The organism is Marinilabilia salmonicolor JCM 21150, assembly GCF_000259075.1.
GTDB classification, from domain to species: Bacteria; Bacteroidota; Bacteroidia; order Bacteroidales; family Marinilabiliaceae; genus Marinilabilia; species Marinilabilia salmonicolor.
This window is the reverse complement of sequence record NZ_AJKI01000030.1, coordinates 1-57,671: the sequence shown is the minus strand read 5'-3', so window position 1 is coordinate 57,671 and position 57,671 is coordinate 1. Positions and strand designations below refer to the sequence as shown.

General features: G+C 42.7%; 49 protein-coding genes (1 of these 49 running past the window's edge). 25 read left to right on the top strand and 24 right to left on the bottom strand.

Features of this window, described 5'->3' with window-relative positions:
* The 9 genes from mnmH to W7W_RS0113875 form a co-directional block, all read left to right on the top strand.
* Positions 1–696: the 3' portion of a tRNA 2-selenouridine(34) synthase MnmH gene (gene mnmH, locus W7W_RS0113915; protein ID WP_010664328.1), read on the top strand. Its footprint begins 399 nt before the window's first position; the window shows 696 of its 1,095 coding nt (coding positions 400–1,095); its start codon lies off the left edge, out of view; the stop codon is at positions 694–696.
* On the top strand, positions 677–1,297 hold the full coding sequence (yedF, locus tag W7W_RS0113910) for a sulfurtransferase-like selenium metabolism protein YedF (protein ID WP_010664327.1): 621 nt from the start codon (positions 677–679) through the stop codon (positions 1,295–1,297). Before mnmH ends, yedF begins: the two co-directional genes overlap by 20 nt.
* Before the next feature lie 86 nt (positions 1,298–1,383).
* On the top strand, positions 1,384–2,529 hold the full coding sequence (locus W7W_RS0113905; protein WP_010664326.1) for an aminotransferase class V-fold PLP-dependent enzyme: 1,146 nt from the start codon (positions 1,384–1,386) through the stop codon (positions 2,527–2,529).
* Positions 2,522–2,749 carry a DUF3343 domain-containing protein gene (locus W7W_RS0113900; protein WP_010664325.1) on the top strand — a complete coding sequence of 76 codons (228 nt, stop codon included), beginning with the start codon at positions 2,522–2,524 and terminating at the stop codon, positions 2,747–2,749. Before W7W_RS0113905 ends, W7W_RS0113900 begins: the two co-directional genes overlap by 8 nt.
* Entirely contained in the window at positions 2,746–3,795 is a 1,050-nt protein-coding gene (gene selD / locus W7W_RS0113895; RefSeq protein ID WP_010664324.1) for a selenide, water dikinase SelD, read from the top strand. Before W7W_RS0113900 ends, selD begins: the two co-directional genes overlap by 4 nt.
* A 557-nt stretch (positions 3,796–4,352) precedes the next feature.
* Complete coding sequence (locus W7W_RS0113890; protein WP_010664323.1) at positions 4,353–4,970, top strand: SIS domain-containing protein; 618 nt, start codon at positions 4,353–4,355, stop codon at positions 4,968–4,970.
* 16 nt (positions 4,971–4,986) lie between these two features.
* A complete protein-coding gene (locus tag W7W_RS0113885; RefSeq protein ID WP_029510617.1) occupies positions 4,987–6,516 on the top strand; it encodes a phosphohexomutase domain-containing protein in 1,530 nt (509 codons plus the stop codon).
* Positions 6,513–7,055 (top strand): hydrolase, encoded by a 543-nt coding sequence (locus tag W7W_RS0113880; RefSeq protein ID WP_010664321.1) that lies wholly within the window; start codon positions 6,513–6,515, stop codon positions 7,053–7,055. The genes W7W_RS0113885 and W7W_RS0113880 overlap by 4 nt, the downstream gene beginning before the upstream one ends.
* Positions 7,056–7,065: 10 nt before the next feature.
* The gene (locus tag W7W_RS0113875) at positions 7,066–7,980 is read left to right on the top strand and encodes a PfkB family carbohydrate kinase (RefSeq protein ID WP_010664320.1); all 915 of its coding nucleotides are present in this window, start codon (positions 7,066–7,068) and stop codon (positions 7,978–7,980) included.
* Positions 7,981–8,001: 21 nt separating this feature from the next.
* On the opposite strand, the gene W7W_RS0113870 is transcribed toward W7W_RS0113875, so the two are convergent.
* Positions 8,002–8,679 carry an HAD family hydrolase gene (locus tag W7W_RS0113870; RefSeq protein ID WP_010664319.1) on the bottom strand — a complete coding sequence of 226 codons (678 nt, stop codon included), beginning with the start codon at positions 8,677–8,679 and terminating at the stop codon, positions 8,002–8,004.
* A gap of 131 nt (positions 8,680–8,810) precedes the next feature.
* On the opposite strand from W7W_RS0113870, the gene W7W_RS0113865 reads away from it, so the two are divergent.
* Genes W7W_RS0113865 through W7W_RS0113855 form a run of 3 tightly spaced genes read left to right on the top strand, consistent with a single transcriptional unit; the run spans position 8,811 to position 10,809 of the window.
* A complete protein-coding gene (locus W7W_RS0113865; RefSeq protein ID WP_010664318.1) occupies positions 8,811–9,479 on the top strand; it encodes a B3/B4 domain-containing protein in 669 nt (222 codons plus the stop codon).
* 3 nt (positions 9,480–9,482) lie between these two features.
* Complete coding sequence (locus W7W_RS0113860) at positions 9,483–10,262, top strand: MBL fold metallo-hydrolase (RefSeq protein ID WP_010664317.1); 780 nt, start codon at positions 9,483–9,485, stop codon at positions 10,260–10,262.
* 55 nt (positions 10,263–10,317) lie between these two features.
* Positions 10,318–10,809: a MarR family winged helix-turn-helix transcriptional regulator gene (locus W7W_RS0113855; RefSeq protein WP_010664316.1), complete on the top strand. Its 492-nt coding sequence runs from the start codon at positions 10,318–10,320 to the stop codon at positions 10,807–10,809.
* 368 nt (positions 10,810–11,177) lie between these two features.
* On the opposite strand, the gene W7W_RS0113845 is transcribed toward W7W_RS0113855, so the two are convergent.
* The 3 genes from W7W_RS0113845 to kamA form a co-directional block, all read right to left on the bottom strand.
* Complete coding sequence (locus W7W_RS0113845) at positions 11,178–12,584, bottom strand: sodium:solute symporter family protein (protein WP_010664315.1); 1,407 nt, start codon at positions 12,582–12,584, stop codon at positions 11,178–11,180.
* 99 nt (positions 12,585–12,683) lie between these two features.
* Positions 12,684–13,508, bottom strand: coding sequence for a putative beta-lysine N-acetyltransferase (gene ablB, locus W7W_RS0113840; RefSeq protein ID WP_025007137.1), 825 nt, complete (start codon positions 13,506–13,508; stop codon positions 12,684–12,686).
* Complete coding sequence (gene kamA, locus W7W_RS0113835) at positions 13,495–14,817, bottom strand: lysine 2,3-aminomutase (protein WP_010664313.1); 1,323 nt, start codon at positions 14,815–14,817, stop codon at positions 13,495–13,497. The genes ablB and kamA overlap by 14 nt, the downstream gene beginning before the upstream one ends.
* 550 nt (positions 14,818–15,367) lie before the next feature.
* Here kamA and W7W_RS0113830 point away from each other — a divergent pair.
* Positions 15,368–15,823, top strand: coding sequence for a YhcH/YjgK/YiaL family protein (locus W7W_RS0113830; RefSeq protein ID WP_010664312.1), 456 nt, complete (start codon positions 15,368–15,370; stop codon positions 15,821–15,823).
* A 223-nt stretch (positions 15,824–16,046) separates the two neighbouring features.
* On the opposite strand, the gene W7W_RS0113825 is transcribed toward W7W_RS0113830, so the two are convergent.
* Positions 16,047–16,346, bottom strand: a complete 300-nt coding sequence (locus tag W7W_RS0113825; RefSeq protein ID WP_010664311.1) for an RNA recognition motif domain-containing protein — start codon at positions 16,344–16,346, stop codon at positions 16,047–16,049.
* A gap of 386 nt (positions 16,347–16,732) precedes the next feature.
* Here W7W_RS0113825 and W7W_RS0113820 point away from each other — a divergent pair, with 386 nt between their 5' ends.
* The 6 genes from W7W_RS0113820 to W7W_RS0113795 all read left to right on the top strand — a co-directional run bounded on the left by W7W_RS0113820 (position 16,733) and on the right by W7W_RS0113795 (position 28,123).
* Complete coding sequence (locus W7W_RS0113820) at positions 16,733–17,914, top strand: MFS transporter (RefSeq protein ID WP_010664310.1); 1,182 nt, start codon at positions 16,733–16,735, stop codon at positions 17,912–17,914.
* A 424-nt stretch (positions 17,915–18,338) separates the two neighbouring features.
* Positions 18,339–20,537, top strand: coding sequence for a S9 family peptidase (locus tag W7W_RS0113815; RefSeq protein ID WP_029510615.1), 2,199 nt, complete (start codon positions 18,339–18,341; stop codon positions 20,535–20,537).
* A 2-nt stretch (positions 20,538–20,539) separates the two neighbouring features.
* On the top strand, positions 20,540–24,019 hold the full coding sequence (locus W7W_RS0113810) for an AAA domain-containing protein (protein ID WP_010664308.1): 3,480 nt from the start codon (positions 20,540–20,542) through the stop codon (positions 24,017–24,019).
* A gap of 386 nt (positions 24,020–24,405) precedes the next feature.
* Complete coding sequence (locus W7W_RS0113805) at positions 24,406–25,278, top strand: electron transfer flavoprotein subunit beta/FixA family protein (RefSeq protein WP_010664307.1); 873 nt, start codon at positions 24,406–24,408, stop codon at positions 25,276–25,278.
* Positions 25,279–25,310: 32 nt separating this feature from the next.
* Positions 25,311–26,330, top strand: a complete 1,020-nt coding sequence (locus W7W_RS0113800) for an electron transfer flavoprotein subunit alpha/FixB family protein (protein WP_010664306.1) — start codon at positions 25,311–25,313, stop codon at positions 26,328–26,330.
* Positions 26,331–26,404: 74 nt separating this feature from the next.
* Positions 26,405–28,123: an acyl-CoA dehydrogenase family protein gene (locus tag W7W_RS0113795; RefSeq protein ID WP_010664305.1), complete on the top strand. Its 1,719-nt coding sequence runs from the start codon at positions 26,405–26,407 to the stop codon at positions 28,121–28,123.
* Between the two features lie 237 nt (positions 28,124–28,360).
* Here the strand turns inward: W7W_RS0113795 and W7W_RS0113790 are convergent, their stop codons facing one another.
* From W7W_RS0113790 to W7W_RS0113760, 6 genes are all read right to left on the bottom strand, one after another.
* Positions 28,361–29,131 carry a LytR/AlgR family response regulator transcription factor gene (locus W7W_RS0113790; protein WP_010664304.1) on the bottom strand — a complete coding sequence of 257 codons (771 nt, stop codon included), beginning with the start codon at positions 29,129–29,131 and terminating at the stop codon, positions 28,361–28,363.
* 12 nt (positions 29,132–29,143) lie between these two features.
* Positions 29,144–30,223 (bottom strand): sensor histidine kinase, encoded by a 1,080-nt coding sequence (locus tag W7W_RS0113785; protein ID WP_010664303.1) that lies wholly within the window; start codon positions 30,221–30,223, stop codon positions 29,144–29,146.
* A gap of 7 nt (positions 30,224–30,230) precedes the next feature.
* Positions 30,231–31,676, bottom strand: a complete 1,446-nt coding sequence (locus W7W_RS0113780; RefSeq protein ID WP_010664302.1) for a TolC family protein — start codon at positions 31,674–31,676, stop codon at positions 30,231–30,233.
* On the bottom strand, positions 31,669–34,818 hold the full coding sequence (locus W7W_RS0113775; RefSeq protein WP_010664301.1) for an efflux RND transporter permease subunit: 3,150 nt from the start codon (positions 34,816–34,818) through the stop codon (positions 31,669–31,671). Before W7W_RS0113775 ends, W7W_RS0113780 begins: the two co-directional genes overlap by 8 nt.
* A 70-nt stretch (positions 34,819–34,888) precedes the next feature.
* Positions 34,889–35,959, bottom strand: a complete 1,071-nt coding sequence (locus W7W_RS0113770; protein ID WP_010664300.1) for an efflux RND transporter periplasmic adaptor subunit — start codon at positions 35,957–35,959, stop codon at positions 34,889–34,891.
* Positions 35,960–36,306: 347 nt separating this feature from the next.
* Positions 36,307–37,329, bottom strand: coding sequence for a substrate-binding domain-containing protein (locus W7W_RS0113760; RefSeq protein WP_010664299.1), 1,023 nt, complete (start codon positions 37,327–37,329; stop codon positions 36,307–36,309).
* Positions 37,330–38,001: 672 nt separating this feature from the next.
* Between W7W_RS0113760 and W7W_RS0113755 the strand changes: the two genes are divergently transcribed.
* Positions 38,002–39,963 (top strand): methyl-accepting chemotaxis protein, encoded by a 1,962-nt coding sequence (locus W7W_RS0113755; RefSeq protein WP_010664298.1) that lies wholly within the window; start codon positions 38,002–38,004, stop codon positions 39,961–39,963.
* Positions 39,964–40,135: 172 nt separating this feature from the next.
* On the opposite strand, the gene W7W_RS0113750 is transcribed toward W7W_RS0113755, so the two are convergent.
* From W7W_RS0113750 to W7W_RS0113740, 3 genes are all read right to left on the bottom strand, one after another.
* Positions 40,136–40,639 carry a hypothetical protein gene (locus W7W_RS0113750; RefSeq protein WP_010664297.1) on the bottom strand — a complete coding sequence of 168 codons (504 nt, stop codon included), beginning with the start codon at positions 40,637–40,639 and terminating at the stop codon, positions 40,136–40,138.
* Positions 40,640–40,653: 14 nt separating this feature from the next.
* Complete coding sequence (locus W7W_RS0113745; protein WP_010664296.1) at positions 40,654–41,157, bottom strand: hypothetical protein; 504 nt, start codon at positions 41,155–41,157, stop codon at positions 40,654–40,656.
* A gap of 222 nt (positions 41,158–41,379) precedes the next feature.
* Positions 41,380–43,575 carry an HD family phosphohydrolase gene (locus tag W7W_RS0113740; protein WP_010664295.1) on the bottom strand — a complete coding sequence of 732 codons (2,196 nt, stop codon included), beginning with the start codon at positions 43,573–43,575 and terminating at the stop codon, positions 41,380–41,382.
* A gap of 281 nt (positions 43,576–43,856) precedes the next feature.
* On the opposite strand from W7W_RS0113740, the gene W7W_RS0113735 reads away from it, so the two are divergent.
* Both W7W_RS0113735 and W7W_RS0113730 read left to right on the top strand, forming a co-directional pair.
* Positions 43,857–44,651, top strand: coding sequence for a C40 family peptidase (locus tag W7W_RS0113735; protein ID WP_010664294.1), 795 nt, complete (start codon positions 43,857–43,859; stop codon positions 44,649–44,651).
* A gap of 15 nt (positions 44,652–44,666) precedes the next feature.
* Positions 44,667–45,128: an NUDIX domain-containing protein gene (locus W7W_RS0113730; RefSeq protein WP_010664293.1), complete on the top strand. Its 462-nt coding sequence runs from the start codon at positions 44,667–44,669 to the stop codon at positions 45,126–45,128.
* Between the two features lie 141 nt (positions 45,129–45,269).
* On the opposite strand, the gene W7W_RS0113725 is transcribed toward W7W_RS0113730, so the two are convergent.
* The 6 genes from W7W_RS0113725 to tnpA all read right to left on the bottom strand — a co-directional run bounded on the left by W7W_RS0113725 (position 45,270) and on the right by tnpA (position 50,507).
* Positions 45,270–45,908 carry a WbqC family protein gene (locus W7W_RS0113725; RefSeq protein ID WP_010664292.1) on the bottom strand — a complete coding sequence of 213 codons (639 nt, stop codon included), beginning with the start codon at positions 45,906–45,908 and terminating at the stop codon, positions 45,270–45,272.
* Between the two features lie 20 nt (positions 45,909–45,928).
* On the bottom strand, positions 45,929–46,219 hold the full coding sequence (locus tag W7W_RS22265; RefSeq protein WP_010664291.1) for a LapA family protein: 291 nt from the start codon (positions 46,217–46,219) through the stop codon (positions 45,929–45,931).
* Between the two features lie 60 nt (positions 46,220–46,279).
* Complete coding sequence (gene lepB / locus W7W_RS0113715) at positions 46,280–47,473, bottom strand: signal peptidase I (protein WP_010664290.1); 1,194 nt, start codon at positions 47,471–47,473, stop codon at positions 46,280–46,282.
* Position 47,474: 1 nt separating this feature from the next.
* On the bottom strand, positions 47,475–48,908 hold the full coding sequence (lepB, locus tag W7W_RS0113710; RefSeq protein ID WP_010664289.1) for a signal peptidase I: 1,434 nt from the start codon (positions 48,906–48,908) through the stop codon (positions 47,475–47,477).
* A 69-nt stretch (positions 48,909–48,977) separates the two neighbouring features.
* On the bottom strand, positions 48,978–49,697 hold the full coding sequence (gene dapB, locus W7W_RS0113705; protein WP_010664288.1) for a 4-hydroxy-tetrahydrodipicolinate reductase: 720 nt from the start codon (positions 49,695–49,697) through the stop codon (positions 48,978–48,980).
* Positions 49,698–50,045: 348 nt separating this feature from the next.
* On the bottom strand, positions 50,046–50,507 hold the full coding sequence (gene tnpA, locus W7W_RS0113700; protein ID WP_025007140.1) for an IS200/IS605 family transposase: 462 nt from the start codon (positions 50,505–50,507) through the stop codon (positions 50,046–50,048).
* A gap of 183 nt (positions 50,508–50,690) precedes the next feature.
* Between tnpA and W7W_RS0113695 the strand changes: the two genes are divergently transcribed.
* On the top strand, positions 50,691–50,945 hold the full coding sequence (locus W7W_RS0113695) for a hypothetical protein (RefSeq protein ID WP_010664286.1): 255 nt from the start codon (positions 50,691–50,693) through the stop codon (positions 50,943–50,945).
* 4 nt (positions 50,946–50,949) lie between these two features.
* Here the strand turns inward: W7W_RS0113695 and rplT are convergent, their stop codons facing one another.
* From rplT to thrS, 4 genes are all read right to left on the bottom strand, one after another.
* A complete protein-coding gene (gene rplT, locus W7W_RS0113690) occupies positions 50,950–51,303 on the bottom strand; it encodes a 50S ribosomal protein L20 (RefSeq protein WP_010664285.1) in 354 nt (117 codons plus the stop codon).
* Between the two features lie 189 nt (positions 51,304–51,492).
* Positions 51,493–51,681 carry a 50S ribosomal protein L35 gene (gene rpmI / locus W7W_RS0113685; RefSeq protein WP_444542987.1) on the bottom strand — a complete coding sequence of 63 codons (189 nt, stop codon included), beginning with the start codon at positions 51,679–51,681 and terminating at the stop codon, positions 51,493–51,495.
* Positions 51,682–51,722: 41 nt separating this feature from the next.
* Entirely contained in the window at positions 51,723–52,277 is a 555-nt protein-coding gene (gene infC / locus W7W_RS0113680; protein WP_029510613.1) for a translation initiation factor IF-3, read from the bottom strand.
* Positions 52,278–52,492: 215 nt separating this feature from the next.
* Positions 52,493–54,427, bottom strand: a complete 1,935-nt coding sequence (gene thrS, locus W7W_RS0113675) for a threonine--tRNA ligase (RefSeq protein WP_010664282.1) — start codon at positions 54,425–54,427, stop codon at positions 52,493–52,495.
* 728 nt (positions 54,428–55,155) lie between these two features.
* On the opposite strand from thrS, the gene W7W_RS0113665 reads away from it, so the two are divergent.
* Both W7W_RS0113665 and W7W_RS0113655 read left to right on the top strand, forming a co-directional pair.
* The gene (locus tag W7W_RS0113665; RefSeq protein WP_010664281.1) at positions 55,156–55,749 is read left to right on the top strand and encodes an ABC transporter ATP-binding protein; all 594 of its coding nucleotides are present in this window, start codon (positions 55,156–55,158) and stop codon (positions 55,747–55,749) included.
* Between the two features lie 543 nt (positions 55,750–56,292).
* Positions 56,293–57,078 (top strand): ABC transporter permease, encoded by a 786-nt coding sequence (locus W7W_RS0113655; RefSeq protein WP_010664279.1) that lies wholly within the window; start codon positions 56,293–56,295, stop codon positions 57,076–57,078.
* Positions 57,079–57,671 lie beyond the last annotated feature (593 nt).

Here is a 57,671-nt window from a genome sequence, read left to right as displayed (position 1 = left end):
ACCACTACTCTGGAGGGTGGCTACAAAGCCTATAGGGCATCTTTCAGAAAGATGCTGGCGGAACAGAAATGGCGTTTTATGGTGATTGGAGGTCCTACCGGAGGAGGGAAAACTGAAGTTTTAAAGGAATTGAAAAGCCATGGAGAACAGATACTGGACCTGGAGGGACTGGCAAATCATAAAGGATCGGCTTTTGGAGCTCTGGGAGAGGCTGAACAACCTACTTCAGAGCAATTTGAGAATGACATCCATGATTGTTTTCTGAAATTTAACCCCGACAGGATTATTTGGGTGGAGGGGGAAAGCCACAGTATTGGCCGCGTATATATTCCTGATCAACTTTTTGAATTGTTGATGCAGGCTCCTCTTGTGATGTACGATATTGATAGAAAACTTAGGGTGGAGCGACTGGTAAGAGATTATGGTTGTTTCGACAAGGATTTGCTGCGGCAATCTGTTTTGAAAATTCAGAAGAGACTTGGTGGTCAGCGAACAAATGAAGCATTGGAAGCATTGGATGCTGGTGATTATCATTCTGTTGCTGACCTTACCTTGAAGTATTATGATAAAGGATATGCCAAATCTTTGGCCAAAAGAAACGAGCCGGTGCTGGTTTTGAATGAAATTAAAGATGAGCCGGGAAATGTAGCCCGTAAATTGATAAAACAATTTAGTCATGAAGATAATAGATACTAAGGGGCGGCTGTGCCCCGAACCTTTGATTATGGCCCGAAACGGACTGAGAGAGGTGAGTGAGGGTGATAAAATGCAGGTGATTTCTGACAATGATACTTCTTATCAGAATTTGATGAGCTTTCTGGAAGATTTAGGTGCGAAACCTGTTGCCGATAAGAAAGACGGTATTTATACCATTGAAGTCACGAAACCTGCAGAATCTCAATCCGAGGCAGAAAGCAATCCTGAAGCATATTGTGCGGTTCCTCAGCCCGCCGGAGGGAACAATGATTATGTGGTTGTTGCCCGAAGTTGTCGTATGGGTGAAGGAGATGATGATTTGGGGAGTCTCTTGATACGAGGCTATTTTAATGCTTTGAAAGAGATGGATCAGTTACCTACCCACATCATCATGTACAACGGGGGTGTGAAACTGGCAGTGAAGGATACAGATACGGCTGCTGCTCTTGCGGAACTTGAAGATAAGGATGTAAGTGTGCTGGTGTGTGGTACCTGTGTGGATTATTTTAAGATGAAAGATCAGATAGGGGTGGGGCGTATCAGTAACATGTATCAGATTGCTACAACACTTGCCGAAACAGGCAAAGTAGTCTATTTATAGAAGGTACTGAATGTAATTTCCCGAAATCTCTTAATCTCAGTAATTTATTGATTTGGGGGCAATAAACACTTGAAGAAACTTTTTTTATGCCTCAATTCACCAACACTTATTTCGACAATGCAAGTACCGGTTGGCCAAAACCTCCGGAAGTTGCTGATGCTATGGCTGAGTTTGTCCGGAATACAGGTGGAACCTATGGCCGGGCTGCATATCAGCGGGTTTATAAGACCTCTTCAATGATTGAGGAATGCAGAGATGAACTTGCAAAGGTGATAGGTGTTGGAGAGTCCGGGAATATTGCTTTTACGCAAAATGCAACGCATGCCATTAATACGGTTCTTTTTGGACTTAATTTACATGATTGCGAAGTGTTGGTGTCACCGTTGGAACACAATGCAGTGATGCGGCCACTGGAGCGCCTTAGAGAAACAAGTAATGTGCGCTGGAAGGTGCTTCCTGCCAAAGAAGACGGAACAATTATCCCTGAACAAATTCCGGGAATAATCACCGATCTAACGCGTTTGGTAATTGTTAATCATGAAAGCAATGTGAACGGAGTCATTCAACCGGTAGAAAAAATTCGTGAGTTTATTGGCAATATTCCATTGTTGGTTGATACTACCCAGTCGCTGGGAAGTGTTTCTTTTGAAGGAGATAAATGGGGCGTGGATTTTATCGCATTTACCGGGCACAAGGGATTATTGGGTCCAACCGGAACAGGAGGGTTTTATGTACGTAACCCGGAATTGCTTTCTTCACTGATTTTTGGTGGAACGGGGAGCCGGTCGGAGAGTATGGAGATGCCTTTGTTTGCTCCTGATAAGTTTGAAGCAGGAACACACAATACTGTCGGCATCGCAGGTCTTTTGGCTGCCCTTAAAAACCGACCGGAGCAGGATTGGAATTCTTCCGATTTCAATGGTTTGATTGCGCAGTTACAGCAGGTTTCAGGAGTCAGGGTGTTGACCGCGGAGCATTCAGTGAACAGGGGGAATGTCTTTTCTCTGGTTCATGAAAGTCTTACACCATCGACTATTGCCAATGGTTTGTATGAACGATTTGATATAGAGATCCGCTCAGGACTGCATTGTGCGCCTTTGGCACACCAGTTTCTTGATACTTTTCCCAAAGGTTCTGCACGGTTTGCTCCTTCCTTTTTTCACACAAAAGAGGATTTGCAAAACCTGGGTGAAGCATTGAAAATAACACTAAATGATAAGAATTATGTCTGAAGAACCTTTGTTGCTCTTCCCGAATGTGCATAAGGTAATGCGGGCAGATCGTATTTGTAAAGCCAGGGGGATTGCTACACGGGTAATTCCCGTTCCGGAAGATATCTCTTCGGAGTGTGGAATGTGCCTGATTGTTGAAGGAAGTAATCTTTCTTCCTGTATGGAGGCTTTGAAAGAGGAGAATATAACTTTTGAATTACATAAGAGAGGCAAGCAATGAGTGAGCAAAAAATTGATTTGTTAGAGACAGTTGAATATGGTGGTTGCTCTGCAAAATTACCACCGGGAGAACTAGCAGGAATCCTATCGAAGCTTCCGAAGATGCAACATCCCAATATTATGGTGGATATTGATACGCACGATGATGCAGGTGTGTATCGGCTTAACGATGAGACGGCAATTATTTTTACTACTGATTTCTTTCCACCGGTTTGTTCCGATCCGTTTGAATTTGGAGAGATTGCTGCTGCCAATGCGCTGAGTGATGTTTATGCAATGGGAGGGACACCATTGCTGGCTCTCAATCTGTTTATGTTTTCATCAGCCAAAATGCCTTTGAGTGCTTTTGAGCAAATATTACAGGGAGGTCACAGTAAAATTCAGGAAGCCGGCGCCCTGGTAATGGGCGGGCATACCATTGAAGATCATCCACCCAAATACGGGTTGGCTGTGGTAGGTACTGTGCATCCGAATAAATTAATCACCAATGCATCTGCAAAGCCCGGAGATCTTTTGGTACTAACTAAACCCCTGGGTGTTGGAGTGCTTGTTGCTGCCCAGCGATTAAATATGGTACGTGAAGAAGCTTACCGCAAAGGTCTGGAGCAAATGAAACTGCTGAATAAGTGGGGAGCTGAAGTGATGACCAGGCACGAGCTCACGTGCGCCACAGATGTTACCGGTTTCGGGTTGCTTGGCCATGCGCTCAAAATGGCTGAGGCAAGCGATGTGAGTCTGGCCATCAGAAGTCGGGATTTACCCATTATCGACCAGGCTGACGAGTTAGCCAATGATGGCTGCTTGCCCGGAGCATCCTTTCGAAATCTGGATTTTGTGCAACCGTCTTTGCATGTAAATAAACTGGTGGAGCCCCATTTGAAAATGCTTGCTACGGATGCCCAAACATCCGGAGGACTGCTGATGTGCGTACCTCCGGAAAAACTGGATGCTGTGCTGGCTGATTTGAAAGCTACCGGAAAACATCCGCAAACCAAAGTAATAGGGGAAGTACTTCCGAGAACCAGAAAAATGATTTATCTGGAGTAATACGGTTTTTCCTGAAGAAAAAATTAACCAGCCCTCCCAAAAGCGAGGATTTTACCTATTGAGGAATACATAATATTGTTGCGTTTTTTTAAGGCCAAAGGTCTTTAAGCAATAGCCTGGGGCAACGGCCCAGGAAAATTGTAAAAACTCCCCCCCTCTCATTATTGGTCGCATTGCGACCAATAATAAGAGAGGGCGTGGGGGATGCCTCAAAACCCAGGGCGTTGCTCTGGGCTATTGCATCAGGCTTTCAGCCTGTTTACATCTTACCTGTCTTATGTAAAAGGCAGGTTGAATGGGTATAAAGTTGATTGGATATATTTTTATTAATTTGCATCTGATATTTAACCTGCTTTATTCATAAGTTTTCGTTATGAGATGTTCAAATATCAAGAAATACAAGCAACCACAGGCAAATTTGGTGCAGGAAATAGTGAACTATTTTTAAATCAAATTTGGCGAGGACGCTGGTATTTTGTCGATAGTTGGACATCGCAATAGATAATTTGTGAATAATGCAGGTTAAGGATAAAAGGAACCATTTTTAAAGAAATATAATGATAGAAAAAGAAATCCGGGCTTTATTGGAAGCTGAATCCCGCGCAGTAGCGGAAATCCCTGTGTCAAAAGATTTTGAAAAGGCTGTTGATCTGCTTTTTGAGTATGTTCACAACCGTAAAGGTAAACTCATTACCAGCGGAATGGGTAAGGCAGGTCAAATTGCCAATAATATGGCTACAACCTTCAGCAGTACCGGTACTCCTGCTGTTTTTTTGCATCCCAGTGAGGCTCAGCACGGTGATTTGGGAGTATTGCAGGAGAATGATGTTATGCTCCTGATATCCAATTCGGGAAAGACCCGTGAAATTATTGAGTTAATTGATCTTGCTAAAGGTCTCAGACCTGATATCCCTTTTATTGTTATCACAGGAAATGAAAACTCCCTGCTGGCGGAGGCGGCTTCAGCATGTCTGTTTACGGGAAATCCTCCCGAAGTTTGCGCTTTGGGTCATACACCGACTACTTCTACTACCACAATGACCGTTATCGGAGATGTTTTGGTGGTGTTGCTGATGAAAAAAATAGGGTTCAATAATTATGATTATGCATTGAGACACCATGGTGGTTATTTGGGGGATAAATCCCGTCAGGCTGCCAGCCTCGAAAATAAATAAAACTATGTATCTGACCATGCCACAAACTGATTGGAAAAAACTACACAACGGCTCTGATATTCTCGGGGTTGCTCTGGACAGAGTAAGGGGAGATGAGGTGAATTTTACACCCGAAATTGCAGAAAGGCTCGGAAGAGCTTTTGTTGTCTGGTTGCAAACATATTTCTCCGGGAAAAATAAACTACGTATTTCAGTAGGCCGAGATCCGCGCTTATCGGGTCCTGAACTTTTGGAATCACTTATTAAAGGACTCTGTGCGGAAGGTGCAGATGTGGTTAATTTCGGATTAGCCTCCACACCGGCAATGTTTATGTCCACTCAAATAGGGGAGAACCCCGTGGATGCTGCAGTGATGGTGACCGGGAGCCATTCGGCCGGACATAAAAACGGATTGAAGTTATTTACCTCTACAGGCGGTTTAGATAAGGCTGATATTTCCGAGATTCTTGATATTGCGAAGGGGAACCTTAAGACAGGAGGCAGGAGTGGAAATGTAGCGTATTATGATTTTATGGCGGTTTATGCTCAGCATCTGGCTGATGGTATCCGTAAGGGGGTCAATCATCCCGATCATTACGAGACTCCCCTGGAAGACCTGAAAATTGTGGTAGATGCCGGTAACGGATCCGGAGGGTTTTTTGCAACTGATGTGTTGGAACAATTGGGTGCAGATATTTCTGCTTCCCAGTTTCTGGAGGCCGATGGCCGTTTTCCTAACCATTTTCCCAATCCTGAAGACACCAATGCCATGAATTCGCTTATCAGCAAGGTGAAGGAGTCTGAAGCTGACCTGGGAATTATTTTTGATATGGATGTTGACCGGGCTGCTCTGGTTGATTATACCGGACGTCCCATCAACAAAAACTCCCTGATAGCTCTGGCTTCAGCCGTCGTCCTTCAGAAAAGCCCCGGAAGTACCATCGTTACAGATTCTATCACTTCCGATGGATTGTCCTGGTTTATTCAGGATAAATTGGGTGGAAAGCATCATCGCTATCAACGGGGATATAAGAATGTAATCAATGAAGCGGTGCGTCTGAACGGCATTGGTCAGGAATCTTGTCTGGCTATTGAAACCTCAGGCCATGCTGCTTTTAGGGAAAATTTCTTTCTGGACGATGGTGCTTATCTGGCCACGAGAATGATTATTACACTGGCAAAAATGAGGGCTGAAGGGAAACGACTGACAGACTTGATTGAAGGACTTCCGGAACCGGTGGACAGCTGTGAAATCCGATTGAGAATTAATTCTGCTGACTTTATTCAAACGGGATCGGATATCATTGCTGAAGTAGGCATTATGGCCGGAAATAAGGGCAACTGGGATTTGTTACCTGAGAATTATGAAGGAGTGCGTGTGAAATGTTCAGGGACAGGTCAGGATGGATGGTTCTTGTTGCGTTTATCGTTGCATGATCCCGTTCTCCCTTTGAATATTGAATCGAACGAACCCGGAGGTGTACAAAAAATAGCTCATGAATTATATGAGTTTTTTGGGCGTTTTGATAATCTTGATTTATCAGCATTTAAAAGATTTGAACTATGAGAATTATCAGAGAAAATACACTGGCCATGGTTGTGGATGTCCAGGAACGTTTGTTCCCGCACATGTATGAGCATGAGCAACTGGCGGTTAATATGAGAATTCTGGTTGAAGGACTGAAAGTTTTACAAGTCCCGGTAATCATAACCGAACAGTATAAAAAAGGGCTGGGGGAAACCATTCCCGCTCTTGCTGCACTGGTAGATGAATATCCGCATAGCGAGAAAACTGCCTTTAGTTGTTGCGATGACCCTGCGATTATGGAGAAAGTGGAGCTGTCGTCTAAGCGAACTGTGGTACTGGCGGGCATCGAAGCGCATATTTGTCTTTTGCAAACAGCGCTCGACTTGAAAGAACGTGGCTTTCACCCTGTTGTTGTAGAGGATTGTGTTGGTTCTCGGAATCCTGAAAATAAAAGGATTGCTATGGCTCGTCTGGTGCAGGAAGGAATTATTATCACCAGTTACGAATCTCTGTTGTTTGAGATGTGCCGGGTTTCCGGTACCGATGAATTTAAGGCTATCTCGAAACTGGTTAAGTAAGAGCTAAACTATGGGACGGATTTTCGGGTTGGGTGAAACAGTTCTCGATATTATCTTTAAAAATAACCAGCCGGTGGCATCGCGCCCCGGCGGTTCTGCGTTTAATGCCCTCGTGTCTCTTGCCCGGGCAGGGGAAGAGGTGGCTTTGATCAGTGAAATTGGACTTGAGGAAGTTGGCGAACAAATTGTTGATTTTCTTCAGGAGAACCGGGTCGGGACTTCCTGGCTTCATAGGTTTACCTCGGGTAAAACACCGGTTGCGCTGGCTTTTCTGGATGAAGAGAACAATGCTTCCTACCAGGTTTATAAAGATTTCCCTGAAGAGAGGTTCCAAATTTCGGGACCGGAATTCAGGCCGGGGGATATCCTGTTGTTTGGTTCTTTTTTTGCAGTGAATCCGGTACTTCGCAATCAGGTTGTTCCGTTGCTTCAAAAGGCTCGTGACCAGGGAGCTTACCTTATTTATGATCCCAACTTCAGGAAAAATCATCTTAACAACATAGCTGTTTATCGTCCACTGATTGAAGAAAATTTCTCGTTTGCTCATCTGGTAAGGGGCAGTGATGAAGATTTTGAGAATATTTATCCCGGAATGGATACAAATGAGGTGTTACAAAAAATTGGGGGATTTGATGCAATTGGACTTATTACGGCCAACAGTGATGGGGTATATGGGCTGATTGATGAACAATATTTTCACGTTGCTGCCAGGAGGATAAAGCCTGTTAGTACCATTGGAGCGGGGGATAACTTTAATGCCGGTTTGGCCTATGGGCTTAACAGGGAAAAACTCTCCGAAGGAGATCCTGAGAGATGGAAAACGATTGTGAAGAGTGCTGTCGAGTTTTCCACCAACGTATGTTTATCTTTTGATAATTATATCTCGAGGGAATTTGCTGCTACTTTAATGACAAGCAAAAAATAAGCATCCCAATTCGTAGAGACATTATAATAGTTTTTCTAAAAACTCATCAACCTCCTTAGCCTTATCGAAAACCTCACTCGCTCCGGCGTCAAACAATACTTTTTTATCCAATGGCCCGGTATTGATGGCAATGGTGTATATTTCTGCAGCGACAGATGATTCCACGCCCAGCGGTGCATTTTCGATTACGAGGGCTTCATTGGCCGCAAAACCTGCTTTTTTTAGTCCCATGAGATATGGTTCGGGATGAGGTTTTCCATGTATGACGTTGTATCCGGAGACAACCTCGTCAGGATGAACTCCAAAATCTTCGTGTAATCTTTCGAGGAGTATGGGTTGCTTGCTACCTGTGACAACGATAATTTTTTTTCCGGTGTCTCTGATTCTTTTCATCAATGCCTGCATGCCCGGGATTTTGTCCGCTTTAGGACGTAAATGCATGAGTCGGGTTTTCTCTTCGTATATTCCATTGATTTCTTCCGGGGTGGCTTCTCTGTTACATATCTGCTTTATGGCTTTTTTTATGGTAAAATCTCCTGTACTTCCTTCATTCAGGTAGGCTTCTTCTTTGGGAAAATTGATGTTGTATTTTTTGAATGCTTCAATCCATGTGGCGGCATGGTGTTTCATGCTGTCGTAAAGCACCCCGTCCATGTCAAATAGAATTGCATTTATTGTCTCAGGTATGTTGTTTGTCATCTGTTTTAGCTTTAAGAATGCAAAAATAGTAATAATACTTCCCTGTCCGAAATCCGGACCGTTTGTTTTGAGGCGGATTCATGAAAATTTGGTATTTTAGCAGAATTAGAGAAAAAATATAATTTGTACGAATGGAGTTTCCTTATATTAGTCTTCTTCCGGAGGTTGCCGAAGTTTTTCCGGATCTTAAACTGGGGTGTCTTGTATCTGAGGTGGTGATTGAAGAATCCGGTGTAGAGTTGCTTACGAGTATGCAGGAAGAAATAGAGAATCTTACTTCCCGACTGGATGCGGAGAAAATCCGGGAGATCTCACCGGTAAAATCGTTGAAACAAGCCTATAAAAAGCTGGGTAAGGATCCCAACAGATATCGTCCTGCAGCTGAATCTCTGCTTCGAAGGGTAAGTAAAGGCAAGGGGTTGTATCAGGTAAATAATGTAGTGGATTGTTTGAATCTGGTTTCTGTCAAAACAGGATTTTCCATTTGTGGCTACGATCTTAGCAAAATTAGTGGTGACGTAAATTTGGGCAAAGGAATGCCGGAAGAACCTTATGAAGGTATTGGGAGGGGTGTTTTGAATATAGAAAATCTTCCGGTTTTCAGAGATTCGAATGGAGCATTTGGAACACCTACAAGTGATTCTGCCAGGACTCTGATCGATGAGAAAACCAAACAGGTACTTATGATTGTTCCCTCTTTTGACGGGGATGGTGCCGGATTGGAGGAGACTATGTCTATGCTTTCGGAATTGTTGAGTAAGTATGTCAGTAATGCTTCTCCTGAAATAAAAGTGATATAAGAGATGATTGAAATATGTGCACTGGCATCGGGTAGTAACGGAAATTGTTATTACATAGGCAATGAAAATGAAGCGATACTTGTGGATGCGGGAATCAGCCGACGTCAGGTGTTGGAACGAATGAAAGAACGGGCCTTGAATCCTTTAAAGATCAAAGGAATATTAATTTCTCATGAACATGCCGATCATTTCCGGGGTGTGAGGGTGTTGAGTAAACAACTTGGTGTTCCGGTTTATATTACTGCGAAGTCGCTGGAGAAAAGCTGGGGGCCGAACCGTCCTGCTTTAATTGAAAAGTTTTCCCCGGGGGATCGACTTCAGATCGGAGGTTTTACAATTCATTCTTTCTTGAAACAGCATGATGCTGCTGAGCCTTGTAGTTTCAGAATAGAGCATGACGGAGTAAATGTGGGGGTGCTGACCGACATAGGGGCTCCTTGTGACAATGTTATTCAGCATTTTTCTTCCTGTCAGGCAGTGTTTCTCGAATCCAATTATGATGAGGAAATGTTGTGGAACGGGGTATATCCCTGGCATTTGAAAAACAGGGTAGCTTCAGAAGTTGGTCATTTATCCAATGCACAGGCAGTGGAACTTTTGAAAACGCATGGCGGAAATGATCTGGAGGTGGTCTTCCTGTCTCATTTGTCGGCCGAAAACAATACTCCGCAACTGGCACTGGAGGCTTTTAACAGCTTGTCCGACAGGTTTGATGTGAGACTGACCAATCGGTATGCTGCGGCGGAAGTCTTCAGATTGGAAAGGAAACCTGCTACAGTTTAAAATAAGAGTTTGGCTGACGGAATTCAGATATTTTAAAAAATAATTTTTGATTAAGATGGATTACAAAGATATTTTAATAAAAATCCGGCGTATAGTTCGTTCTATTAATTTGGAGTCCAAAAAGGTTCAGAAGGACTTCGGGGTCAGTATTCCACAGATTTTATGTCTTGAATTTTTGAAAGCTTCTCCCGGCTATCAGGCTACGCAGCGCTCTATACGTGACCACCTGAATCTGAACTCCAGTACTGTTACAGGAATAATCGGACGATTGGAGAAAAAAGGGTTTCTTGCCCGGCTGCCAAAATCCGGCGATAAGCGGGTTATGCATATTGCACTTACCTCCTCGGGCGATGCCTTGCTGGAGCGTACACCTGATTTATTGCAACAACGTTTGGATGAAAAATTGAAAGGACTCTCAGTCGATGAACTGGATCGGGTCGGCGGAGCATTGGATCTGCTTATTGAGATGTTGGAAATTGAAGCCAGTCACGTCGATGAAATGCCTTTGATTACCGGTGATTTTGAGTCGGATACAACTCCGGAGTAAGAATCGGCTGAACTGGCTTCCGGCTCTTAATTCCCGTCAAATTCTTTTTGGGTTAACGTAAAGAAATTCAAAAGTAATCCAGTATCAGGTTGACTCAACTACTAGCCTATTGGCATACTCTTTACCGGCCTAACTAGTGTTTGTCTATAAAGTCGGGAAAGTTTGTAAAAAGTCATGTGTCTGGTCAGAAAGTGCCAGTTGCAAAGTCTGCCCCGATTTTTTTTTCGGGGGCTTGCGAAGCCGCTAAAAACGGAGTCCCGAAGTAGCTTTTGTAAGGTTTTTTGAACAAAAAACCAACAAAAAGCACAATCGGGATGAGTATTTTGGCGGCAAGCATAACGACGCAAATGGTACTTTATGGACAAACACTAACTACTCTTCCCCAGCTTCTGTACAATAAATAATGTGATGATGGATGCGATCACACCCGGAACCACCGGGTCAAACCCGTAAGGAAGTTCAATTTTCAGAAAGTGGAATATGGCGAATACCGCTGCGCCTGAGGCCATTGACAATAATCCTGCCATGGGTTTGGGGTTTTTAAAGAAAATAAATCCGATTACCGGAGCCAGCAAACCACTTACCATGAAAGAGTAGGAGAGTAGCATCAAATCCAATACACTGGGCATAAATAAAGCCAGAACGAGTGCCAGGGCTCCGAGCACAAATGTCATAATTTGTGATACTTTCAGGGTATTCTCAGACTTCTTTATTTTGAAAATGTCTCTTACAAAATTTCCGGATGATGCCATCAGACAACTGTCTGCCGTGGACAGTATGGCGGAAAAATAGGCTGCCAAAATAATACCGAGAGCTCCGGTTGGCAGGATGTACTTGAGCATCATTGGCATGGCAGTTTCGCTGTCAATACCCACAGCTGCCTCAGCCGGAACCACTCCGTGGTCGATGGATACCTTGGCCATCAGGCCCAGAAAAACGCCGAGAAAGGCCATGACGGGATATTCAAACAACCCTGCAACAAACCAGGCCTTTTGTGCCTCCTTGCGTGAGGAGGCAGCATAAATCCGCTGATAGAGGGTCATGCCGATAAACCAGATGGGGATGATGGAAAATGCCCAGTTGACAATCACCGAACCTTTGATATTGGTCAGCGAGAGCATCTCCTTATCTACCGATTCCCGCAATACGTCTAATCCTCCCACATTGTAAATGGCAAAAGGAACCCCTACGAAAATGAGTCCGGAAAGCAGAATTGTCCATTGAATGGTGTCGGTATAAATGACGGCTTTGATTCCTCCCAGGGCTGTGTAAACCACAGCAATAATGCCCATTATCAGAGCAGCATTGTTTACACTAAGTCCGTCAATGGTTCCTGAGGTAAGCTTGGCTCCAGCAAGAATCTGACTGCTGGTAAATCCAAGATAACCCACTGCACTGATGATGCCTGCCCAGAAAGCAACTCTTTTGCCGTAATGGTGGCTTAACATTTCGGGAAATGTCTGGAATTTGCTGGTAAAGGCTATCTTGTAAACACGCGGAATTAGCACTGCTGCTGTAAGCCAGGCTCCTATAAGTCCGGTAAACAGGATCCATGAACCGGATAACCCCATAGCAAAACCCAAGCCGCCCAGTCCGATGGAGAAACCACCACCCACATCTGTTGCCACTACCGATAAACCCAGGTGCCAGCGGGTCATCTTCCGGCCACCTACGTAATAATCTTCAGAACTCTGGTTCTTTCTGTGAAACCAGAGACCTACCATAAGCATTGCGGCGATGTATATAAAGATGATGGTGAAATCTATCGGATGCATAGTGTCAATTGTTTTGCAGTGTGCAATGGAATCCTGATTTTAATCTCTCTGGAATTGTTGAAGTTCTTAGGTTGTTGCTCAACTCTCAACCCTCGCTTCTCAACCCTGCTTGTACCACACATTCATGCTTTCTATCTGCCCTGCAATGTGCGTATTGTTTACCAGAGTCCCTGTATAGCGGTATCCATTGTTTAGGAAGGTTTTATTCATGGAGGGAGATTTAAGTCGTGCAATGGTGTAGAATGATTTAAATCTGTTTTCTTTCAAGTGATTTTCCATGGTTCTTAAAAGATGGATGGCCATTTTTTTTCCTCGTTGCGAGGGAAGCACGGCAAAGTCGGTCATCTCTGCATTTTTAAGTGAGTCGTTGCACTCAGCAGAACTGATGCCAACCAGTTTTCCGTCCTGGAATACACCAAAATAACGAGTTTCTTCGCTCATCTCTTTTTTTAGGAATTCGGTGTCGAAGATGGGGAACGGATAACTTTCAAATACTTCGGCAAATACTTTAACCATTTCAGGTGTGTCTTCAGGAGTCAGCAATCTCAGAATATGAGAATTGTCCAACTCCGGAATTTCACTGTTTGCATCTGATAGTAACAATTGCTGAAAGATCTCCATCTCTTCACGGTTGGGATTTCTTCTTTCCGAATCGCGGTATTTAACCATGAAAAGTGCATCTTCCGCACCATTAAAAAAGCCGGGAACCAGCGCTTCAGTTTCATAACCGGCCATCCGGAAAGCGGCTCCGTATTTGGAGGGAACTTTGACAAAGAGCTTGGTATAACCGTTGCTCTTTGCCAAAGTGTCTATTTTGTCAATAATTCCGGGAAAGTCGGATGGCCACAGGTTCATGAGATAAATTCTGTTGCTCTCAGGTCCATGTTGTATGATCGATTGTCCGAGCTTCTCAGTCTTGTCCATTTTCATCCCTTCTTTGAAATCGTTCATTGTCTGACGGCACAAGTGATATGGCATCATCGTAATCAGACAGTAATTTTTCTATTCCGATGGCATTCTCTTCGTAGCCTTCCTGCAGATCCAGTTCCAGGTTACATTCCTCACAGTTCCGGTCGCAGGTAGTCTGCTGATAATTGTCGGGTTCTTTGTACGAGGTAATCACACCTTCGTAATTCCTGAGAATCACTCTGTTGGTTGACCAGGATATGATGTAGTTGGGCATTACAGGGATTTTACCCCCACCGCCGGGTGCGTCAATCACATAGGTTGGGACAGCAAATCCACTTGTATGGCCTATCAGACTTTCAATAATCTCAATCCCCTTGCCTACAGGTGTGCGGAAATGCGAGAGTCCTTCGGACAGGTCGCACTGATACAGATAGTACGGACGAACCCGGTTGGCAACGAGCTTGTGTACCAGATCTTTCATAATCCTGGGACAGTCATTCACATCGGCCAGCAATACCGACTGGTTACCCAAAGGAATGCCAGCGTCGGCCAGTTTTCTTAAGGCTTCTTTCGAAGATGAAGTGATTTCACGGGGATGGTTAAAGTGGGTATTAATCCATATCGGATGATGTTTCTTTAGCATATTTACCAAATCATCTGTGATGCGATAGGGAAGGACCACAGGTGTTCGGGTTCCGATGCGGATAACCTGGATATGGTCGATTTTTCTTAATTCTGTAAGAATCCAGTCCAGATAGTCATCTGAAAGCAGAAACGGATCACCTCCGGATAGCAATACGTCTCTGACCTGAGGTGTTTTACGGATGTAGTCCAGTCCGATTTCAACCTGTGATTTTCCGGGTACAAAATCTGTGTCGCCAACTTTTCTTTTTCTGGTACAGTGGCGGCAATACATGGCACATACATTGCTGACATGGAAAAGTACTCTGTCAGGGTAACGGTGAGTAATTCCTGGGACCGGGCTATCGGTATCTTCTGAAAGGGGGTCGCCCATTTCATATTGAGTGACGTGTAATTCTCTGTTGTCCAGAAATGACTGTTTGTAGATTGGGTCATGTCTGAAATTCTCTTTTTTGATCAGAGAGAGATAGTAAGGTGTGATGCTGAGAGGAAATTTCCCCTTTGTTTCTTCAAGTTGTTTCTTTTCCTCTTCCGGAAATTTAATTCCCGTTAGATCTTCAAACTTTTCAATTGTTTTAATTGAGTGTTTAAGATGCCATTTCCAGTCCCGCCAATTCGAAAGTTCGGAAGATGAATCAATTTGTGATGCAATTCTTTGTTGATTTGCAGTGAAGATTGCCATAATATTCAGTTTGGTGAATAATCAGTTTATTGGAATCAGGGTTAGTGAATCCGTGTTCGATGGGTTTTTTAGCCGGCAAAGCCGATTGTTTCTGCGCGACAAAATTAATCATTTTTTTTGAATTGGGAAAAAGGGAGGCAGCATGGTTGTTGTTTTTAAAGGCTTCTGTGTTGGTTAATTGGTTGAAAATATGGCTTGTAAGTGGGTGTTGGTTTTTGTGCTCACCATTGTTGTCGATGGGTGACAGGACAGTTGTTTTTTATTTTGTTGTGTGCGAACTAAATTTTCTAAGATTCATAAAAGATTGTTGACCCACTATTTCGGTTACAAGGGATAAATGTTGGTGTGCAACCATATTTTAGCCAAAGGGTAACCCGTTATCGGAAATTACGACATTTTTAGGGAAAGCGCTATTCAATATATGTGATTGTCGGATTATAATTTCAGGAATGCGTATGTTTCCTTGAACTATTCCCTGAAAATTGATAAAATTGTAACATATTGATAGGTGAAAAATCTTTGAATGTAGTTTCTTTGTAAGAAAAATATTATGGTAATAGATACTTTTGAAAATGCAGCGCGTTACTATATGCTGCATCCCGCCATGGAAATGGTGTTGGACTATTTGGAGAATCTTGGTCCTTCTGAGTTTGAAGCCGGAAGTGTTGAGCTGAGTGGTAGTGATGTTTTTGTTAATGCCATGGAGCAAACAACTGTTTCGGAGGATGAAGCAGTTTGGGAATCACATGAGAAGCATATAGACATTCATTATCTGATGGAAGGACATGAGATGATTAAGTATGCCGAGGAGTACAAGATGGAAGTGGAGGTTCCTTATGATGAGGGGAAAGACTGTACTTTATTTGTCGGGGATTCCGGAATGAAAGTCAATCATCCCAAGGGAGCTTTTGTGATATTTTTTCCTGAGGAGATTCACAAAGCAATGGTTACTGATGGTATTCCTTCCAAAGTGAAAAAGCTGGTAGGAAAAATCAAAGTGGATTAAACGGGTACGAATTATAAAAGGAAAAGGGGTGATTGCAGTAGTGCAGTCATCCCTTTTCAATATTATTTAGTGTTTGTCTATAAAGTCCAACTTCTGCGTTGTAGTTCAAAATCTAAATCCTCAAATACATTAGTATTCTGCGGTATAGATTTTTCACAAGCCTTGAATTAGAACGTTCTATCTCAAATACGTGAAAAACGCTTAGTTTATAGACAGGCACTATTTAGTATCTGCGTTGTCCCTGATTGCGGTTTCCACCAAATGAACGTTCACGACCTTCGCCTTTCGGACGGGCCTTTTTTACCACGATTGGGCTGTTGTCGAAGAGGCACTCGTTCAGGTCTTTGATGGCCTTCTGAGCAGCGTCATCTTCTTTCATTTCAACAAAACCAAAGCGTTTTGAGGATCCGGTTTCCCTGTCCATAATTACCTTGGCTGATACTACTTCGCCATATTCGGCGAACAAATCATTTAAGTCTTCGCTGGTTGTTGCGTCGCTTAACTTTGCTACAAAAAGATTCATTAAAAAAATGTTTGAGATGATTCACACTTAAGGGCACTGCCAATGCTCAGACCTTTTAGGGAAGAGCCTTGTAATTGTGCTGAAATAAGTGAAACCATAAAATGTAAATAAAAAGAAATAATATAATCCTGATAAGAAATTAAGGTTTTTCAGTCTTTGAGAAGAAGGCTCCAAAATCAAGAATAACGTGCCACATTGAGCTTGTCTAAACGTAGTTGTTGGTGATTTCTTGCAAAGACCAAATAGAAGTGTAGCAAGGCAATTCAGTTTATGCAAGCGTAAAAGAAGTGCAATACGTAAAAATCTATTGGGTACAAAGAAACAACCTTTTTCTGTTTTTTTGTTATTTTGGTATGTGAAAAATGTATAAATAATTAATCTTTGTTATGCTACTAAAGCCCGTTAGGACTGTTTTTTCTGCCGTTGTGATGATGTTGGCGCTGGGAAGTATCTACGCCTGGAGCATTTTCGTTCCCCGTTTGGTCGCTGAATATGGATTCTCGACCGGACAGACTCAACTTGTTTTTGGCGTGTTTATTGCCGTTTTCACGGTGGCAATGACTTTTGGGCGATCCTTGCTTGCTACCATGGGTGCAAAAAGGCTTGCATTCCTTTCTTCAGTGTTATATACCATCGGTTTCCTCTTGGTTCCGGTTTTTGGAATTCGTTTTCCAGTGCTGCTTTTTGGCATTTCCATTCTGGCAGGTATAGCCACCGGTTTTGGGTATCTGATATCTATTACCATTCCGGTGGAGTGGTATCCAAATAAAAAAGGGCTGGTTACAGGGGTGGTATCCGCCGGGTTTGGAGGAGGGGCTATTGTGGAATCAATGGTTGTTCAGGATCTGTTTGTTGCGGAAGTGGATTTGCCACAAATATTTTTATTGATAGGGCTGGGCAAAGGCTTAATTCTTTTGGTTGCTTCATTCTTTATTGAGCGCCCCACCCTTAGTAATGATTTGACTCCGTTGGAACCGATGAGTCGGTTATTAAGACAAGCCCCATTCCTGAAATTGTTTGTTGGAATCTTTACTGGGACTTTTGCAGGACTTTTGGTAGTTGGCAATCTTAAACCTATCGGTGAACAGTTCCCTATTGATGAAACGACCCTTGTTTTGGGCATCACGGTTTTTTCTATAGCCAATTTCACGGGGCGGTTGTTTTGGGGGTGGCTCAATGATTACGTAAACGGGAATGTGTTAATTCCATTGTCCTTGTTTTTAATGGGTGGCTTTACGCTTCTGATCGGAATTCTTCATCTCAGTCCGTTTCTCTATCTCGCCATTTCTTTTGGTGTTGGTTTTAGTTTTGGTGCCAACTTTGTCATTTATGCGAAAGAGACTGCCCAAATATATGGGTTAAACAATTTGGGAAAGATATATCCGTTCGTATTTCTGGGATATGGCGTCTCCGGTTTTGCCGGTCCTTTTACCGGTGGTGTTCTGAGGGATCTTTTCGGAAGCTATCAGAATCCTGCCCTTGTGGCTTTCGCTTTGTGTATTGTGGTTTTTTTTGTTATGATTTTATTTTTCCGAAAACAAACAGTGTCCGCATCTCAAAACAGATGATTGATAATTTCAGGCGTTAGGGCTACTCTCTAATTCTTCGGTAAAACGATAAATTGTCATTATTTTTGTTTTCTATTCAGATAGTTTATTGGCGTTGTTTTGGGAGCCTTTAATGAAATGAGCATGGCAATGATCGCGTCAAGGTAGTATGTATAAGTTCTTGCATGCGAGTTCCATCAAGCCAATAACTTAGTTAAATTATTGGCTTAAGTTTATAGTCGCGTGTGTTTGTTTAGAGATTGCTTCGGGCCAACCCTGGCAATGACGTTCTTTTACCTTAATATGGAAGAGGTTGGCAGAGGGCATTGCCCGAAGCAAACTTAAATTGAAAAAACGTTACTTTAAACTATAGCCAAATTGTTTACTGATGAAATTATCAGAGTTGGGATTATTTTTTTTTAAGAAACTTCAGCAATTAAATATTATGCAAAAACTAACATTTTTATTTCTGACAATTATTCTTTTCGGTTCGGTGGTGGATGCTCAAAAAAAGCAGATTACCATTGAAGATATTACGAAAGCAGGGAGTTTTACTGCCAAACGAATCGACGGGCTTCGCTCCATGAATGATGGGGTGCATTATACGGCGTTGGAAGATGGTGGAACCAGAATTGTTAAGTATTCCTACAAAACAGGAGAGGCCGTGGAAGTGGTTTTTGACATTGAGAATATCAAACGTAATCCTGATGAAGTCAGCAAAATCAATGGGTATGAATTTAGTCCGGATGAAACAAAGATATTGGTTTACAATGATGTGGAGCGCATTTATCGTCGCTCTTTTCTTGCCAGCTATTATGTTTACGACCGAAAATACAGGGAACTGATTCCTCTTGCTGATGAAGGTAAACAACAGGTTCCTGCTTTCTCTCCTGACAGTTACAAGATTGCCTATGTCCGGAACAATAATATTTATCTGAAAAAGTTACGTTTTGGAACCACCAGTGCCATAACCGAAGATGGTGAAGAAAACAAAATCATCAATGGAATTCCTGACTGGGTTTACGAGGAGGAGTTTGGATACAACAGAGCGTTTGAGTGGTCTCCCGACGGTGAGGACCTGGCTTATGTGAAGTTCGATGAATCCGGGGTTAAGCAGTTTTCTTTTCCTTTGTATAAAGGAGCTCATCCTTCTCGGGAAGAGTTTTCGCTTTATCCCGGACAGTACGAATTCAAATATCCAAAAGCCGGTGAGGCCAATTCAAAAGTATCTGTGCATGTTTTTAATGTGAAAAACCGTACCACCAAGACAATAGATGTCGGGGAATTGGATGATTTTTATGTGCCAAGACTTCGCTGGAGCTATCATCCCGATAAGTTGGGGATTTTGAAAATGAACCGCTTGCAAAACCAACTGGAGTTATTTATTGCCAATCCGGCTTCAGGAGTTGCCAATGTGTTATTGACGGTACGGGAAGATAAGTTTATTACCGAAAATGTCCTGGATAATATTCAGTTTTTGCCCGATGGAAATCATTTTGTTTATGTTGGTCAGGATGATGGATTCAATCATCTTTATCTATATTCCATGGCCGGGATTCAGGTGCGGCAATTGACTTCCGGAGAATGGGATATTACCGATTTTTACGGGTTTGATGCAGACGAGGAGGTCTTTTATTTTCAGGCTGCTAAAGAGTCCCCGCTTAAGCGGGAGGTTTATTCGGTGGATATGAAAGGAGAGGAGATGGTTCGAATCACTCCTGATGAGGGATTTAATTCAGCGCATTTTAGTGATAACTTCAGGTATTTTGTGAATACTGTTTCTTCTGCCAATGAAGTCCCCGTGGTTTCGGTATATGAAGCAGAGGGTGATCTTGTGCGGGTGATTGAAGATAATAGTGATTTGGCTGAGAGACTGGCCACTTATGATGTTCCGCATAAAGAGTTTTTTCAGTTTAAGACTTCCGAGGGCATTTTGCTCAACGGTTATATGATCAAGCCACTGGATTTTGATGCGCAAAATCGCTATCCTGTACTGATGTCTCAGTACAGTGGCCCCAACTCTCAGGAAGTTCTTGACAGGTATGGAGTCAACTGGGAGCAATACCTTGCTTTGAACGGTTACCTGGTAGTTTCTGTAGATGGTCGTGGTACCGGCGCCAGGGGGGAAGAGTTTCAAAAATCTACGTATAAACAACTGGGACGGCTGGAGTCAGATGATCAGATTGAGACTGCCAGATATCTTGGAGGTTTGAGTTATGTTGATGCTTCCCGCATTGGTATCTGGGGATGGAGTTTTGGAGGTTATATGTCCTCAATTTGTCTGAGTAGAAGCGACCTCTTTAAAGTCGGTATTGCTGTTGCTCCGGTGACCAATTGGAGGTATTATGATACCATTTATACCGAACGTTTCATGCGTAAACCACAACAGAATCCAAATGGATATGACGATAACAGTCCCATTAATATGGCTGAGAATTTAAGTGGCCGGTTATTTCTGATTCATGGTAGCGCTGATGACAATGTGCATTTTCAGAACACCATGGAATATGCCGAGCAATTGATCCAGGCGGGTAAGCAGTTTGATATGTTTGTTTATCCTAACCGGAACCACAGTATTTATGGTGGAAACACCCGTTATCACCTTTATACTATGATGAGTCAGTATCTTTTTGATAATTTGTAGCAATGCACAATCCTGCCCGTCGTTTCTTCGACCACCTGCTAACTATTGAGGAAAACGAAACTTTTTCGCTTGACGAAAAGGTCATACGGTTGCGTTTATCCCTGGAGCAATGTTGTAAATTTCTTACCCGGGAAGATGGTCTGTCTTTTTCCAATCTGTTCGGGCGGTTGGAGTATTTATGCAATAAAAAGCAACTTGACAAAAGGCAAAAGAGCCGGTTGCATGAGTTTAGAATATTTGCCAATAAGGTTGTTCGACAGACTTCAACATCCGGAATTGATGAATACTACAGGGGGCTAAAGGTTCTGGCACAGTCTTACGGACTTTTCTTTGGGGTGGAGATTCCATCTGATGTGAGAAGTTTGTATGCTACCCGCGAACTTGGAGAGGAATTCAAAGGGAGTTATCATGTCAATCCTTCCGGCTTTCGGGCCATGCTGTTGAAAATTGACACCGAAAATCATGAGTTACTGGTACAGCCTGATGTTTCCGGAGAGTCCTCTCCCGTGATTGTGTTGTATGATGTTCAGGGCGTGAATGATGATTTGACTCCTTCGGTGGAGTTGATGCAACCCGGACAGCAGCTTCAGCTGCTTGAAACACATAGAAATAAGGATGGTAAAGTGGTTGCAGGCCTTATTGTGCTGGAACCTGATTATTTACTTGATGTTACTTCAGTTGCCAAATGTTTTCAGAACATTCAGGGACGAAAAATAAGGGCTTTTGAACTGTTTTTTGTGGGTCGCTCCGAAACCCGGAAATTGTCTAAAGCCATTCATAAGGGAAATGTGGCCAACCTTTTTTTTGATGAGCTACTTAATGAGCAACCGGGGGCAGTGAAAGAGTTCCGGAGTGTGCTGATGGATTCATTCCGCTTATTTCCGCTTCCTTATACTTCGCTTGATGGAATAAATAAAGGCTATTTTGATGAGTTGGAAGAGCAGTTTTCAAATCTCAGACGTGTGGTGGACCGTGATTTTCTGAAAGGAGACCATCAGCCTATCGATCGCAGGAAGAGTAATCTGGAAGTTTCCCTGATGAGTCCTGAGGTTGGGTTGCAGGGGCGGATGGACCTTTTTGATGAAACTTCCAGTGAAAGTGGTAGTTATCAATCCAAAATCATCGAGCTCAAGTCGGGCAAACTGCCGTTTCCTTCGCATGATGCGTCGGTGGTGGCCGAAGATCATGCCGCCCAGGTTCGGATGTATAATATGATGGCTCAAAGGGTGCTGGGGTATAATCCGAAAAAGATATTTAATGCGGTACTTTATTCTGCCTCTTCCAATAGCGGTGAAGCTTTGCGTTATGTCTCCCATTTTAAGAGTTTCGAACGTGAAATACTGAACGTAAGAAATCAGATTGTCTCCTGGGAATATCGGTTTGCGGCAGATTATGCGCCATTTTCGTTTAGTGAGGATTTTGTCAGGAGTCTGGACTTGAAGAAATATGGATTAAATATCTCAGATAAAAGGTTTTCATGGTTTTTTAATAAGTTTCTGGATTTTAAACATCTGATACTAGAGCGGATAACCCCTCTGGAACGGGCTTATTTTTTTTCTTTTGTATCTTTTATCAGCCGGGAAAAAATTCTCAGTAAGGTTGGCGATGGGGAATACACCAAGGGGTTATCGGCTCTTTGGAACAAAACAGACCTGACAGATGAAGATGCTTTTAACGAATTGCGTAATCTGACAATTAAAGAGAATTATGCCGATACCGAAAGTGCATCAATTACGCTGAAACGACCGTTAAACGGGGATAAGTTTATCAATTTCAGACGGGGAGATATTTGTGTTTTGTATCCTCATCATAAGGAGAAAGCACTTGCCACACAGCATCGGGTATTGAAGTGTTCCATCGAATCACTCAGTAATGATGAGGTTTGCGTCCGGTTGCGGCAAAAACAGAGTTCTTTAGACTACTTTAATGGCTTTGCTTCATGGGTTTTGGAGCATGACTCGCTGGACAATAATTTTGAACAGATGCATGCAGGATTGTTTGAATTTCTTAAACTTCCCGAAGCACGTCGTAAGCTGTTACTGGGACTCATTCCTCCTCAAACGTCCGGAAGTGAGGTGCGGGAACTTGTCTCAAAAGAGGCCCGTTATTTGGAGGAGAGCCGTATGGAACAAAACCGTGTACTCTCTGAAGCACTGAATGCCAAAGATTACTATTTACTGGTGGGACCACCCGGAACCGGCAAAACTAAACTCTTTTTGAAGCGTTTGGTGGAAGAACTTATTCATGAAACTTCTCTGAATGTTCTCTTGGTCAGTTATACCAATCGCGCCGTTGATGAAATGTGTTCTTCGGTTCGTGGCATGGTGAACGACCGGATGATCCGCATTGGGTCTTCTCTCGGGTGTGATCGGATACATGAGGATTTGTTACTGGACAATACGATAAAACCTTTAAACAACCGTAAAGAGATTCGCCATCTTATTGAAGAAACCCGTCTTTTTGCCGGAACGTTGTCTTCTGTGCTTGGAAAAAACGAGTTGTTTGAGTTGAAGCAATTTGATGTTGTTATTGTGGATGAAGCCTCTCAGATTTTGGAGCCCAATATTATTCACCTGTTGGGGAGGGTGAAAAAGTTTGTGCTGATAGGGGATGAGCGTCAGTTGCCTGCGGTAGTTACCCAGTCACCCGTAGAATCTGTGGTGGATGCTGAAGAATTGAAGGCCATTGGTCTTTTTGATCGTCGCAATTCCTTTTTTGAACGAATGCTTTATTTGTGCAAGAGAAACAACTGGGATTCTGTTTGGGGTGAACTGACCTTCCAGGGACGTATGCATCCCGATTTGTCCGGCTTTGCAAATGAGTATTTTTACAATAATAAGCTCAAAACCGCTGCCTTATCGCATCAAAAGGGGCAACTGGTAACTGATGGGTTTGTTGCTGATACAGAAATATCTGCATTGATTGCGGCACAAAGGATGGTTTTTATTCCCTCCACTTTTTCAGCCCGTGATATTTCTGAAAAATACAACCCGCTTGAGGCAGCGCTCATCAGCAAACTGCTGAAGGAACTGGTGACTGTTCATGGCTTTAGGAGCGACGAGGAGATCGTGGAGCGTGTTGGAATTATTACCCCGTACCGAAATCAGATTGCGGCGATCCGTGACCAGTTGGAAAGAGATGGTTTTAGTTGCTTTGATTCCATTCAAACCGATACGGTGGAGCGTTACCAGGGAAGTCAGAAAGATTTTATTCTTGTGTCGTTTTGTATGAATAAGCCTTCTCAACTGGATTTTCTGGTGCAAAACCGGGTGAGGATTGAAGACAGATCCGGTGACCGGATGGTACCCGTTGAGGTGGATAGAAAGCTGAATGTAACGCTCACCAGGGCCCGCAAACAAATTATCCTGACAGGAAATGAGGCCGTCCTGGGGCACGATGCCATTTATGGTGCTTTGATTGACGATATTCGCAAAAATGGAGGATATTTTCAGAAAGGTGCCAGGGCCATTGTTGAAGATTAGAATGGGGTGACAAAACGCCTTGAACTTGAACTTTCTATCTCAAACACGTGAAAAACGTTTAGTTTATGGACAGACACTTCTATAAGCAAACCCCGGCTATCATCACTCAACTTCGTATTAAGACCAGTTTTAAATTACATCCTCTGCTTCAATTTATTTCCATTTCAACTCCGGATTACCTTTTTTCCTTTATTCGAATTATAACTATCTGAAAGGGCGTTTTTTAACAGTATTTTGGTCTTTTTTTTTCGAGCGAAGTCGGAATGTTCGAATATTTAAATATTTGTATAACAGAATCTTTGAGGTGTTTGGAGATTGCTCCGTTTTGTTATATTTGTGATGCTTTTTTGAAAGAAATATTATCAAATTTAAACACATTATAGAAAATGGGATTAAAAATTATTGTTCTTGCCAAGCAGGTGCCCGATACCCGCAATGTGGGCAAGGATGCCATGAAAGCCGATGGTACAGTGAACCGTGCGGCTCTGCCGGCTATTTTCAACCCGGAAGACCTTAATGCGTTGGAACAGGCCCTGAGATTGAAAGACAAATATCCGGGAACTACCGTGACTTTGTTGACCATGGGGCCCGGACGTGCTGCCGACATCATTCGTGAAGGCTTGTTTCGTGGTGCTGATGATGGGATTTTGCTGACCGATCGTGCTTTCGCAGGTTCTGACACACTTGCTACTTCTTATGCCATTTCCTGTGCTATCAGGAAAATAGCGAAGTATGATCTGATCATTGCCGGTCGGCAAGCCATTGATGGTGATACCGCACAGGTTGGGCCGCAGGTGGCCGAGAAAATAGGTATTCCACAGGTTACTTATGGTGAAGAGATCTACAGTGTTGAAAAAGGAAAAATTTCCATGAAACGCCGTCTGGAAAGAGGTGTGGAGACTGTTGAGTGTCCGGTGCCTGCAGTGGTAACCATTAATAGTTCGGCTTCTGCCTGTCGTCCGCGTAACGCCAAATTGGTGCAGAAATACAAACATGCACAAACAATTACCGAACGTCAGAATCAGGCTGAAGATTACATTGATCTGACCAACGACCGTCCTTATTTGAACATTCCCGAATGGAGTGTCAATGATATCGAAAGCGATCTTCAGATGCTTGGATTATCGGGATCACCCACCAAAGTGAAACAGATCGAGAACGTGGTTTTTCAGGCCAAGGAATCAAGGAAAATCCAGGCCAATGATCAGGAGATTGAAGAGCTGGTGAAAGAACTGATTGCCAATCATACCATTGGTTAGAGACGGCTTACGAACTTAAAACGAATTTAGAAATGGACAATATATTTGTTATTTGTGAAATTGAAGATGGCAAGGTGGCCGATGTAAGTCTTGAATTACTTACCAAGGGAAGGTCACTGGCCAATCAGCTCAATTGCAAACTGGAGGCTCTTGCTCTGGGCCATAAACTGAAGGGTATTGAAGATCAGATTTATCCTTATGGCGCTGATGTTGTGCACGTGGGAGACGATAAACGTCTGGAACCATACACTACACTGCCTTTTACTTCCATTATTATGGAGCTCTTTAAAAAGGAGAAGCCACAGATTGCACTGCTTGGTGCCACGACTATGGGACGTGATCTTGGTCCACGGGTTTCTTCTGCCTTGCAGAGCGGTCTAACGGCCGACTGTACTGCTCTTGAAATTGGTGATCATGAAGATAAAAAAGCTAAAAAGACTTATAAGAATCTTCTCTATCAGATAAGGCCTGCTTTCGGAGGTAACATTGTGGCTACCATTATCAATCCCGACTGTCGTCCTCAGATGGCTACCGTTCGCGAAGGCGTAATGAAAAAAGAGGTGTTCTCGAAAACGCATAAGGGAACTTTAAAAACGATTGACGCAGGGGCAATTCTGAAGCCAGAAGATAATGTTGTGAAGGTGATTGAGCGTCACATTGAGAAGAACCGTGTCAACATCAAAAACTCCTCTATTATTATTTCAGGAGGGTATGGAATGGCTTCCAAAGAGAACTTCTCCGTATTGTATGAGTTGGCTGAGGTATTGGGAGGTGAAGTTGGAGCTTCACGTGCGGCAGTTGATGCCGGTTTTGCCGATCATGACCGGCAGGTTGGACAGACAGGTGTGACTGTTCGTCCCAAACTTTATATTGCCTGTGGTATCTCAGGACAGATTCAGCATACAGCAGGAATGGAAGAGTCATCCATGGTTATTGCCATTAACAATGATCCGGGAGCTCCCATCAATAAAATTGCCGATTATGTGATTACTGGTGATGTGATGGATATTATTCCCAAGCTTATCAAATCCTATAAAAAGAACTCCAAATAGAGTTTTTTCAATGTTGTATCTTTTGATCCGAAAGCACTTGATGTTTTTCAGGACAGATAAATAAAAGAGAAAAAATGGCTAATTTTTTTACAGATAATCCGGATCTTAAATTTCATCTTTCACACCCGTTGATGAAAAAGATCGTGGCCCTCAAAGAGAATAATTTTGAGGACAAGGACAAGTTTGATTATGCCCCGCTGGACTTTGAAGATGCCATGGACAGCTACGAAAAGGTGTTGGAAATAGTGGGGGAGATCAGTGGCGATATTGTGGCTCCAAATGCGGAAGGTGTTGATGCTGAAGGCCCGAAAATTGAAAACAATGAGGTGGTCTATGCCAAAGGAACTCAGGAAAACCTGGATGCTTTGGTCAAAGCCGGTCTCATGGGGATTACACTTCCCCGTAAATATGAAGGACTTAACTTCCCCATTGTTCCTTACATTATGGCGGCTGATCTGGTCTCACGTGCCGATGCCGGTTTTGTGAATATCTGGGGACTGCAGGATTGTGCCGAGACCATTAACGAATTTGCTGATGAAGATCAGAAAATGCGCTTTCTGCCTCGTATTTCCAGAGGGGAGACTGCTGCAATGGATCTTACAGAACCCGATGCCGGATCAGACCTTCAGGCTGTGCAGCTGAAAGCTACTTTCAATGAAAAGGATGGTAAATGGTATCTTAATGGTGTAAAGCGCTTTATTACCAATGGCGATGGCGATGTTTCACTGGTTCTTGCACGTTCTGAAGAGGGGACTACTGATGGTCGCGGGTTGTCTATGTTCATTTATGATCGTGCTCACAAGGCGGTGAAAATCCGTAGGATTGAGAATAAAATGGGTATTAAGGGATCGCCCACCTGTGAACTGGTATTTAAAGATGCACCTGCCGAATTGGTAGGATCCCGTAAACTGGGACTTATCAAGTATGTGATGGCACTGATGAATGGTGCCCGCCTGGGAATTGGTGCTCAGTCGGTGGGTCTCAGTGAAGCGGCTTACCGTGAAGCATTGGAGTATGCCAAAGAGCGGGAGCAGTTTGGGAAAAGCATCATTAAATTTCCCGCTGTATATGAGTTGCTGGCAACCATGAAGGCAAAACTGGATGCTTCCCGTACTTTGCTTTATGAAACAAGTCGTTACGTAGATGTTTACAAGGCTTACATGCACCTCTCCGAGAAGCGCCAACTTACGAAGGAGGAGCGTGATGACATGAAGTACTATCAACGTTTGGCTGATTTCTTTACACCACTGCTTAAGGGAATGAGTAGTGAGTATTGCAACCAGCTGGCCTATGATGCATTACAGATTCACGGGGGTAGTGGCTTTATGAAAGATTATCCCATTGAACGCATTTATCGGGATGCCCGCATTACCACCATCTATGAAGGTACCACACAGCTTCAGGTGGTTGCTGCCATTCGTGGGGTGACTACAGATGGTTATCTGAAACGTATCCGCGAGTTTGAGGCCATGTCTTTACGCCCGGAGTTGCACGGTTATCGTCGTACCCTTATCGGGATGACCGAAGAGTATGAAAAGGCGGTTAAAGCAGTTGTTGCAGTAAAAGACAATGAGTATCTTGATTTCCATGCCCGTCGTTTGGTGGAAATGGCAGGACACATCATTATGGGCTATTTGCTGTTGCTTGATACCGAACGGGATGATAAGTTCCGTAACTCAACCGAGATCTATATCCAGATGGGACGGGCCGAGAACCGTGCACGTGCTGAGTTTATTGCCAATTCCTCATTGGATGATTTGGGACAATTTAAACAGGTTCAGGAATCGGTTTAACAGAAACCAAACTACTAAAATAAAGAAATGCAGCACTCCTGAGGGTTTGCTGCATTTTTTGTTCTTGAGTGGAAGTAGTGTTTTCTTTGAATTGTATTCTCTGTGAAAGTTGTACTTAGCGTGCATTATTTCTTTAGGAACCAAGGCTTTCCCTTTTATGGAATGCATAAAGTTTTTTGATAAGTTGCTATGCTCTCACCTCTCAACCCTCACCTCTCAACCCTCAACCCTGATCCCTCACTGATTTATCCACTCCTTAAAACTTCTGGCTCTTTCGCGGCTTACCACAATTCTCTCCTGTGCGTCGGGTCTGGTTTTAACAATAAGTTTTCCGTTAAACCAGTTTTCCACCTTATGGATGGCGTCGATGTTTAGGATATATTGGCGGTTTGCTCTGAAAAATATGACAGGATCCAGTTCTTTCTCCAATTTGTCGAGGGTGTAATCCACGATGTGGTGATGGTTGTCAAAAGTCACTGCCGTGGTGATTTTATTGGCACTAATGAGCCAGGCTACTTTTTCAGTATCCACTTTCTGGAATCCGTCAGCCAGATTGGTCAGCAGCCTTGAGCGATAGGTGCTGGTCCGGGAGTCAAGAAGTTTGGAAAGTGACAGATAATCAAAACCTATATTTGAAGGTGACTCTTTATCCTGAAAGAGTCGTTCATATTTCTTGATGGCTTCTGTCAGCTTCTGTTGGTTGATGGGTTTTAACAAATAGTCAATACTGTTGACTTTAAAAGCCTGAATGGCGTATTCATCATAGGCAGTGGTGAAGATGATCATTCCGGATACTTCGGTCTTTTCGAATATCTCGAAACTGCTTCCGTCCGAAAGCTGAATGTCCATGAATATTAAATCCGGCTGGGGTGAGCTCTGAAGGAATTCAACGGTTGCTTCCACACTATCGGTTTCACCAATAATTTCCCAATCAGGTCGTAATTTCTTTACGTTGTCCCTGAGCAGGCGACGGGTTGGAAATTCATCCTCTACAATCAGAATTCTCATAGTTTTATGGTTTTATTCATATTGATAAAGCAATGGAAACTCTACGCAAAAAGATGTTTCCGTCTTTTTAATTTTTATGGGGTCACCGGTGAGCATTTCGTATCGTTTGGAGATATTATCCAGACCAGTGCCCGTTCCGTGAATGTTTGTTTTGGGTTGTAGATTATTACACACTGTCATGTTTTTTTTATCCTTGATGCCAAGTTGGATGGTAAGCGGGTGCTTCTCTGATGCCTGGTTGTGCTTAATGGCATTTTCAATGAGCAGTTGCAAAGACATGGGAGGGAGGTGATGATCCATGAAAGCTTCAGGGATTTCTATAAGTACCTTCAACGAATTGCCCATCCGTTGCTGGTGGAGAAAGATAAAATCATTTAAAAACTCCAGTTCTTCACGCACAGGTACGGTAAGGTCATTTTTCTTTTGCAGAAGATACCGGTAAACATCTGCAAGTTTTTGAGCGAATTCAATGGCTGTTTCGGGATTGTAATGAATCTCCGAAATCAGAGTACTGAAACTGTTGAATAGAAAGTGGGGGTTGAGCTGGTTTTGCAACACTTTATAGTCGGAAAGTAATTTGGCCTGCTTGAGTGCTTCGGCTTCTAAAACAGATTTCTTCCAGTTGAGGAAAAAACTTTTGAGAAACAGCGTGCTGTTGAATAAGAGCACGAAAATTAATCCGAAGATGAAAACCAACAAAGCAGACATAAAAAAGTGTTGTTGCCGGTAAACATCATCCGGAAGACTGATAAAAGCGATTATCCCTATAAAAAGGGTCCATAATAAGCTCCATCCCAGTTGCTGCCGGGTTCGTAAGGTTATCTTGAAAAACCAGGGAGATTTTCTGTCCAGAACTCTGTTGATGATAATGTTTCCTTCGCTGATGAGGTTGAAGGCTATTATGGATATGATAAATGGAGGAGCCAGGGGCTCAGGAGATTCGCCATATAAAAAATAGACCAGCAGAATTACAGAAAAACCAATGGCAGAGACAATCAGAAAGCGGAAAACTGTTGGTTTAATACCTTTTCCGATGATCGATACGGGTGTTCTGGTAAACTCTTCCGGTATTTGATTGGGCTGTTTTCTCATGCTAAAATTATTTTTTTACCGATAAACGTCCTGTTGCTTTTAGATAATAGGTGTGCATGAGTTTTAGAGAAGTTTCAGCATCGATGTACTCACTTCTGGCCTTTTGCCATTGTACCTGTGCTTCCAGTAAATCCACCAGGGGTTCCATTCCTTCCTCAAAAAGCGATTGGCTTGTTTCCAGGTTTTCCTGTGCCTGTTCCAGTGCTTTTTCTGTAAGTTCCAGGCGGGTAAATGATTCTTCCAGGTTGAAGCGGGCGCGGGCAATGTCTAGTTGGAGGAGCTTTTCATTTTCTTCCAGTTCCATGCGTGCCACTTCTGTTTCAAGTTGCGCTTTTGATAATCTGTTTCGTTCTTCAAACCACTTAAAAATGGGTATTTTAACTGAAGCCATGGCTGAAAAGGCCATCTCATCAGTTCCCTGACCGTTTATTTCAAGCCCTCCAAGATAACTGTATCCCGCAGAGATTCCTATCTGAGGCAACATTTCGGCACGAGCCAATTTCTCTTGATGTTGTTTTACGGCAATGGCATCGTTCAGGAGCTGATATTCCGGACGGTCGGACGGATTGTTACCATCGGCCGGACGAATATCAGGGAGTTCTGTTTCTTCTGTTTCATCGATGTGTAATTCTGTCTCAAGGGGTAACCCAATGATCCGGCACAGGTTCATGGCAGCCAGTTGTAAACCACTGTTTGCTTTTTGTTTCAGGAGTATCGCTTCATTGCGCTTAACCTGAACTTTCAGCAATTCGTTGCGGGTGGACATTCCTTCCCGGTTGGTTGCCTCAATGGTTGCCTCCAGCGAATCGAGCAATACTTTATACTCATTGGCAGCTTTTTTTTTCTCTTTGACCGCCAGATACTGAAAATAAGCGGCATCCACACTGGAAATTACTTCCGATTTTTTCAGATCCATTTGCTTCTTTGACATCTCTATGCCTGTGCCTGCCAGTTTGTTGGCTGCTCTGATTTTACCGCCCAGGTAAACAGGCTGCTCAAGCTGAACGCCTGCAGTGGTAACTCCCTCCATGCCGATGTTCAGGTTCATGTCGGGCATCATGGCATACATATTAAATACCGGGTTGCCATCTGGTCCGGTTACCGGCTGACCAGTATTGGGATTCATCTGAACGTTGGGCTGCATCTCTCCATTTTGTCCGGGGGTGTAGGTGGGCAGGTATCCTCCTTCCAGGGAGTACTCCAGAGGATCCGGTTTGTAAAAATACAATCCCGAAGCACTCAGTTTTGGCAGGTGTTGAGCCCGGGCAATTTTGCCGGAAAGAAGGGCCTGTTCATGGCGGTTTTCCGAAATTTTAATCTGGCGGGAATAATCCAGCGCCATTTCCCGGCATTTTTGCTGATTTAGTTCTACCTGTGCGGATGCAGCGAATGAAGATATCAGTACAAGCGCAATTGGTGTGATGTATTTAATGATTTTCATAGAATCAGGCATTTTCTTTTTTTTTGGCTTTTTTGCTTAATGGATGAATAACGTTGTAGAAAAGGGCATACAGCACCGGCATCATCAGTAGAGTAATGATGGTCCCGATGAGTAGTCCTGCCATCATGGTGACAGCCATAGAACCGAACATGGCATCTGTAACCAGTGGAATCATTCCCAGAATTGTGGTTAGTGATGCCATCATTACCGGTCTTAACCGTGAAGTGGAAGCATCCATGAGGGCGGCGAACCGTTGTTTGCCTTCCTTGACCTGCAACTCCACCTCTTCCAGTAATACCACGCCATTCTTTATCATCATCCCCATCAGTCCTAAGGCCCCAACAATGGCCACAAACCCGAATTCCTTGCCTGAGACAAGCATTCCAAGCACGATGCCAATGATGGCCAGCGGAAGACTGAAGATGATAATCAGTGGCTTTTTATAGTCGTTAAAAAGGGCTATTAATACTGCTATCATCAGAACAATGGCCAGCGGAAGGTACATAAAGAGGTACTTTTGTGATTCGGAGCTGGCTTCATACTCTCCCTGCCATTCCATTGTGTACCCCGGGGGTAGCGGAATGTCCTCAATTTCCGGAAGAATGCTTTTGCGAACATCTTCGGCCGTTAGTCCCGGTGCTGGGTTGCATTGTGCTTTTATGGCCCGTTGACCGTTGTATCGACGCACAACTGGCTCTTCCCAATGTACATCAATGCTTTGTATTGCCTGGTTCATGGGGACCGCTCCAACCGTTGATTCCACAATATCGGATATGGATATGGCTCCCGACATCACTGCTTTTAGATTGTCCGGGTCAAGATTGCTTAGTGATGGCAGCATGCTGAAAGCAGGCGATGTCTCCAGATTTTCAACCGGTTCTCCATCGTTATCTGTACTTTTTACATAAATGGGAATCGAGCGTGTGCCGTCGTAAAAATTGCCAATGGGTAGTCCGTCTGTGGCAGTCAGAAGTGACAATGCTATGTCCGGACGTGTCAGACCTGTTCTTCGCGCCATCGGCTGATTGTAATCAGCCATCAGTACTTTTGATGAGGGTTCCCAGTCATCCGTAATCAGTTGGGCTCCTGGATCTTCTTCCATGATGTTTTTTGCCTGGGCTGTGAGTTCTTTTAATACAGCAGGGTCGGGACCGGTAAAGAGTACTTCTACCGGAAACTTTTTGTACATCAGGTTGTAACGCTTAACTCTGGCATAAGCCTGAGGATAGTTTTCGGTTAGGTACTTTTGTAATTTCGGCAACATTCCCGGCAGTTCATCTGCATCTGCAAAATCCACAATCAATTCCCCGTAGTTCATTGCTGGTTCGGCTATGGACCGCACCAGGTTGTAACGCGATGGAGTTCCCCCCAGGCTGGTGGTGACATTAGTTATCTCAGGAAGCTCCATCAAATGTTGCTCAATTTCAGCCAAATCCGCATCTACCGTTTCAATACGTGTACCGACAGGCATCTTGTATTCGATGTAAAGCTGATTATAGGTGAGATCCGGGAAAAAAGTCTGGGGAATCAGTGGAAACAGTAAAGCACTTGCGCCCATCAGCAGCGTGACAATTCCGATGGCTACCGTTTTGTGATAGAGCAGGTAACTGAGCCATCGTCTGTGAATGCTGTATATCCTGGTGCTGTAGAGCTTTTTCTCTTCTCCTTCGGTTGCTTCTTTTTGTTTAAACTGTTTGTCGGCCATCATAGGGGCCTGTGTGAGGGCCAACACCCAGCTCAGAAGGAGCGAAACGGCCAGTACAATAAACAAATCACGGACATACTCACCTGAGGTGTCCGGCGATAGAAAAATGGGAAGAAAAGCAAAAATGGCGATGAGGGTTGCACCCAGCAGGGGCCATGCAGTTTTTTTGGCGGTATTGACCAGTGCTTTTTTCTTTTTCATGCCGTTTTGCAGGTCTATGAGGATGCCGTCCACAATAACAATGGCATTATCCACCAACATTCCCATGGCCACGATGAGCGATGCCAGCGATACCCGTTGAAGCGTTCCGTTGAACAGATTTAAAACCACAAATGACCCCAGAATAGTCAGCAATAGACCACTTCCGATTATGATTCCACTGCGCCAGCCCATTGATAACATCAGGATGAGAATGACGATGGCTACCGATTGCGCCAGATTGAACATAAACGTGGAGATGGCATTGCTTACCTTATCCGGCTGAAAAAATACCTTTTTGAAGTCGATGCCGGCCGGAATTCTGGATTGCTTTAACTCTGTAAGGCGCTGATCAACTGCTTCACCCAGTTTTATGACATTTCCGCCACTCTGCATGGCAATTGAGATGCCCAGCGCAGGCTGAGAATTATAGCGCATGGCTTCCCGGTACGGGGTGTCAGCAGTTCTTTCAATATCTGCAATGTCATCCAGGCGAACCTGATCGTCCTCATGTCCCTGAATAATCAGGTTGCGGATATCGTTGATGTCGTCGAAATCGTTGGTGACATCTACTCTGATGCGTTCCCGGCCTGCTTCAAAATATCCGGCATACACAGTCTCATTCTGGCTGTCCAGGGCCATCAGGACCTCTGAGGGATGAACTCCAAGACTGGCCATTTTTTCCTGATGTATATTGATGTTTATGCAGGGAGGCCGGTCGCCGAAAATTTTCACACGTTTTACATCGGGGAGGCTTTCAATCTCCTGTTTGATGAGCATTCCGTAATCATGCATCTCATCAAAAGAAAAACCATCAGCTGTCATGGCATAAAAAAGCCCGTAAACATCCCCAAAATCATCAACTACGATGGGAGGATTTGCTTTTGCCGGTAACTGTGAGGCTGCACGGTTCACTTTTCTGCGGAGAATATCCCATTTTTGCTCTATCTCATCCGGAGAGATGGTGGGATCAAGCTCAACGGTAATTTCCGAATAATCAGCTTCCGAACGGGATTCTATTTTTTTGATGTCGCCCATGGTTTTGATGGCTTTTTCAAGCACATCTGTCACTTCCAGTTCTGTTTCATGGGCCGATGCACCGGGATAAATCGTGACCACCAGGGCTTGTTTTACCTTTATTTCAGGATCTTCAAGTTTACTCATAGATTGAAAAGACATAATGCCTCCAACTGCGAGAACTACCAGAAAAAAGTAAAAAAGTATTTTGTTTTTGAATGCAAATTCTGTCATGGTTGAGCAGATATTTATTGTCTTTGCGAGAAAGTATATGATTTTTTATGCTTGTTGAGTTGATTGGGGGTTACAAAAGTCCTCCTACATTGCTTTTAGTCGGAGCAGGCATCCTGCGAACTTTCTGACCTTCGGTAAGATTGTGGACACCCGCGCTTACAATGATTTCTGATCCCTGAAAATCTCCTTTTACCACTGCGATGCCTGATGATCTGACTTTAATGATTTTCACCTTTTTTGCGCTGACTGTTTCATCCTCTTCATTAAAAACCCATATTTCGGAGCTGCCTGATTTTTCAAATATGGCAGAAGATGGCAATTCAAAAAGGGGGGATTTATCTGTTTGGTATTGAATGATGACTTCTGCACTCATCCCCGGCAGAATGATATCCCGGGCATTTGCTTTTAAACTGAAATAAGCGGGATAAAGTCCGTTTAGATTGGCTTGAGAGACAATATTTCTTAGTTCCAGGGGCCACTCCTTCCCCGGCAGAGAGGAAGACTGACAGGAAAAACGCCGGAAATCTTCTTTTTTCAGGAAATCGGAAGCCGGAAGATGGGCAATAATTTCAAATTCCTTATTGTTGTAGAACGAAATTACGGGCATTCCTGCATCAACAGTTTCCCCTTGTTCAAAAAATATTTTGCTGATATGGCCGGCGAAGGGTGCTTTTAGTTTGGTGTCTTCCAGTGCATTGGAGTGTGCCTCATATTTTGCCGAAATTTGTTTTAATCCTGAAACTGCTTTTTCGTAGTCGTTTGCCGATATTTTGTCTTTTTTATAAAGTGCTGTGATTCTTTCCACTTCACTTTTTACCTCACGGTATTTGGCTTCTGTTGCCTGAAGTTGAACCCGGTAATCACGCGGATCAATTTGTGCTAAAACATCTCCCTTATTTACTGTATCTCCTTCTTTTACATTGACCTTCAATATGGGGCCTGCCACTCTGAAAGATAATTTTACTTCAGAGGCCGATTTGATTCTCGCAGGATATTTTTTTGTCAGCACCGATTCAATCTGACGGATTTCTGTTGTTTTAATAATGGCCGGAAGTTCTTCCTTTTGCTGCTTTTGAGAGCAGGAAGAAAAGAGGAGTATTGCCGAAACAATACAGAAGTTAAGTATTACAGGGTTTCTCATTGTTGAATTTTGTTTTCTTGTTTCGTATTTCCGTGCAAAAGTATTTTAACAGCTACATAATTTAAGAAAACAATTACTGAAGTCCAATAAATCGGTTCTGAAGTGTCGGTTTTTAAATAAAAAACGGACTGCAAATGTGCAATCCGTTTCCTTTTTGGAAAAAAAAATCCTTTTTACCCGGAATCAGCCTAACCTAGTGCCAAGTCAAGGCGTGTGAAAAATCTAAACCGCAGAATACTAATGTATTTGAGGATTTAGATTTTGAGCAACAACGCAGAAGTTGGACTTTATATACAAACACTATATATACAAACACTAACCTAATCTGTGATAGGTAATGGCTACAATTAATAAATCTCTTCTCGTTTGTAAAATCCGCTTTCAATGAGCACTTTATCAATATTTTCTTTGGTGACGGGAATGGAGCTGATTTGAACGGTGGGGACATCTTTAAATCCGTTGTTGGAATAAGTGATTTCATGAGTTTTGTCCAGCTTTTCTCCGTTCAGGATATCAACAGCAACATCTGCTGCTTTGTAGGCTATCTGCTTAAGCGGATGATACATTGTCATATGCTGTGTGCCTTCCACAATCCGGCGGCATGACTCTAACTGAGCGTCCTGTCCGGTAATGATTACTTTGCCTGCCAAATCATATTTTTCCAAAACCTCTATGCAGCCAACCGACATCCCGTCGAAACATGATACTATTGCGTCAATTGGTTCAGGATTGGCTTTCATGAGCTGTTCCAGTTCGTGTGCGGCATTCACCGGATTCCAGCTTTCAATAAAAGTTTTATAGAGGATGTTTATTTTTCCGGCATCAATATGTGGTTGTAATGTTTCATCGATGGATTCCATTAATTCAACAGCGTTTTTGTCAAATCTGTCACCATTAAGGATGACGTAATTTCCGGATGGTTTTTGTTTTAAGGCATAACCGACCATGTCTTTTCCCAGTTCGTCATTGTTACCACTGATGTAAACATCCAGGTCAGAGTTGGCAATCAGTCGGTTGTAAGCAATCACCGGAATATCTCTGGCTTTGGCTTCTTTTACAATATTTTCCGCTGTGTTGATATTTACGGCAATAAGAGTAAGTAGGTCAATGCCATCTTCCATCATTTGAATGGCTTTTTCGTATTGAACGGCATCATTGTCGCCTGCATGGTCAATGACGACATTGACACCCAATTCTTTAGCTCGTTCTTTAAAAAACTGACTTTCTTTATTGAAACGGATGGTGACATTTGAGCTGTAGAGGAAGCCAATTTTCTTTCCTTCACTCTTTTTGCATGAAGGAAGTGCTGTGAATAAAACAACCAATAATGTGAATGAAAGGATTGAAGTAATTAGTTTTTTTGTATTCATTTTCCTTTTGTTTTCTGAATAAAATAAGTGAAAAAAGAAAAGGTTAAAGATAGTTTGAGCGAAAATAAGTCTTTTTTATCTTTTTATTTTGAAATGGTAGAAAATTTTTAAAATTTTGAAGAATTATTTATTGTAAGGTATTGTTTCGTGTTCTTTCTATTTCTGGTCGAATGCAGAGCTATCCTTATTGTAAAATAAGTATGGAAGTCTGGTTTCTTAAATCTGCCACATCTTATCCAAATATGTTTGGGTATAGTGGGAGAATAAAAGAATTTTGGAGTTCCGCCACGTCAATTAATTCAGACTGTTTTTATACTGAACAAACGAACATGATATTTTTAAGCAGAATATCACCAGTTTTTTATTTTTAACCTGGTTAATACATGAATCTTCGTAATGAGATGTTCAAACAGAAAGAAATAATGGCAACCACAAATAAAAATTCAGAAGGGAAAAATAAATTATATTCATTCCAATTTTTATTGAGGACGCCACTTTTTTGCAGGTAGTTGAACATTGCAATAGATTAGTTATGAAGTGTTCAGGTTAAAAAAAAGAATCTGCAACAGTTCGGTGATGTCTTGAACCTTTCCTCAAACCCTCAGATGTTTTTCGCCGGATAATTGTCACTATCCTGGTTTTTTGATTTAATAATAATATAATCCGCAAAAGATGAATTGGAGAGATTTGAGTATCAGTAGTAAAATCAGGGGCAGTATTGCAGCTGTGGTAGTTTTAACCTTATTGATGGGTGGGTTTACCTTATATAGTCTTTTCGAGATAGGCAGTGGTGTTAATGATCTGTCTGAGAAATATATTCCCACTGTCAATGAAGCCAGTCTTGTGGATCAAAACTGGCGAAAACTCACAGAAGTTACCCGCTCATACGATTTTTCTGCCCAGCCATATTTCGATGAAGTTTTTGATAGGTACTATACACAAATGATGGTTGCCCTGAATAATCTGATAGAAATGGAGGGAGAGGGGGCTCGTAGCAGTGAATTTAGTGAGTTAAAGAAAAAAATGGAAGCCTACGCCGCCATGTATGAGGACTATAGTGAGGCACAAAAGTCAGCTTCTAACCATCGTGAATTGATGAGAATGGCAGGAGAGGAGTTGGTTGATTTATCAGGGAACTATCGTACGAATGTTCGTTATCAGCAATTTATTAATCGTGCTTTGGGACTTTGGGGTGTTGTGCAGGCAAAGGATTATACCCGGGAAGCTGTCGCTCTGGATACTGAATTATCAAAAGCGCGAACTTTGCAGACAGATATTAATGCAGCCTATTTGTCAGGGGCTGTAACAGCTACGCTGAATGATTTTGTCTCTTCAGCAATTTCTTTTATTGAGCACTACCAGAAAGCCAGGTTTGCCGAGGTTAAAAGATATGAACTTGGTAAAGAAATTATGTGGGATACCCGTGCTATTGCGGACATGGGACAAGGAGATATAAAGGGGATGGGGAATCAAAGTGCCCGCATTGTTGATAATATTCAAACGCTGGTTATCGCTGCCCTCATTGTACTTCTTCTTGTCGGGTTAATTCTGGCACTGTTACTGCCAAACTCCATTGCAAACCCTATTATTCAGGGGGTTGGACTGGCCGAGAAAGTCGCAGCAGGAAATCTTTCCGTCCGTTTTGATACCAATCGAAAAGATGAAGTGGGACGTTTGGGTGTTGCCTTGGATAATATGGTTAAGAATTTGCGGGTTATTATCGGTGATATTACCGAAGGTACCCGGGAAATGGTGGAAGCGAGTACTTCTCTTTCACGGGAATCCACCGAACTGGCAGAAGGTGCAAGTGAACAAGCCTCGGCTGCTGAGGAGGTTTCATCTTCCATGGAAGAGATGCATGCCAATATTCAGCAAAACACCGATAATGCCCGGGAGACTGAAACTATAGCCCGTAAAGCTGCTGAAGATATGAATAGCAGTAATGAAATAACTGAAAGAGCAGCTGAATTTTTGGAGCAGATTACCTCCAAAATTTCTGTTATTGGGGATATTGCTTTTCAAACCAATATACTTGCATTGAATGCAGCAGTGGAAGCCGCGAGAGCGGGGATTGAAGGACGTGGTTTTGCGGTTGTTGCTGCCGAGGTGCGTAAGTTGGCCGAACGTAGTCAGCAGGCTGCTAACGATATTAATAAAGTGTCGGGAATGACTATCAATTCTTCCCGAGAGTCACGCGAGATGTTGCTTGCCCTTACACCGGAAATTGAAAAAACAGCAGGCCTGATTCAGGAGATATCAGTGGCTTCGTTGGAACAGGTTACAGGGGTTGAACAGATCAATAATGCACTTCAGCAGCTGAATCAGGTAACACAGAGGAATGCTTCCAACTCGGAAGAGATCAACTCTGCAGCTCTGAGAATTGAGAAGCTTTCTGAACGTCTGGAACGAGCGATTTCTGTTTTTAGTTTGTCAGAGGAAAATCGTAAGAAAGATGTAAATGAATCCGGGACTCCCGCTGTTTCTGAAGAATCTGATAAAGCGACAAAAGTAGAAAAAGAAGAAGAGGGAGCTAACTGTTCTGTTTCCCAGAGTCAGCTGAAAGCCAAAGCAAAAGGGAAAACACCCGATTTTGATTTGGGCGGTTTTGGTTCAGATGATTATGAGAAATTTTAAGCAGGTGGTGTAAACTTTATTGACTTTCACTTAACAATTCCGGCGGGGGTTGATTTTCGGAAAACCGGAAAGCAATTCCCGCCTTCTTATTGGCTGTATGCCTTAGCTCGTGGTTTTCAGGTAGTTATGAATTTATCCGGTTGAGAGGATGGGAGAGGGAAGAACAAAACCTTCAATGTGTTGTGGATGCCACGGTTGGTGCATATAGCTTTGTTGTACAGAGTTTAATCATCGTTAATTGACTTTGATATGATGTCACTAATCCTGTTTTATTTTTCTCAAAAGTCCTCCAATGGGCAGCTAATAATAAAAAATCAGGAACTAGAATTATTAGGCCAAAAATCAAATTATTATTTACTGCCACAACTATAGATACTATAAAAATCAGCAGATAATTAAATAGTCGGCCAAACAAATAATAATCCATTAAGCTAACAGAAAGTTTTGAGTCCTCAAGTTTTGCCTTTATCCTCAATGAAATATACCTTTTTATCAGACCTTTTCTTGTTTGATATATCGTAAACTTTCCCCAATCAAATTTTCCAAAATATTCTTTATCCAGTTTATTTGGAATCCATATCGATTGTCTATAATCTTCGGTTGTATCAACGTATTTGACTATACTTTTGAAGAATGAGTCAAAATCTGGCAAATCATATTTTTTTTTACTCCACATAACAATTGAAATAATTAATCAACGAAACCCCAGGTTATCTTTTTAATTACTTTATCATTTAGCTTCCACTCTGAATATATTTCCCCTTGGTATTGAGGATCCCATTTTGTGTGTTCAATAAATCTAACTGGTATTTCACTGTCATAACCATAAAACTTGCCAGCTAAAATCAACGAGTCAAATGTAAAATCAAGAATTGCTGTGCTAAACAAGTCGGTTGTATCTCTATTATTAATCAAATATTGATCTTCTATCTGCCTAACAGATAGCGGTGTGTTTGAAAATTGAATGAGTATTTGTTTGTGATTTCTTGAATCATCATGCATGATAATTGACTCCAAGTCCGAACTAGAAAAGGTCAGTGTACAATTATCAATTTCAAGACTGATATTTCCGTCTACAAAAGTTGAGTCAGAGTAAATTAAGAATCTATTTTCAGTGCCATACATTACCAACAACTTTGGCTGAGAGCAGCTGAAAAATAAAAGCATCAAAGCTAATATCTTAATGTAACGCATTGGTCTCTATAAATTTCGCCCAACTTTTTTTTAAAGTTAATATAGATTGCCTTAAGGCCTGTTTGAATCTCTCACCTCACTTCTGCCTTCTGCCTGGATAGCTATTCACACCCGTTGTCTGCCCCATTGCCTTTAGCTCATAGCTCGTAGCTCATAGCTCATAGCTCATCCCTCATCCCTCACCGCTCAACCCTCACCGCTCAACCCTCACTTCTTCCCCCTTCACTCATCCGGTGTGTCCGGAGGCGTTTGTGGCTCCCGGTTTTCCGAAGTCTGAGGAGCATTTTGGTTTTTTAATTCGGGGTATTCTACCCTTGCGTGGTAGATGTTTTTGAGTTTTTGTTTAAACACTTCCTTTACCTGGGTGATCTCACGGAATGTTATTGGTGCATTTACGAACTGGTTTTCGTCAATCTGACTTTCAATAATATTTTCCACCAGTTTTTCAATTTCCTCATCGGTGTAATTCTTAAGGCTTCGTGAAGCTGCTTCTACGGCATCTGCCATCATCAGGATTGCTGTTTCTTTGGTAAAGGGAGTGGGTCCGGGGTAGGTAAATTGGGATATGTCCGGCTCTTTATCCGGATTCTCATTCAGGTAGGAGTTATAGAAATACTTAGTTTTAGTGGTTCCCTGATGTGTACGGATAAAATCGATTATCTGCTCCGGGATCTTGTGTTTTCTTGCAATTTTCACCCCTTTTTCGATATGTTGAATGATGGATTGGGCGCTTTTTTCATAATCCAGATTTGTGTGAGGATTGAAACCCGTGTTTTGGTTCTCGGTAAAAAAGATGGGTGAAACAGTTTTCCCAATATCGTGGTACATGGCTCCGGCTCTTACCAGCAATGGATTTCCCCCAATGCGGTAAACTGCTTCCTGGGCAAGGTTCCCCACCTGCAGGGAGTGTTGAAATGAACCGGGAGCTTTTTCTGCCAGTTTACGCAATAGTGGATGATTGGTGTCAGAGAGTTCCACCAGTGTGACATCAGAGATGAAACCAAAAGCTTTTTCAAAAACATAAATGAGTGGATAAACCAGCAATATGAAGGCACCGTTGATGAAAAACTGACCGTAAAGCGACAAATTGATGTTTTGTAAGTCACCTTCCTGCAGAATGGCCATTGCCGTGTAGAAGCCGGAATAGGCAATTACAATAAAAATTGATGCCCTCACCAGTTGTTCGCGACGAACCATTCTAAACAGACTGAAAATAGCAATCAATCCGATGGGAACCTGCATATATACGAATTCAAAACTGTTTTGAGTGAAAAAAGCTCCCATCAGTATGGTAATAACATGCATGAAGAAGGCCAGCCTGGAATCAAAGAATGTGCGAATGATAATTGGCAATATGGCAAATGGAATGATGTAAAGCGGAAAGAAATCAAACAACCTTGACAGTCTGACAAGTAATAACATTCCGATAACCATGATCAGCATAAAGGATATGGATAACAGATTGTTATAAACATCACGTCTGAAGAAATAAAGGAACAGGTATATCAATCCCATAAAAAGAAAGGTGAAGAGCACCTGACCCAGTAAAATGAAGTAGTAGCCCGATCCGCTTCCCAGAGATATCTCGTACTCTTTCTTAAGGGAATCAAGTATTTTTACTGTCTTGTCGTCGATGATCTCTCCGGTGTCAACAATCCTCTGACCCGATAGCACAATGCCACTGGTAAGGCTAAGGTTTTTGAGTATCTTATCCCTTTCCCTGGTGGTGCGTTCGAGGTCATAATTAATATTTGGTTCCAGGTATTTATTAATCTGGAGGTCGGAAACCAGATTGTCCAGCACTTGCTGATCAACTTCAGTCAACACTTTCATTTGCCTGAATATGTGCAACGTGATTTGCTGATAAGCGCTCTGATAATTATGAAACTCACTGAGCCCAGAGGGTTCGGCGAAATTATTCCTGACAAGAATTAACTCGAAAGAGGGGCCTGCATTAATGTATTGTTCGGGTAAATTAATTAATCCTTTGTTATAGATTTTAATCAATTCATTCCTTGTAGTTTCTTTGACTATACTCCAGAGACTGGAGTCTTTTCTTTCAGGGGTTTTCTCCAGAAACGGGTATTTTTCTGATAAATTCTCTTTCTTATTTTCAAATTCAATGCTTATTCTGTTGGCTTGTTCGGCCTTTCGTAGTGTGTCGAAATTGAAGTAAGGACGAAAATTGTCAAGAATACTGTCTCTTTCGTTTTCTAATTCGGCCTGACTTTTATATACCGGAAAATCAAAAGGGGCGATAAGCATCTCATGTTTCCATGGTTTCCCCTTGCTGTATTCATATGGGAATTTTCCCTCCCTGGGCAAAATATAAACCACCAGTGCAATGGCAGAGAGAAATATTAAGATACGATAGATCCCGGTAGCGTTATCTTTGATGTTGGAAAAGAAACGTGACATAATATGTAATGTTTTGTCTTGTAAAACCTGATTTTATCACCATGACCGTTAAAAAAATGACGGTCTGTTGTTATGTGATTTTATTTTCTTATTTTGAGTGTCATCCAAAAAGTTAGAACATCGTCAAATTCAGGTAAGTTGACGAAATTTTGGCTTTTTAGAATGCGCACTGATATAAAGTACTAATATAGTGAAAAGGTTCAGCCGGATGGTGTGTTGGCTCTACTTTTTGGTCTGCTTTTTGTTTAAAAAGACCGTATGATATTACAAATATATTATTTATGACACAATCCATTTGTACTTACGGATTTATTCCGGTTCGCACAGAGCCTGCAGAAGGGGCTCAGCTGGAAACTCAGATATTGTTTGGTGAAAGTTTTGATTTACTTGAGCATGTGCCCGGATGGTACCAGGTACAGTGTCATTATGACGGTTACCAGGGGTGGATCGATGATAAATTGGTGACAAAAATGGAGGAGCGTGATGTTGAACACTGGAATCGTTCTTCGGGGCATATCGTTATGAAACCGTTTGTGAAAGTAATTCGAGAATCCGATTCCACACCTATGCTTCTTTCTTCCGGAAGTAGGGTGGTATTTAACAGTGAGGATCGGAATGCCATAAGGATTGGCTCAGAGGAATTTTTCTGGCAGGGGAATTTGCCTAGCGGACGAATTGATTTGGAAGAAGTGGCACGTGGTTACCTCAATGCCCCTTATCTGTGGGGTGGTCGTACCTTTTATGGCATCGACTGCAGCGGATTGGTTCAGAATGTTTATAAGGCAGGGGGTGTTTTTTTGCCCCGGAATGCTTCTCAGCAAATAAATTATGGGGAGGTGGTGAGCTTTGTGGAAGAGGCCGGAACGGGCGATTTGGCCTTTTTCGATAATGAGGAGGGGGAAATAATCCATGTTGGCCTGTGCCTCGGTCAGGGACGAATATTACATGCCAGCGGTGCTGTTCGTATTGATGCTTTTGATCATCAGGGAATTTACAATAAAGATCAACGCCGCTATACGCACCACCTCAGAGTTATAAAAAGAATTATTCACTCATCTGAATTAAATTTCGGATAAGTTATATTTACCTGAATGCAACAAAAATACTGTTACGATTATCCCCGTCCTGCTGTCACTGCCGATGTGGTAGCCTTGGCAGGTAACTCCCTGCAGGAGGCAAAACTGTTACTGATTCGACGCGAAAAACCTCCTTTTCAGGATATGTGGGCTTTGCCCGGCGGTTTTGCCGAAATGAATGAGGATATTGAAACAACTGCTGTTCGGGAACTGGAAGAAGAAACCGGTCTTCGTGGTGTTGAAATTCATCAGATTGGTGCTTTTGGAAAAGTTGGGCGAGATCCCCGTCATCGAACGGTTACTGTGGCATTTTTATCTCCCCTGGAGAGGATTGCTGATGTAAAAGGAGCTGATGACGCATCGGATGCCAGGTGGTTTCCGCTTGAAGAGTTGCCCCCACTGGCTTTTGACCATAAAGAAATTGTAAATCAGGGTGTGGAACTGTGGGAGAAAATGGATCGGAAGGATAAGGGGTAGGAGGGGAAGGTGAGTATAGAGGTAGAGGGCTGGAAGTTAGAGGGGAGAAAAAACCCGAAAACATCCTTATTGCTCATCTCTCAATCTGAAGGAAGCCTGACCAAACTCAAGTCTCACAACTCAGAACACACAACTCAGAATTCAAAGCCCATTCATCTCATCAAGTATCAAACTTGCTTCAGGGCCTTTATTAAACAGCAGGTCGAGAATGCTCAAATTGGGTTGAAACCCGTGGCGTTCATCAAAAACCTGTTTGTAAGGGATGGTTGATGTGCCTGTGAGTTCTGCATTAATGGCTTTTTTGGGGTGGATATGTTCTCTCAGATCTAAACTGTCATTTTTAGGTGAATCAAAAAAATCTTCTGTAAAATTGATTTCCACATTTATTCCAATCAATTCGCAAATCAGCCGCGTGCTATCCAGATTAAAATCAAGGAGTCGGGTATGTTTTTTTGTAAAAAAAGGTTCTAATTCATCTGCATAAAACTGAAAAAAGGGAGACGAATTATAGGCTGAAACCAACGAATGCCAATGGTTGTGTTGCCAGGGGGTATGGTAGGCAATTTTCACATCCTTGTCATACACTTTTTTGTTTTTTTCCTTTTCCACCGGTACGGTTAGAGAGAGCGGACCGTTGGCCGCCATTATATGATATCGGTTCCGGTATGTTTGCCTGGTGTAGTGCGAATAACTTTCAATAATAACTTTTCCTTTTGATAATTGCGCAAAATATTCCACAGGCCCGAAGCAGGCCTGGCAAAGCAATGGTGTCTCTGACATGTTGATATTCTTTCTGAGTGTTATTCCTTCTCTGGTATTTCAGGGTTTTCCGGCTTTATCACTTCATCCTTTGGATGTTCAAAAGGTTGTTTTTCTTTCTTTTCTTTCTTTTTTCCGGAGGAGCGGAAGGAGAAAATTACGCCCACGATTAATCCCAGAAGGAATGCAACAATAAGCAATACCGACAAGGGGAGGTAGGGCTCCCAGATAAAAAACTTAAAAGCAACTTCACCGGCATTTTGAACTGAGAAAAAAACCAGTATAAGGGCTGCTATTACAAAACCCCAAAGAGAAAATGACTGTTTGCGCATCGTTGTAGTCTTTATATGTTTATAAGGGTTTCCCATTCCTCAATTCCCATTCCTCAACCCTCATTCCTCTCCCAAATGTATGAATTCTTCGGGGATTTTTCCAATAACATGGTTTTCGGGCAGTAAACCCCAAAATCGACTGTCGAAGGATTTTGGCCTGTTGTCACCCATCACCCAGTAATAATCCATTTTAAACGTATAAAAATTCCGTGGTCGGCCGTTCATGAATATCCTGCCGTCTTCCAGAGCCAAACTATTTCCTTCATAAACCGTGATGGCCCGTTTGTAAATACTCAGGTTTTCACGAGTTAAACGAATGGTACTTCCTTTACCCGGAATTTTTACAGGTCCCATAAAATCGGTATTCCAGCCGGTTGATTTATCAAAGGGAAAAGTGTGGATGTCCGGAACATTTCTTTCCAGTAATGCGGGGTTTAGATGTTGGCGAATGGTGTCGGGAAGTTTTTGATAGGATTCCCTGGTCATTTCCACAATCAGGTTGCCGCTTTGTTGGTAATGATTTAGAAAACATTTCCGTTTTTCAGCTCTTTTAAAGGCTTCTTCCGTATTGTCCCATCGAAATTTTTTGATGACAGTACCTGCAAGATCAGCTTCCTGATTGTTTATCAAAAGTACTCCGTTGTAAATGGTGACTGTATCTCCCGGCAGCCCTGCAAGGCGTTTTACAAAGCGGGGGCGATTTTTAACTTCAAGCGGAACCAGATTGCCCCATTTGCGGATTTGTCTGAGCCGGTCAAAGTTATTGTAATGACGCTTAAGGTAGTAGTAGCTTTCATCGGGGCGGTTCTCCAAAATGGTGTCCCCCTCAGGAAAATTAAATAGTATCACATCACCTTTTTGCAAATCCGAGGTTCCCTTCATTCTGAAATACTTATCCGGGTTTTCAGGAAACCTCCGCGGACCGGGCACCAATTTGTTTACGATAATGTAATCGCCGGGATTGATTGCTTTTTCCATGGATGCTGAGGGCACCGAGATAAGTTCCACCCCGAAGCGATAGATTAAAAGGCCTGCTCCCAGCCCGATTCCGGAAATCCACAGTGCCAGGATGGTGTTGAAGATCTTAGGGTGCTTCCGGACAAAGGCAACTTTTAATGTGGCGTACTGTTTTCTGTATCGCCACTTTAACCAAAGCAAAATTAAGGCTGCCAGTGGTATCCAGATAATATGGAACCACAGAGCAGCGCAAATGATAAGAAATGTAAGCGTTATTGTGTAAATCAGTCGAATCATTTTATTCTCCTGCGTATTTGAAGAAACGATCCCAGCGGATATTCATCGGAAATGACTTGTTTTTATCCAGAGACAGCCAAACCAAAAGCGGTTTGCCAATGATATGGTCTTCCGGCACAAATCCCCAGTATCTTGAGTCGGCGGAGTTGTGGCGGTTGTCTCCCAGCATAAAATAATAATCCATCCGGAACGTATATTCATTGGCCGGTTCTCCATTGATATATATTTGCTGATTTTTTACTTCCAGCGAATTGCCTTCGTAATTCCGGATGATTCGCTCATACAACAGAATGTTTTCCGGAGTAATGTTGACAGAAGTTCCCTTTTGAGGCATCACAACGGGGCCGTAGTTGTCTCTACTCCAAGGGAAGTTTGTACTGTAAGGGAATACCTGCATTCCGGAACTGTCAGGTTCTGATTCGGCAATGGCAATTTGCTCAATGAAGGGCATTTTCTTTATTTGGTCCACCATGGATTGTGTCAAAGGCAACGAGTAGTAGGGCCCCGGACGTCCGGCATATCTCTCTGGATCACTGATGTCCAAACGTTCATAAAACTTTTTGTTCAGCGTTGTGCCATCCGTGATGATGTGATAATTGTGCTGAACACCTTCCGGTTCTTCAAACAACTCTCCGTTGATGAAAATGCGGTTGTTCTTGATTTGAAAGGTGTCGCCCGGAAGCGCAACACATCTTTTTACATAGTTGTCACGTCTGTCAACCGGCCGACCTATGACTTCTCCAAAATCACGGGGGTTGTTTTTTACAAATTCGGCACCCAGTTTTCGCTCCATCAGACGCTGCTGGTATTCGGGAAGATTTTTATAGTCACTATTTTCAGATCCCCTCAGACGACTTTGACCATATTGTCTGATGATGTTAAAATACGATGGATTGGGCTGAAGAAACGCCACGGTATCCCCGGCGGGAAAGTTGAAAACTACGATGTCTCCTCTTTCAACTTTACCAAATCCTGACAGTCGCCTGTAATCCCATTGTGGTTTCTCGCTGTATGATTTGGTGTTGATGATGGGAAAAGTGTTTTGGACCAACGGGAAAGAGAGGGGAGTTTGAGGAATTCTCGGACCATAACTCATCTTGCTCACAAAAAGGTGGTCGCCAACCAGTAGGGTTTTTTCCAGAGAGGAGGTTGGGATTTTATAGTTCTGAAAGAAAAAGATGTTTATAAGATAAACTGCAACCAGCGCGAAAACCAGTGCGTCGAGCCACTCTTTCCATGCGGGTGGTTTGCTGCCGTCTTTGGTTTTTTTCCAGGCATCCCAGGGAATAAACCTGGTGATGTAAAGGTCAAAAATAACGGGAAGTCCCAGTAAAAACCAGAAGTTCTCCAACCAGATGACCCATAAAACAAATAAAAGGGCTGCGATACTGAATTTTATCCAACTTGCCCTTTTTACATTCTGCAGTTTTATCATTGTAGGTTATGTTTTTGTTAAACGCACAGACGCAATGCCAGCACGACATTGCGCCCCTGTGTTGTGTTGTTAGAATTTAAGCATGTCGCGCATGCCCAGGAAGCCTTTGTTTTTGGCTGCGAACTCGGCAGCAAGAACCGCGCCAAGAGCGAATCCCTGACGTGATTTGGCACTGTGATGAATGGTGATTTCATCCACTTCCGATTCGTATTTGACGGTGTGAATTCCCGGGACGTCACCTTCTCGTTCTGCTTTTATGACCAGATCGCTCTCTTTTTCTCCTTTGTCGAGTTTCCACTCTTTTTTACGATCGATTTTTTCCAGCAGATCCTCAGCAAGCGTGATGGCGGTTCCACTTGGGGCATCTAGTTTCTGGGTGTGGTGCACTTCTGTCATCTCCACATCATAATCGTCCAGATCGTTCATGATTTTTGCCAGGTGTCGGTTGAGTTCAAAAAGGATATTTACTCCAACACTGAAATTAGAAGCATAAAAGAATGTCTGGCCCTCTTGTTCACAAGCTTTCTTTATTTCGGGCAACTTATCCAGCCATCCGGTGGTTCCGGAAACTACCGGTTTATTGTATTCAAAGCATTTCTGATAGTTGGAAAAAGCTACTTTGGGAATGGTGAATTCGATGGCCACATCAGCCTTTTCAAAATTTCCGTCGCCAAAGTCTTCTCCTGTAGCGACAGGGTCAATGCGTGAAACGATTTCGTGGCCGCGCGATTGTGCGATTTTTTCAATCTCTTTCCCCATTTTTCCGTATCCAATCAATGCTATCTTCATATTGTAAGGTTTTTTGTGATTATTCGATTGACAAGACACAAAGATAACAAAATATGATGGTTTGATGGAAATTAGTGCCATAGGCACGGTCCAATTTGTTGGCCGGGGTTTTGGGTTTGTTTTTTATCATCTGTAAGCCCCGGGAATGAATTCCCGGATAATAAGATGGGTCGTTCCTATGGAGCTTTGATGACTTTTGTTCAATGGACAAGGAGGTTTGGTTATAAATATGGGTCGCTCCTATGGAGCTTTGATGACTTTTTAGTGCCATAGGCACGCCCCATATTGTGGTCTGGGATTTCAATCCCAGAAATTAGATAATTATTAAATCAAATTTTTCATAGGACATCATTTCAATTCATCAAAGATGTATCTGGGATCATAATCTATCTTGAAAGCCTTAAGTAATTGTGTGTATTCTTTCAGAAATTGTTTTTTCCGGTGATGTTCTTCCTGATTTTGGATATATCGGTAAACCCGGTGGATGTGTGATTGATTGTAGGTAAAACAGCCAAAGCCTGTTTGCCATTCGAAACGACGGTTTAAATAATTGGTTCCATTGAGCCATTTGGATGATTTTGCCTTGACAATCTTCATCAGGTCGGAAACAGACCAGGTTGGTTTGAGACCAATAAAGCAGTGGACGTGATCTTCCACTCCGTTGACAATGATGTTCTTGCAACCTGTTTCGTTGATTAAGTTTCCCATAACACCGAAAAAGTCTTCTCTCCATTTCTTTTCCAGGATGGCATCTCTGTATTTGACAGCAAACACTGCCTGCACATACATTTGGTGATATGTATTTGCCATTTTTTTGGGTTTTAGGTGAAGGTAGTTGTTGTTTAGTTGTTTTATGTTTGTTGCATTCGGTTGTTGGTAAAAAATAATTTGACACAAGTTTGCTCTTTTGGGGGAGAATGTCAAATGGATTTCCACTCCCCCTCGATTCCGATCGAGGGGGCTGCAACCCCTCGTCTCTGACGAGATTAACCAATGGAATTGATATCTGGGGAAGAGGATTTGTTGATATTGGAGGTTTTGTCGTCAGGAGACGACGGGAGGAAAGCCCCTCGTGCGGAAACGAGGGGCAGGGCACTACTTATAATATTCTGTTTGTCGTCAGGAGACGACGGAAGAAAAGCCCCTCGTGCGGAAACGAGTGACAGAGAGGCAGGGGAAACGAAAGGCAGGAAACAAAAAAAGCCCGCAACCAAAAAACTGGTTGCGGGCTTTAATACTGTTATCTGAACGTTTAGTTCTTGTTCATGGCTTTTTTCACCACTGCTTTGAAAGCATCGGGGTGGTTAACAGCCAGGTCGGCAAGAACCTTACGGTTGATGTCGATGTTTTGCTCATTCATCATTCCCATCAGGCGGCTGTAAGATACGCCTTCGAGACGTGCGGCAGCGTTGATACGTTGAATCCACAATGAACGAAAGTTTCTTTTCTTGGCTTTACGGTCACGGTAAGCATAAACCATACCCTTTTCCCAGGCATTTTTGGCAACTGTCCATACGTTTTTACGACGGCCAAAATACCCTCTGGTGAGTTTCATCACCTTTTTTCTTCGTGCTCTTGAAGCAACAGTGTTTACTGATCTAGGCATTTTTACTGTTTTTTAGAATGGTTAGCGTCCCTTTCTGCGGGCTCTTTCAGCTAATTCATTCAATGATTAAAAATAATTTTGTAAGCAATTTGTTGTTAGATTTTGAGAAGTATTTGGGGCTGATTTCTAACCTCTTACTTCTTTCATACTACGAAGCTTCAGCGCAGTAGGAAACCTCTAACTCCTCAATTACTTCATGGCAAGCTGAAGCTTCACGTTGTTTGTGTCAGCTTTGTGTACCTCACCAAAATAAGTCAGGTTACGCTTTCTTTTAGTCGATTTCTTAGTCAGAATGTGACTTTTGAAAGCATGCTTACGCTTGATTTTTCCGCTTCCAGTGATTGAAAAACGCTTCTTCGCACTGGAATTCGTCTTCATTTTTGGCATTGTTCTATATATTTAGTTCAAAAAATAGACAACTACTTTTTCTTTTTGGGTGAAAGAAACATAGTCATGCGTTTACCTTCCAGTTTTGGCATCTGTTCCACTTTCCCAACTTCTTCAAGATCCTGAGCCAGGCGGAGCAATAAAATCTCCCCTTTTTCCTTAAAAAGGATGCTTCGTCCTTTGAAGAATACGAAAGCTTTCACTTTATCGCCGTCATTGAGGAATTTTTCCGCATGTTTCAGCTTGAAATTGTAGTCATGTTCATCGGTGTTGGGGCCAAACCTGACCTCCTTAACCGAAACCTGAACTGCATTCTGTTTCTGTTCCTTTTGTTTCTTCCTTTGTTGATAGAGGAACTTTTGATAATCAATGATCCGACATACCGGAGGATCAGCCTTTGGCGAAATCTCCACCAAATCCAATTCCAGCTCATCAGCCATTTTCATGGCTTCCTGTGTCGGGTAAACCCCCGGATTCTCAAGGTTATCGCCTACCAGTCGTACCTGAGGTACGCGGATTTGACGATTTGTCCTGTACCTGAGTTCATCTTTGGGGTTGCGTCCGGTATTTTTTCTTGGTCTTCCTATATCTAAACCCTCCTTTACTTTTAGGTGATCTTTAAAAATGCAAACTTTCGCTTTGATTAAATAAAATCAAGATGATTATCTTAAATTTTATTCGCGTTCTGATCTTTGCCTGTTTTAAAGATTCCTTTTAGTTAAACAATTCGATTTGGTTAATTTATTTTTAAGGCCTTATCAGCCTTTCTTCTTATTATTTTTCATCTCCCTCCTTGGGGGGGCTAGGGGAGGCTCTTTTCTACTTCATTTTTAATGAATTGAGCAAACTCCTCGAGTGACATAACTCCCTGATCTCCTTCTCCTTGTCGGCGGACTGAGACCTGATTGTTTTCTGCTTCTTTCTCTCCAACAATCAATAGGTAAGGGATGCGTTTCAACTCATTATCGCGTATCTTTTTACCTATCTTCTCATTACGCTCATCTAATACGGCGCGAATATCGGAATTATTCAGGAAATTTGAAACATTTTTTGCGTATTCATTAAATTTTTCACTGATGGGCAGGATAACTACCTGCTCAGGAGTCAGCCACAACGGGAATTTTCCGGCTGTGTGCTCAATCAATACGGCCACAAAACGTTCCATACTTCCAAACGGAGCCCGGTGAATCATAATCGGACGATGCTTCTGGTTGTCCTGTCCGATGTATTCCAGATTAAAGCGTTCAGGGAGGTTGTAATCAACCTGAATAGTTCCGAGCTGCCACTTCCGTCCGATGGCGTCACGCACCATGAAATCAAGTTTGGGGCCATAGAAAGCTGCCTCTCCTGTTTCTACCACTGTTTCAAGACCTTTTTCATCACAAGCTTCGATGATGGCTTGCTCTGCCTTTTCCCAATTATCATCCGACCCGATATATTTCTCCTGGTTGTTTGGATCCCGCAGAGAAATCTGGGCAATGTAATCGTTGAAATCCAAGGCCTTGAAGATGTAAAAGATGATGTCAATCACCTTCTTGAATTCATCTTTCAGCTGATCGGGGCGACAGAAAATATGGGCATCGTCCTGAGTAAAACCACGTACACGGGTTAAACCGTGAAGTTCACCACTTTGTTCATAACGGTAAACTGTTCCGAACTCGGCAAAGCGAACCGGAAGATCGCGATAGGAGTGAGGTTTAACATTGTATATCTCGCAATGGTGGGGACAGTTCATGGGTTTCAATAGAAACTCTTCACCTTCGGCAGGTGTATGAATGGGCTGAAACGAGTCTGCCCCGTACTTGGCATAGTGGCCGGATGTTTCGTACAATTCTTTTTGACCAATATGTGGAGTAATCACCTGTTCGTAGCCATATTTGACCTGAACTTTTTTCAGAAAATTTTCCAGACGTTCACGCAGCATGGCGCCTTTGGGTAACCACAATGGCAGTCCTTGTCCCACGCGCTGTGAAAACGCAAATAGTTCCAACTCTTTTCCCAGTTTCCGGTGGTCACGTTTGGCAGCTTCTTCCAGCTTTTGCAAATGTTCTTCCAGTAATTTTTGTTTGGGAAAAGTGATACCGTAAACACGTGTGAGCTGTTTGCGTTTCTCATCTCCGCGCCAGTATGCTCCTGCAATACTCAGGAGTTTGATGGCTTTGATGGGGGCTGTATTGGGCAGGTGTGGACCGCGACAAAGATCGGTGAAGTTACCCTGCTCGTAAAAGGTGATGGTGCCGTCTTCCAGCTCACTGATAAGTTCCACTTTGTAGGGATCACCTTTTTTCTCAAAAAATTCGATTGCCTCCTGTTTGGTGACATCCCGTCTTTGATATTCCATTTTTTGGCGGGCCAGTTCCTGCATTTTTTTCTCAATTTTTGGCAGGTCTGCATCCGTGATTACGCGGTCGCCCGGATCCACATCGTAATAAAAACCGTTCTCGATGGCGGGACCAATTCCAAATTTGATTCCGGGATAGAGCGCTTCCAAAGCTTCGGCCAGCAGGTGGGCTGATGAGTGCCAGAATGCATGTTTGCCTTCTGCATCTTCCCACTTATGGAGTTTAATATTAGCGTCCTCTTGAATCGGTCGGTGAAGATCGTACAACTGATCGTTCACAGTGATGGCCAGTACTTCCTTGGCCAGACGTGGGCTGATATCCCTGGCGATTTCCTCACCGGTGATGCCTTCCGCATATTCACGTACCGATTGGTCAGGTAATGTTATTTTTATCATTATTTATCTGTTTAAAGGCTTTTCGAACGTGCAAAGATAAACATAAGGCGGGGAAAATAAAAATGGGCAGGAGAGAGGTTAGGGTTGAGGGATGAGGAATGAGGGGTGAGCGGCTGAGGTTGAGGCTAAGAAATGAGGATTGAGAAGTGAGGGATGAGCTGAGAGGCGCGAAGTGAGTGTAAGAGATTAGCCCAGTTATGAGATTATATTCTTTTTTAAATTGTCCGGGAAATACTATTATTCTGAAAGAAGATTGATTCGTTCTGCTCGCATTGACCCTTCAATGTCTTGCAAAGGCCCGTCATTACGAACGTGGTGAAGCCATTTCAATTTTTTAAACGAACAACAACGATTTTGAATATCCTAACCTGGCATAGCAAGAACCAAACAAATATAAAAAATCAAATGAGAACTTGCTGGATGAGCTAATTGCTTTGCAATTACTTTTTTTTGTCCACGAACTCCTGCAAGCAAGCGGCATAGCCGAGCCTCACGAATTAAAATCTGTAAAACAGCATTTTTTAACGGTGAAGCCGTTTAAAGTCGCACTTCAAGTGCGACCCAAATTCGTATAATTCGTGGATACCAAAAAAAATGGCGTAGCCATTTTAGAAATATTTTGCCAAAAAAACACGAATATTAGAAGTAAGACACTAAATATTTGTATGTTCGGTATTTCTGTTTGTTGTAAACAATTAATTTGTAACAATTACACCATACATTATAATATGATATCATTTGAAAAAGTTTCACTGACATATCCAACAGGAACCATCTTTGAAAACCTTACTTTTTCAGTGCAGGCAGGAAGTAAAGTTTGTATTACCGGCCATTCGGGTACCGGCAAATCATCAGTCCTGAAAATCATACAAGGATATGTGAAACCTCAAAATGGAATTGTACGAGTGGGAGGGATGAAACTTGGGGTGGATACGGTGAAAGATATTCGCTCAAAGATGGCTTATGTTCCTCAAAATATTAATCTGCCTGTTTCCAATGGGGATGAGCTGACCAGAATGTTGAATGTTGCATCCAAACGAAAGGACATTGAATTACTTATGGGGCAACTGGGATTGGAAAAGGAAATGTTTGTTCGCCCATTTGATGAGATGAGCGGAGGACAGAAACAACGGGTGGTTATTGCGGTATGTCTTTCACTGGATCGGGATATTGTTTTACTGGATGAACCCACTTCTTCTTTGGATGATGAAGCCATCCTTAAACTATTGAAAGTTGTCAGTGGACTTAAAGATAAAACGGTTGTATCTGCTTCCCATAATCAGGCGTGGATGAAATCGGTCGATGAGCTTGTTGCTCTCTGAAGAATGGTGATTGGCCGGGAGTATGAGGAAAAGGTGAGGGTAATATCTAATTATATTTTTCTCTATCTGCCCACTCGCTGATAAATAGGGTTTGCTTAAAATATAAAAAATCAATAATTAATTAAAGCCGATAATCTCATTCAAAGTTCAAGTTTTTTAAGAAATTTCTCAAGATGTAAGTTTCTGCTGTGATTAATAATCAAAATGCCACTGCTCAAAAATATGATTTTAGGCCGAACGACTTTTTCTGGTTGAAAGGCGCGGTGGCCTGTCCGTTTTCCGGGCCGGCGGATAGCGGGAAGCCAAAATGGGCGATTTTCATAGCCTTGCGCAATGGCCGGAAATTTTGACTTTCGCGGGCGGAAAGGATTAAACGGACTAGACTTTTTTCGTTCTTTTTGGGGCAATGCCAAAAAGGACAGTTAGAAATAAATTTAAAATAGGGTTGTCAACTTTTCAGCAGCCTTTACTTAAAGTTGCTTAACAATCGCTTGTAGATATATAATTTTTATCACCTTCATATGAAAATAAAACAACCAGCTAATGCAAGAAATGATTGACATAAGAATCTGGGATTTACTTTTAGGATTTTCTATCCTGGTCATTCCATTCTTTATTTTCAGTTATTACCGGGTGAAACTAAACCGCGATCTTATTGTAAGTGTGCTGCGGATGATTGTGCAACTTTTTTTGGTCGCTGTTTACCTGGAATGGATTTTTGAGAAAAACAATGCCTGGATTAATGCCGCCTGGGTTTTAATTATGGTTGTGGTTGGAGGAGGAACTGTGGTAAAGCGTGTTGGAATCCCCTGGAAACAGTTTTTGCTGCCTTTTCTTATAGCCGGGTTGATTTCCATGGCTATTATAGACGGTTTCTTCCTGGGACTGGTAATAAAGACCGGTTATTTCTTTGATGCCCGTTACTTTGTTCCCATTTCGGGTATGGTGCTTGGGAACTCTCTTAATCATAATATAGTCGGTTTAACGGCCTTCTTTAAAGGACTTCACAAGGACAGAGAGTTGTATTACTTTCTCCTGACCAATAGCGGGAGTTCCCGACTGGCGCTCAGACCTTTTATTCAGGATGCCCTCATCAAGGGACTAAATCCTTTGCTGGCCACTATGTCGGTGATTGGTTTGATTTCACTTCCCGGTATGATGACCGGACAAATCCTGGGGGGTGCCTCCCCGGCTGTTGCTATAAAATATCAGGTAATGATTATGCTGGCTATATTTGTGGGTTGTACGCTGACTCTGGTTTTGAGTATCCTTTTTTCAAAACGAATGGCTTTCGATGAGATGGGGAATGTGAGGGAAAAAGCCCCCTAAATCCCCCCAAGGGTGACTTTGGGAAGTGTAGTAGGGCATGGGGAATGGTGGAAAAGTGAAAAGGTGAAAAAGGTGAAAAATTTGCGGGGAGGATTAACCCGAATGCGTCTGCGTGGCCTTTTGCGCGTGGCGATCGGTTGGCGTTTAGAGGTCTACACGTAAAATCTTTTTATCCCTGGATATCTGTGTCATCTGCGGACACAAACGAGTTGTGAAGCGACAAGATCTAAATTCCGGAACCAATGCCTTTATTTCGGCACCCCGTCGATCCTTCTTCGATCCTGCGTCGTACCTCCTTCGACCATTGTTCGACTGTTCTTCGACTTCTGTTCGGCCCTTATAAGAGTCGAACAAGCCCCGAACAAGACTCGAAGCTGAGGTGTCTAAATCACTGTAAATAAGATATATGTGGTTTTTGGTAGAACTTTCTTTTATTGTAAACACTAATAAGTGCTCGTCTATAAAGTCGGGAAAATTTGTAAAAAGTCATGTGTCTGGTCAGAAAGTGCCAGTTACAAAGCCTGCCCCGATTTTTCTTCGGGGGCTTGCGAAGTCCGAAAATACGAAGTTTACTTTTCGTAAATGAGTACTTT

Coding starts and splice junctions, on each gene's coding strand:
- W7W_RS0113795 (WP_010664305.1), top strand. CDS start 26,405: ATGGCTAATTTTTTTACAGATAATCCGGATCTTAAATTTCATCTTTCA.
- selD (WP_010664324.1), top strand. CDS start 2,746: ATGAGTGAGCAAAAAATTGATTTGTTAGAGACAGTTGAATATGGTGGT.
- W7W_RS0113890 (WP_010664323.1), top strand. CDS start 4,353: ATGATAGAAAAAGAAATCCGGGCTTTATTGGAAGCTGAATCCCGCGCA.
- W7W_RS0113820 (WP_010664310.1), top strand. CDS start 16,733: ATGCTACTAAAGCCCGTTAGGACTGTTTTTTCTGCCGTTGTGATGATG.
- W7W_RS0113735 (WP_010664294.1), top strand. CDS start 43,857: ATGACACAATCCATTTGTACTTACGGATTTATTCCGGTTCGCACAGAG.
- W7W_RS0113825 (WP_010664311.1), bottom strand. CDS start 16,346: ATGAATCTTTTTGTAGCAAAGTTAAGCGACGCAACAACCAGCGAAGAC.
- W7W_RS0113730 (WP_010664293.1), top strand. CDS start 44,667: ATGCAACAAAAATACTGTTACGATTATCCCCGTCCTGCTGTCACTGCC.
- W7W_RS0113725 (WP_010664292.1), bottom strand. CDS start 45,908: ATGTCAGAGACACCATTGCTTTGCCAGGCCTGCTTCGGGCCTGTGGAA.
- W7W_RS0113830 (WP_010664312.1), top strand. CDS start 15,368: ATGGTAATAGATACTTTTGAAAATGCAGCGCGTTACTATATGCTGCAT.
- W7W_RS0113905 (WP_010664326.1), top strand. CDS start 1,384: ATGCCTCAATTCACCAACACTTATTTCGACAATGCAAGTACCGGTTGG.
- W7W_RS22265 (WP_010664291.1), bottom strand. CDS start 46,219: ATGCGCAAACAGTCATTTTCTCTTTGGGGTTTTGTAATAGCAGCCCTT.
- lepB (WP_010664289.1), bottom strand. CDS start 48,908: ATGATAAAACTGCAGAATGTAAAAAGGGCAAGTTGGATAAAATTCAGT.
- W7W_RS0113790 (WP_010664304.1), bottom strand. CDS start 29,131: ATGAGAATTCTGATTGTAGAGGATGAATTTCCAACCCGTCGCCTGCTC.
- yedF (WP_010664327.1), top strand. CDS start 677: ATGAAGATAATAGATACTAAGGGGCGGCTGTGCCCCGAACCTTTGATT.
- W7W_RS0113780 (WP_010664302.1), bottom strand. CDS start 31,676: ATGCCTGATTCTATGAAAATCATTAAATACATCACACCAATTGCGCTT.
- W7W_RS0113665 (WP_010664281.1), top strand. CDS start 55,156: ATGATATCATTTGAAAAAGTTTCACTGACATATCCAACAGGAACCATC.
- kamA (WP_010664313.1), bottom strand. CDS start 14,817: ATGGCAATCTTCACTGCAAATCAACAAAGAATTGCATCACAAATTGAT.
- W7W_RS0113810 (WP_010664308.1), top strand. CDS start 20,540: ATGCACAATCCTGCCCGTCGTTTCTTCGACCACCTGCTAACTATTGAG.
- tnpA (WP_025007140.1), bottom strand. CDS start 50,507: ATGGCAAATACATATCACCAAATGTATGTGCAGGCAGTGTTTGCTGTC.
- W7W_RS0113900 (WP_010664325.1), top strand. CDS start 2,522: ATGTCTGAAGAACCTTTGTTGCTCTTCCCGAATGTGCATAAGGTAATG.
- W7W_RS0113755 (WP_010664298.1), top strand. CDS start 38,002: ATGAATTGGAGAGATTTGAGTATCAGTAGTAAAATCAGGGGCAGTATT.
- W7W_RS0113880 (WP_010664321.1), top strand. CDS start 6,513: ATGAGAATTATCAGAGAAAATACACTGGCCATGGTTGTGGATGTCCAG.
- W7W_RS0113750 (WP_010664297.1), bottom strand. CDS start 40,639: ATGTGGAGTAAAAAAAAATATGATTTGCCAGATTTTGACTCATTCTTC.
- W7W_RS0113775 (WP_010664301.1), bottom strand. CDS start 34,818: ATGACAGAATTTGCATTCAAAAACAAAATACTTTTTTACTTTTTTCTG.
- W7W_RS0113845 (WP_010664315.1), bottom strand. CDS start 12,584: ATGCATCCGATAGATTTCACCATCATCTTTATATACATCGCCGCAATG.
- W7W_RS0113655 (WP_010664279.1), top strand. CDS start 56,293: ATGCAAGAAATGATTGACATAAGAATCTGGGATTTACTTTTAGGATTT.
- W7W_RS0113745 (WP_010664296.1), bottom strand. CDS start 41,157: ATGCGTTACATTAAGATATTAGCTTTGATGCTTTTATTTTTCAGCTGC.
- W7W_RS0113805 (WP_010664307.1), top strand. CDS start 24,406: ATGGGATTAAAAATTATTGTTCTTGCCAAGCAGGTGCCCGATACCCGC.
- W7W_RS0113695 (WP_010664286.1), top strand. CDS start 50,691: ATGGAATTGATATCTGGGGAAGAGGATTTGTTGATATTGGAGGTTTTG.
- ablB (WP_025007137.1), bottom strand. CDS start 13,508: ATGGACAAGACTGAGAAGCTCGGACAATCGATCATACAACATGGACCT.
- rpmI (WP_444542987.1), bottom strand. CDS start 51,681: ATGAAGACGAATTCCAGTGCGAAGAAGCGTTTTTCAATCACTGGAAGC.
- rplT (WP_010664285.1), bottom strand. CDS start 51,303: ATGCCTAGATCAGTAAACACTGTTGCTTCAAGAGCACGAAGAAAAAAG.
- W7W_RS0113860 (WP_010664317.1), top strand. CDS start 9,483: ATGATTGAAATATGTGCACTGGCATCGGGTAGTAACGGAAATTGTTAT.
- W7W_RS0113865 (WP_010664318.1), top strand. CDS start 8,811: ATGGAGTTTCCTTATATTAGTCTTCTTCCGGAGGTTGCCGAAGTTTTT.
- W7W_RS0113885 (WP_029510617.1), top strand. CDS start 4,987: ATGCCACAAACTGATTGGAAAAAACTACACAACGGCTCTGATATTCTC.
- thrS (WP_010664282.1), bottom strand. CDS start 54,427: ATGATAAAAATAACATTACCTGACCAATCGGTACGTGAATATGCGGAA.
- dapB (WP_010664288.1), bottom strand. CDS start 49,697: ATGAAGATAGCATTGATTGGATACGGAAAAATGGGGAAAGAGATTGAA.
- W7W_RS0113785 (WP_010664303.1), bottom strand. CDS start 30,223: ATGAGAAAACAGCCCAATCAAATACCGGAAGAGTTTACCAGAACACCC.
- W7W_RS0113855 (WP_010664316.1), top strand. CDS start 10,318: ATGGATTACAAAGATATTTTAATAAAAATCCGGCGTATAGTTCGTTCT.
- W7W_RS0113760 (WP_010664299.1), bottom strand. CDS start 37,329: ATGAATACAAAAAAACTAATTACTTCAATCCTTTCATTCACATTATTG.
- W7W_RS0113800 (WP_010664306.1), top strand. CDS start 25,311: ATGGACAATATATTTGTTATTTGTGAAATTGAAGATGGCAAGGTGGCC.
- W7W_RS0113870 (WP_010664319.1), bottom strand. CDS start 8,679: ATGACAAACAACATACCTGAGACAATAAATGCAATTCTATTTGACATG.
- W7W_RS0113770 (WP_010664300.1), bottom strand. CDS start 35,959: ATGAGAAACCCTGTAATACTTAACTTCTGTATTGTTTCGGCAATACTC.
- lepB (WP_010664290.1), bottom strand. CDS start 47,473: ATGATTCGACTGATTTACACAATAACGCTTACATTTCTTATCATTTGC.
- W7W_RS0113875 (WP_010664320.1), top strand. CDS start 7,066: ATGGGACGGATTTTCGGGTTGGGTGAAACAGTTCTCGATATTATCTTT.
- W7W_RS0113815 (WP_029510615.1), top strand. CDS start 18,339: ATGCAAAAACTAACATTTTTATTTCTGACAATTATTCTTTTCGGTTCG.
- W7W_RS0113740 (WP_010664295.1), bottom strand. CDS start 43,575: ATGTCACGTTTCTTTTCCAACATCAAAGATAACGCTACCGGGATCTAT.